Source organism: Austwickia sp. (genome assembly GCA_016699675.1).
GTDB lineage: Bacteria > Actinomycetota > Actinomycetes > Actinomycetales > Dermatophilaceae > Austwickia.
The window spans coordinates 1,784,237-1,841,771 of sequence record CP064985.1 but is presented as its reverse complement, the minus strand read 5'-3'; the positions used below and the strand labels follow the sequence as shown (position 1 = coordinate 1,841,771).

Here is a 57,535-nt window from a genome sequence, read left to right as displayed (position 1 = left end):
TCGATCGCACTCGAGCGCCGAACGGGCGGCGCCGGGGCTGACCTGCGACAACTTTTCCGTCTTGCCGTTCGTTCTGGACATGGGAGCTGGCGCGGCCGCGCGATTCACGCGACCATGTGCGCGGCGCGAGACGGGTCCACCGCAGGGCGAGGAGGCAACCGATTGGACGTAAATCAGGCGACCCTCGCCGCCTACGAGGCCAACATCGCGACCTACCTCGCCAAGACCCCCACCGAACCCAGCGCGCTGGCCCGCTGGCTCGGGAGCATGGCCGGGGACGTGTTCGCGCCCGGCGCGCGGGTGCTCGAGGTGGGCTCCGCGGGCGGCTCGGACGCCTGTCACCTGCGGGCCGCCGGGTTCGACGTCATCGCCACGGACGGTACGGCGGGCTTCGTCGACTACCTGCGGGGGCATGACTTCCCGGACGCGCTGCGCTACGACGTACGGCTCGACCCCCCGCCCACCCGGGACGTCGACGTGATCTTCGCCAACGCCGTCCTGCCCCACCTGACCCGCGACGAGACCCCCGCCGTGCTCGCGCGCCTGCACGAGGCCTACGGCGACGAGACCGTGCTGGTCGCCAGCGTGAAGATCGGCCACGGCGAAGGCTGGAGCACGGAGAAGCTCGGCACCTCGCGCTGGTACACGTATTGGCAGCCCGAGGACTTCACCCGCACCCTCATGGACGCCGGCTGGATCGTCGAGGAGGCCCGGATCCGCGCGGGGCGCTACGACGACTGGATCGGCGTCATCGCGCTGCCCACCCGCAGCGCGCTGCGCGATGCGTTCGACGAGCGCGCCGCGGACTACGGCCGCAGCGACTGGCACCGCAATTACGCCGAGCAGCTCGTCGCCGCCAGCCCCCTGGTGCCGGGCAGCCACGTCCTCGACGTCGCCGCCGGCACGGGATTCGTCGCGCGGGAGGCCGCCGCGCGGGTAGGGCCGAGCGGGAGCGTCACCGCGGTCGACATCTCGGAGGGGATGCTCGCGGAGCTGACCCGCCACTGCCCGCCCGCGCCCGAGCGGGCCCCTATCGAGCCGATCCTCGGGGACGCCATGGCCCTGGAGCTGCCCGACGGGTCGGTCGACGCGGTGCTGTGCGGGGCCGGGCTGCTCTACATGCGGCCGCCGGACGCGCTGCGCGAATGGCACCGCGTGCTGCGGCCCGGCGGATTCGTCGCCTTCTCGACCATGCTCACCGGTGAGCCCCCGCCCGGCGAGCTGTTCCGACTGCACGCCCGCGCCTACGGGCTCACCCTGACCAACCTCTCCGCCCGGCTGGGCACGCCGGAACAGTGCCACGACGCGCTGACCGCGGCCGGCTTCGTGGACATCGTGACGACCCCCGGTCAGGTCGAGTTCAGCGAGGCCGACATGGACCGGGCCTGGGAGATCCAGCAGCGGATGGCCCGCGCCGAGCTCGCCACCCTCCCCGAGGAGGACGTGGGCCGGCTGCGCGCGTCGTACGTCGCCGAGGTCGGCCTCAAGATGCGCACCGACCCCGGGTTCCGCATCGCCAAGACCCTGTACGCCGTCGCGCGCCGGCCCTGATCGGCGGGCGCCCTCCGACCCTCCGCCCTCAGGCGGAGCTGGGCAAACCCTCCGCGTGGCGGATGTGCCCGGCCCCTCGGCGGTGCCAAGGTGGTTGGTGAGGGTCGACATTCGGGGCGACCCACGACACCGAAGGACCTCATGCGATGACCGAACCCACGTATCCGCCGCCGGGTGACCAGCCGCAGTACGGCCAGCCGGGCCAGCAGCCCCAGTTCGGCCAGCCGGCTCAGCCCCCGCAGTACGGCCAGCCGGGCCAGCCCCCCCAGTACGGCCAGCCGGGTCAGCCCGCGCAGCACGGCGATCAGCCCCAGTACGGGCAGTACGGGCAGCCGCAGTACGGCAGCGACCAGGTCCAGCAGGGCGGCTACTACACGCCCGCCCCGGTGACCCGACCGCCGGCCATCGACAAGGCCGTCCTGCTCATGAAGATCGGCGCCGGGCTGTCCCTCGTCGCCGGCCTGCTGGGGCTGACTCAGGGCGATGCCATCCGCGAGGCGACGAGGAAGTCCCTGGAAGAGGCAGGGGTTTCGTTCACGCCGGCCGACCTCGACCGGGCCGTTCAGTTCGGCACCATCGGCGGCGTCGTCACCGCCGTCATCTTCGCCGGGCTGTGGTGGCTGATGGCCGTGATGAACGCCAAGGGCCGGTCCTGGGCGCGCATCCTGTCGACGATCTTCTTCGGGCTGTCGCTGCTCAGCTTCGTCTGGGGGATGTCACAGCCCGCCGGCCGGGAGCCGCTCAACCTCATCCTCAGCGTGCTGGAAGTCCTGGTCGGCGCCGGCGCCGTGTGGTTCATGTGGCAGAAGGAGTCGACCGCGTACTACGAGGCGGCCAGCCGTACCTCCTGACCGGAGGCGCGGAGGCCTGGGGGCCCGCTCGTCGGGCGTCAATTTCCCCGTGAGGCGCCTCACCTGAAGTCGAGAGAGCTCCCGTTTGGACGGGAGCTCTCTCGCTGTTTCCGGAGGCGCCTCACCGGCCGGGACCCTCGTCAGTCGCCGGCGATGCCGGTGCGTTCCACGCCTTCCACGATCCAGCGCTGCAGGAACAGGAACATCAGCAGCATCGGGGCGATCGCCACGAGGGCCGCCGTGAACAGCTCCGGCAGGTTGATCGTCTGCGCGGTCATGAACGTCGACAGGGCGATCTGAACTGTCCACGCCGACGAATCCTGCGCGATAACCAGCGGCCACAGGAACGCGTTCCAGGCCCCGATGAACGTGATCGTGCCGATGGCCGCGCCGAATCCCATCGAGTTCGGCACCACGACCCGCCAGAACGTGCCCCAGTAGCCGAGCCCGTCGAGGAACGCGGCCTCCTCGATCTCTTTGGGGAAGTTCAGGTAGAACTGTCGGAACAGGAACGTGGCCAACGCCTGGAACAGCCCCGGCACAATCAGCCCCTGCAGCGAACTCACCCACCCCAGCGTCGAGACCAACACGAAGCTCGGCACGAACGTCACCGACGCCGGGATCAGCAGCGTGGCCGCGATCAGGCCGAACACCGCGTTGCTCCATCGGTAGGGGATCCGGGCCAGCCCGTAGCCGGCCATCGCCGAGAGCACCAGCACCCCCGCGGTCTGGATCACCGAGACCAGCACCGAGTTCAGGACCGAGCGCGCCATCGGCACCGTCGGGTCGGCGAACAGCTCCCGCATGTTGGTCAGGCTCCAGCTGCTCGGCACCCAGTTCCATTCCGGCGACACGATCTCCGCCGTGGTCATGAAGGCGTTGCGCAACAGCAGGGAGAACGGGATCAGGAAGAGCACCGTGGCCACGCCGAGCGCGGCGTACCGTCCGATCCCCCCGGCCCGGGCGCGCGGGCCCCGCGTCACGACCGCCATCTCAGTCCTCCGTCCGGAACACGCGGTTGAACACCAACGCCACCAGCGCGATCACCGCGGTGAGAATGACCGCCCCGGCGCCGCCGTGGCCGAAGTCCTGCCCCTGACCGAGCGCCGAGTAGAAGAGGTAGACGAGCGGCGGCCGCGCGTACGGCGGGTAGCCCGCGAACGTCGACAGGATGTTGAAGAACTCGTCGAACGCCTGGAAGGCGTTGATGAGGAGCAGGAGCAGTACGGCGACCGAGGTGGGCCGCAGCAGCGGCAGCGTGATCGTCCGAAACGCCGTCCAGCCGACCGCCCCGTCGATGGCCCCGGCCTCGTACAGGGTCGGGTTGATCCGCTGCAGCCCCGCGATGAACAGGATCATGTAGAAGCCGACCTGCAGCCACAGCCGCGCGGAGACGATGACGAGCCAGTACCAGGGCGGGGACGTCACGGACAGCCACGGGATGGTCTCCGCGCCGAACGCGGACAGCACCGAATTCGCCAGCCCGGAGGGGACGCCGGAGAAGATCGACATCTTCCAGATCAGCGAGGCCACGACGTACGAGCACGCCGTCGGCAGGAAGAAGACCGACCGGAAGAAGGCCTGCGCCACCCGCGTGCGGGCCACGAGCACCGCCGTGGCCAGCGACAACGCGAAGGTGACCGGCACGATGAAGGCCGCGAAGACCGCGAACGTGCGCAGGCTGTCGACGAACGCCGGGTCGCCCAGCATGTCCCGGTAGTTCCCCAGGCCGACGAAGGCGTCCGGCGCGGGCGAGACCGTGTTGCGCGCCTCGAAGAAGGACAGGTAGATCGACCAGGCGATCGGGATGTAGATGAAGAACAGCAGCCCGAGCACGAACGGGCCGACGAACACCCAGAACCAGAGGTTGGCGTCGCCGCGGCCGCGCAGGCGGCGCCCCAGCGAGGGGCGCGCGGCCTGGACCTGCGCGCCGCCCGCCGGGGCGGAGCTCACGCGCCGAGCCTGGTCAGTTCGGCCTGGACCGTGCTCTTCACGGTCGCCAGCGCGGCCGCCGGGTCGGCGCCGTCCTTGACGATCTTGCTCATCGCGTCGTTGAACGCGGTCTGGCTCTTCGGGGTCCACAGCATGTGGGACTGCGCGAAGCCGTGGTCCTTGATGAGCTTGACCGCCTCCGCGGCCTGGCCGCTCTTGAGCTTGTCGGCCTTGTCCGCGACGGAGTTGCGGGCCGGGACGTGGAAGCCGTACGCCGTCGCCCACTCCACCTGCTTGTCCGTCTGGTCGATCCACAGCCACTTGACGAACTTCTTGGCGGCGTCGAGGTTCTTGCCCTTGGCGTTGACGCACGCGCCGTACGCGCCGATCGTCACGTTGGCCTTGCCGCCGGTCATCGCCGGCCACGGCAGCACGCCGAAGTCCTCGCCGATGGCCTTCTGGATGTCGGGCAGGTTCCACAGGCCGGTGAACTGCATGGCCGCCAGCCCCTGGGTGAGGGCGTCGGGGGCGAACCAGTCGTTCGGGGCGCCGAGGAGGAGGACCTTGTCGGCGTACATCTTGCGCAGTACGGCGAGCGCCGTGGCCGCCTTGGGGTCGTCGAAGCCGATCTTGCCGTCGGCGGTGAGCAGGTCGAGCCCGGCGGAGCGCAGCATCGGGCCGCCCATCAGGCCGGCGCCGCCGTCGTTGCCGAGGAACAGGCCCTTGACCTTGCCGGAGGTGAGTTTCGCCGCCGCGGCGACCAGCTCGTCCATCGACTTGGGGGGCTGCACGCCCGCCTTGTCCAGCATCGACTTGCGGTAGATCAGCAGCTGCGCGTCCATGACCTGCGGGACCGCCCAGATCTTGCCCTGGTAGGTGACCCGGTCGATCAGGGCCTTGGTGAAGTCGCCCTTGGCGTCGCCGAAGAGGTCCGTCAGATCGGCCACCTGGCCGCCCTTGATCATGTCGATCGAGGGGCCGTTGCCGTATTCGAAGACGTCCGGCGCCCCGTCCGTCTGCAGCGTCGCGACCACGGTGTTGTCGTAGTCGCCCGGCTTCCAGTTGACCTTGACCTGGGCGTCCTTGTAGTCGGCGGCGAACTTCTCCAGCGCCTGCTGGGTGCCCTTCTCGCCGTACTGGTGGTACCAGCTGTTCAGCGTCGGGCCGCCACCGCCCGAGGTGCCGCCCGAGCCCGCCGTGGAGGTGGCCGAGCCCTCCCGGCCGGTGTTGCCGCCGCAGGCGGCGAGGGCCCCGGCCGCGGCGAGGCCGCCCGACAGGGCCAGCAGCCCGCGGCGGGTCAGGGCGGGGTTGAGCGGTGACGTCGAGCTCATCAGTCGGCTCCTTCACATCCGATAAGTGCGCCTGATCGTATGCGCTGGCACCAGACTCCCGCAGCCCCCAGGCCCGAAGGTCAAGGCGCCGCAAATTGTCCGGAGTGGTTCACTCGGCGCGCGCTCTGCCGACAGGATGGGGTCGGGACGCCGCAATGGCGGGGCGGCTCGACACCAGCTCCGCCGTACGGTCCCCCCTCCTGCGGAAGGAACTCACGTTGCCTGGCCCCGTCCCCGAGCCCGCGGTCGCTCCGGCGGGCGCCTGCGCCCGCTTCGACCCGCTCGCGCAATCCCGGCGCCAAGCGGGGGCGGACGCCCCGCCCTTCGACCTGTTCCTGCAGGGGATGGTCTTCCTCGACATCATCTTCACCGGCCTGGAGGCCATGCCCACCGGCGGCCGCGAGATGTGGGCCGAGGGAATGGGCTCGTGCCCCGGCGGCATCGCGAACCTGGCCGTCGCGGCCTCCCGGCTGGGGCTGCGCACCTCGCTCGGCGCGGCGTTCGGGGACGACGACTACGGCGAGTTCTGTTGGCGGACGCTGGAACAGGAGGGCATCGACCTCTCCACGTCGAAGCGCTATCCCGGGTGGCACTCCCCGGTGACGGTGTCCATCGCCGTCGACGGCGACCGGAACATGGTGACCCACGGCCACGAGGAGCCCGAGTGCCCCTCGACGATGATCGGGCGGCCGCCACGGGCGCGGGCCGTGCTCATGGACCTCTCGGCGCATCACCCTGGCGAGACGCTGGGGGCGCAGTGGGCGGACGCGGCGTACGAGGACGGGTCGCTGATCTTCGCCGACGTGGGCTGGGACCCGACCGGCCGCTGGGACGTGGGGGTGCTGGAGGCGTTGACGCGCTGCCACGCGTTCATGCCGAACGCCGGGGAGGCCATGGCGTATACCCGCACCGAGACGCCGCAGGACGCGCTCTACGCACTGGCCGACCGGGTGCCGCTGGCCGTCGTGACGAACGGGCCGTTCGGGGCGTTGGCGTACGACTCCACGACCGGCGAGGAGGCCGCTGTCCCCGCACTGAAGGTGCCGGCGACGGACCCGACGGGAGCCGGTGACGTCTTCGGCGCCGCCGTGACCCTCGGGACACTGGCGGGCTGGCCGCTGGCGCACCGGCTGGCGTTCGCGGCGTTGTGTTCCTCGCTGGCGGTGCAGCAGGTCGGCGGCTCGCTGGCCGCGCCGGGCTGGGGCGACATCGGCGACTGGTGGCACGCGCTGCGGGACACGCAGGGGGGCGGAACGTACCTGGCGTCGGTCCGCCGCCGGTACGCCTTCATGGAGGACTTGGTGCCGGATCAGCCGTACGGCGTGGTGCACCGCGCGCAGGCCACGATCGCCCGCATGTCAGACGCCTGACGAAGGTCGAGCACAGCGAGCCCGAGGAAGGCGCCACGTCAGCCCGGACGGCTGACCCTGCCCTCACCCCGCTGGCGCCCTCTTTGGCCTACTGCCGCCCTTCTTCTTCGACTGCGGGTGAGTCCCTTGGCGTGGTGTAAGTAGCCGACGCGGGAGTCTTTGCTGGTGTTGACTATGCCGTCAGCGCGGTGGTGGGCGCTACCTCCTTGGTCGTGGTGGTGATGGCTTTCATGGATCCTTCGGAGAGGTAGCGGCGGTCGGTGACGGCCCATTCGTCGTGGATCTCGACCAGGACTGCGCCGGCCAGCCGCAGCAGGGCTGGGGGGTTGGGGAAGACGCCGACGACGTCGGTGCGGCGTTTGATCTCTTTGTTGACCCGCTCCAGGGGGTTGGTGGACCAGATCTTCTTCCAGTGCGCGACCGGGAAGGACGTGAACGCGAGCAGGTCCTGTTTGGCGTCGGTGAGCATCACCTCCACGGCGGGGAACTGTCGGCCGAGCATGGTGGCGATCATGTCGAGCTGGGAGTGGACGTGCTCAGCGTCGGGTTGGGCGAAGATCGTGCGGATCGCGGCGGCGACCATCTCGGCGTTGCCTTTCGGGACCCTGGTGAGGACGTTGCGCAGGAAGTGCACCCGGCAGCGTTGCCAACTGGCGCCAGCGAACACCGACCCGATCGCGACCTTGAGGCCTTCGTGGGCATCAGAGATGACCCGCTGCACCCCGTGCAGGCCGCGGGCCTTCAACGAGCGCAGGAACGCGGTCCAGAACGCCCCGTCTTCGCTGTCGCCGACGTCGAAGCCCAGGACTTCGCGGTTGCCATCAGCGCGCACCGCGGTGGCGACCACCACCGCCTGGGAGACCACCCGACGGTTGACGCGGGCCTTGCAGTAGGTCGCGTCCAGGAACACGTACGGGTACGCCTCGCCTTTGAGGGTACGGCCGCGAAACGCGGCGACCTCCTCATCCAAGTCGACACAGATCCTGGAGACCTCAGACTTGGAGATCCCCGCGTCCACTCCCAGGGCCTTGACCAGGTCATCGACCTTGCGGGTGGACACCCCGTGCAGGTAGGCCTCCATCACCACGGCGTACAAGGCTTGGTCGACCCGGCGACGCCGCTCCAAAAGGCAGGGAAAGAACGAGCCGGCCCGCAGCTTGGGGATCCGTAGCTCCAGGTCCCCGGCGGACGTCGACAGGGTCCGTGACCGGTGACCGTTGCGTTGCCCGGTGCGGGCATCGGTGCGCTCGTGGGGTTCGGCGCCGATCACCGCGGTCAGCTCGGCCTCGATCAACGCCTGGTAGATCGTCGCGGCCGACTCCCGGACCCGATCGGCCACATCGGCCTCCTTGATCGCATCCAGGATCTCGAGCAGGGCAGACTGAGACAGGGCCATCGCGTGGCTTCCTTTCACGTGTTCCTTGGCGGGTACACGCAAAGACTCACGCGATGGCCTCCTCACATCAACGAGGACACTCCCGGCGACTTACACCACTCCGGGGGACGTCACCTCGACTGCCGCCCTCTTTGCCCCACTGGCGCCCTCCTTCAACGCGGGCGCCAGTAGGGGAAACAGGGCGTCAGATGGAGAAACCGGGCGCCAGTCGGGGAACGGTGCCTCCTTGGCCCCACTGGCGCCCTCTTTGCCCCACTGGCGCCCCCCTTCAACGCGGGCGCCAGTCGGGGAACGGTGCCTCCTTAGCCCCACTGGCGCCCTCTTTGGCCTACTGCCGCCCTCCCTCAACGCGGGCGCCAGTAGGGGAAAACGGGCGACAGTCGGGGAAACCGGGCGGCAGTCGAGGAAAAGGGGGCCGGTGAGCGGCGCACCACACCGCCGCCCGCTGGGCCCGGCCGCCTGACGTGAGTCAGCTCTCGCGAAGGTGGGTGAACTCTCGTGCGTACGAGAGTCCACCCGCCCTGACGGGAGTCAGCTCTCGCGAGGCGCGGGCGACGGGGCGGCGCGCAGGTCTCGGCGGCGGATCTTGCCGTTGGCGGTGCGGGGCAAGTCGTCGACGACGACGACGCGGCGCGGGCACTTGTACGCCGCCAGCTCGTCGTGCGCGTGCGCGATGAGCTCGCGCTCGAACGCCGCACCCGCCGTAGGGTCTTCGCGCAGCCGGGGATCCGCATCTGGGCCCAGCACGACGTACGCGGTGATGATCCGGACGCCGGGCTTGACCTCGACCTCAGCACACCCGGCCTCCCCCACCGCCGGGTGGTGGGCCAAGGCGGCCTCGACCTCCAGCGGCGAGACCCGGTACCCCATCGACGTCATCACGTCGTCATCGCGGCCGTGATGGACCAGGTAGCCGTCCGGTTCGAGGTGCACCAGGTCGCCACTGATGAACCAGTCGCCCCGCGTGCTGGCCGCGTCCTCCTCAGGCCGCTCCCAATAGCCGAGCATCAGCCCCGGGTCGCTGCGGTGCACCGCGAGCAGGCCGACCTCGCCGTCCTGAAGCGGTACGTCGGGAGCGGGCGCCGCCCCAGACGACGAGGTCGCGGTCCCCTGATCGTCGAGCACCGGCAGCACCGCGATGCGCCGCCCCGGCTGCGGCCGGCCGGGCGAACCGGCCCGCGAGTGCGTGGTCGGCGACGAGCTGACGAACGTGGAGATCTCGCTCATGCCGAGCGCCTCGTACAGGTCGCGACCGGTGGCGTCGAGCCACTCCTGCCGCAGCGCGGGCGACAGGGCCTCGCCGGCGGTGAGTCCATGCCGCAACGAAGCCAGGGAATTCAGGTCTGCGCCTGAATGGAGCAACTGGCGGTACACCCCCGGCACGGCCGCGAAGATCGTCGCGCCGGTCGCCTCGATGAGCCGGGGCCAGATCGCCGGATCGCGCGGCCCGTCGTAGACGACCGCCGTCGCCCCCACCGCCCACGGGTCCGTCAGCCCGACCCCGAGCGTGTAGGTCCAGTTCAGCGCGCCGGCGTGCAGCACCACGTCGGAGTCGCTGAGCCCGTACCACCCGGCGTACATCGGCCGCCGTCCCCACGCGCTCCGCTGGGCGTGCAGGACCCCCTTGGGCGAGCCGGTGGTCCCGGAGGTGTAGACGAGGAACGCCGGGTCGTCGGCGGCGGTGTCCGCGAAGGCGGGCTGGCCCTCGTCGCGAGAGTGCGTACGCCGCCAGCGCGCGACGTCCTCAGGCGTGATGGCCGGCGGCCCCGGCGAGGCGTCGGGATCCTCCAGGGCGACCGCCGCCGCCCGGCAGTCCTCCACCACGAAGCGGAACTCCCGGGGCGTGAGCTGGCTGGACGTCGGCACCGCGATGATCCCGGCCGCGATGGCGCCGAAGAACAGCAGCGGGTAGGTGCTCTGCCCGGGCAACCGCAACACCAGGCGATCCCCGGGCCGCAGCCCGGCGTCCAGCAGTCCCCGGGCGCAGGCCCCGACGGCCGCGGCCAGCTCGCCGTACGTCCACCGCTCGAAGGCCGCCGGGTCCACCGCGCCTCCCAGCCCGCCGCCGTGCGCGACGATCAGGCCGACCTTCTCGGGCGGGCGGTGCGGGGCGGGGCCGACGCAGTACCGGCTCATGTTGAACCGCTCCGGCGGCGCGATGTCCGCCGGACCAGGAGCCTCCCGCGTCACCACGGGAGGTCGAGCGCCAAGACCCGTCGCATCGCCGCGTCGACCTCCTTCATCTCCTCAGGAGTCAACCTTCCCACCAGCCGCCCCAGCCGGGTCGGATCCACGGCACGCGGCTGCCTAGATGGCAGGGGCTAGGGCGACGAGGGGGACTGCAGGGCCGATCCGGCGAGGTAGACCCGAGCCTCCCATGGCGCCAGCCGGGCCGGGTGGGCCGCACCGCTGTCCGACGACGGGGCGCCGGAGACCAGGACCGGCCGGGCGCCCTCCAGCCCCGCGAACAGCGCCTCGTCACCGGGCAGGTCGCAGGGCTCGTCGGCGCAGTTGGCCACCACCGTCAGCCGGGTGGCGCCGAGGCTGCGCCGGTAGGCCCAGATCGTCGGGTGCTCCTCCAGCAGTGGCGTGATGTCGCCGTCGGCGACCACCGCCAGCTCGTGCCGCAGCGCGATCAGCCGCCGGTAATGCGCGTACACCGAGCCCTCGTCGCCGACCTGCGCGGCGGCGTTGATCTCGACGTGGTTCGGGTTGACGGCGAGCCACGGCGTACCGGTCGTGAACCCCGCCTGGGCAGAGTCGTCCCACTGCATCGGCGTCCGCGCGTGGTCGCGGCTCATCACCTGCACGGCGCGCAGCGCCGCCTCCGACGCACGACCGCTTGCTAGCGCAAGCGCGTACGCGCCGCGCGACTCCACGTCGTCGACCTGCTCGATCGCGGCGAACGGGAAGTTCGTCATCCCGAGCTCCTCCCCCTGGTAGACGAACGGCGTCCCCCGCAGGAGGTGCAGGACCGTGGCCAGCGCCTTCGCCGAGGCGACCCGGTGCTCGGGGGCGTCGGAGCCGAACCGCGACACCACGCGCGGCTGGTCGTGGTTGTCCCAATAGAGCGCGTCCCAGCCGTCCCCGGCGGCCATCTCGCGCTGCCAGCGAAACATCGTCGCCTTCAGCGTGGCCAGCTCCAGCGGCACGGGATCGTACCGGCCGCCCGGCCCGTGGTCGACGTGCATGTGTTCGAACTGGAAGATCATCGACAGCTCGGCGTGCTCGGGGCGGGTGAAGCGTACGGCGTGCGCGGTGCTCACCCCCGGCGTCTCCCCGACGAGCAGCACCGCCCGGTCGGGCCGGGCGATCGCCGCCGCCATCTCTGCCATGAACTCGTGGATCCGCGGCCCGCAGACGTACTGGGCCGAGCCGTCGCCGTACGGCGCCCCGTCGCCGCGGTCGGTGCCGGGGATCGGTACGCCGTCGCGCAGCGGCAGGTCCTTGCTGACCAGGTTGATGACATCGAGGCGGAAGCCGTCGACCCCGCGGTCGAGCCACCAGCGCAGGGTGTCGTAGAGCTCGGCGCGGACGGCGTCGTTCTCCCAGTTGAGGTCGGGCTGCTCGGGGGTGAAGAGGTTGAGGTGGTATTGCCCCGAGGCGCCGTCGAGGGTCCACGCCGGGACCGAGAAGAAGCTCAGCCAGTCGGTCGGCTCGGCCCCCGGCGCCCCGGCCGCGCGGCCGGGACGGGGGTCGGCGAACCAGTACCAGTCCCGCTTCGGCGAATCCGGGCCGGTCAACGCCTCGCGGAACCACGGGTGCTGGTCCGAGGTGTGGTTGAAGACGACGTCCATGACCAGCTTCATGCCCCGGGCGTGCAGCGCGGCGATGAGCTCGTCGAGGTCCGCTAGCGTCCCGAACAACGGGTCGACGTCACGGTAGTCGGCCACGTCGTACCCGTTGTCCTTCATCGGGCTTCGGTAGACCGGCGAGAGCCACAGCACGTCGACGCCGAGACCGGCGATGTGGTCCAGCCGGTCGAGGATCCCCCGCAGGTCGCCGATGCCGTCGCCGTCCGCGTCGGCGAACGAGCGCGGATAGACCTGATAGACGACCGCCGACCGCCACCAGCCGGGCACCGCAGCATCCATGCCCGTCAGCCTAGGGCGGCTCCTCGCAACCGCTCGCGTCGCGGCTCACCCGCCGGCCGGGGCTACCCCGTAAGACTGGGTGAGCTGAGCGCGGACGAGGGTGGCGACATGGCGGGCGGGGCACCGCAGGATTTCACGGCGTTCGTGGCCGCGGCGACCCCGCGGCTGCTCGGCGCCGCGAAACTGCTGGACCCCAGCCACGCCGAGGACCTGGTGCAGGACACCCTCGTCCGGGTGGCCGCACAATGGGGCCGGCTGGACGACCCCGCGCCGTACGCCTATGCCCGCACCGTGCTCTACCACCTCGCGGTCGACGGATGGCGGCGCGCCTGGCGACGCCGAGAGCGCAGCACGGGGGAGCTGCCCGAGGCGGCCGCGCCCTATGACGCCGCCCTGGTGCCGGATCGGTTGGCGCTGCGAACGGCGCTGGCGGCCCTGCCGCCCCGCCAGCGCGCTGTCATCGTGCTGCGCTACTACGAGGATCTCGGCGAGGCCGAGACGGCGGCGGCGCTGGGCTGCTCGGTCAACACGGTCAAGAGCCACCACCGGGCGGCGTTGGCCAACCTGCGCCGGCTGGCACCGACACTGCTCGCCGAGGAGCCGTTCGACGAGCGGGGTGGGGAACCGCCGGCTCGGACGGCGTACCTGTCCGGGACCCCGAGGAGGACGCGATGAGCACCCGGCTGCGGCACGAACTGACTGAATTGGCCGCCCGGCCACCGGTACACCCGAACCGGCCCCACGCCCGCGGCGCCCACCCGGCGGCCACGGCAACGGCGCTGTGGGCGCGAGGCCAGCGCCGGCGGCGGACCCGGTCCGCCGCGCTGCTCGCCTGCGTGGCGCTGCTGGTCCTGAGCGTGTTCGGCGGGTTGGTCCGGAGCGAACCCCTCGTCTCCGTCGCGCGACAGCCGGACGGGGGTGCCGCGACGTACCCGCAGCGCATCGAGCACTTCTACCTGCTGCGGCAGGCCGAGGCGCCCACCGGCCCGGCCACGGCCGTCGTGTCCCTGTATGCCTCGCCGCTCGACGCGCTCGACGAGAGCAACCCCCAGACCGCCCTCGTCCTCCCGGATGGCCGGATCCGCACGCTGCCGCAGTTGGCCGACTCGGTGGCCTCCCTCGCGCGGGACGGCAGCACCCTACTGATCTGGGTCGATCAGCGGCTCCACCCGCACCCGGCGGGCAGCGAGGCGACGGGCAGCGGGCCGGTGACGCTCCTCGATCTGCGCACCGGGGCCAGCAGCACCGAGCCGCTGCGGACGACGCGAGGCGACGACCTGCGGATCTACGCGCCCATCCCGGCCCGGGCGGCGGTCTGGGCGCCGGGGCCGCCGCGCGTGGTCGTGACCGCCTGTCCTGCCGGTTCCGGTGCGGGCTGCCGCACGCCGCACGCCGTCCTCCTCGCCCCCGGCCAGGCGGCCGAGGCCCTCGACGTCGGCGGGTTCCCCGTGGGCTGGAGCGACCCCGCCACCCTGGTCGTTGCCGATCGCGACCCGGCGTCCCTGACCGGCGCCGAGCAGGTGACGCTGAGCTTCGTGGACATCGGCACGGGACGGGCGCGCCGTACCCTGCCGGTGCCGCTTCCTCAGGGGCTGGGCAGCGCCAACACGCAGTTCTCCGTGGCTCCGTCGGGCCGCCTGCTGTCGGTGGACCGCGTGGACCCCAACTGGACGACCACGCATGACGTGTGGACGGTCGACCTCCGCGACGGGCAGGTCCTGGTCGCCGGACGATACACCGGCGGGCCGGATGCGCCCGGTCTGTGGCGCGGCGAGAACCCCGCCTATTGGACCCCGGCCGGGGTCCGCCTCGTCGCCGACGGAACGCGCGTCGTGGTGGCCGACCACATGGCGGGCCTGGAGCTGCAGTCCTGGGCGGCCGGCGCGCTCTCCGGCCCGGCGAGCACCCACCCCTTCGGCCTCGCGATGACCCAGTTCGCGTGGCGGTGGCGGGAGCTCACCACGCTCGCCGTGGCGCTCGGGGCCGCCGCGATCTGGCTGCTCCGCCGACGACGCCGACGACACCGCCAGCAACGGCCACCGGCGCAGCCCCGGTGGGCCGCCCTTCGCACCTTCACCAGGGGAGGTCGAGCGCCAAGAGACGCCGCACCCCCCGGTTGATCTCCTGCATCTCATCCGGCGCCAGCAGCACGGGCGCGCTGCGTCGGTGACCCCGCCGATGCTGGCAGACCCGCGCCGCCCCTCGGCGTACGATGGGCGTCTTTGCGTCTCACCTCCCCCACCGGACCGAACGTTGAGGTGACCGCCCATGCCCACCCAAGCCGACGTGCGCGCGGAACAGGACTACCTGGAGTACGCGCGCGCCCAACTCGCCCGGATGCGCGACCGCACCGCCGCGCTGGACATCCAGGGCGGCGACGCGATCGCCGCCGAACGACTCGCCCACACCCTCTGGCAGCGCGCCCGCGCGCTCGCCGACGACGGCCACAGCGCGCTGTTCTTCGGGCGCCTCGACCTGGCCGCCACGCACCCGCTCGCGCGGGACACGCCCCGCCTGTACGTCGGCCGCCGCCACATCGGCGACGAATCCGGCGATCCCGTCGTCATCGACTGGCGGGCCGAGGTCGCGGCGACGTACTACCGGGCCTCGCACGCCCGCCCGCTCGACGTCGCGGTCCGGCGCCGGTTCGGCGTCGAGCACGGCCGCATCACCGCGATCGAGGAGGAACGCCTCGACAACCCCGCCGAGGAGGACCTGACCAGCGACATCCTCGCCGCCGAGATCGAGCGGCCGCGCGTCGGGCCGATGCGCGACATCGTCTCCACGATCCAGCCGGAGCAGGACGAACTGGTCCGCGCGGACGCCACGACCACCGTCGCCGTCCAGGGCGCGCCCGGCACCGGCAAGACCGCCGTCGGCCTCCACCGCGCGGCCTGGCTGCTCTACGCCCACGCCGACCGGCTCGCCCGCGGCGGCGTCCTCGTCATCGGCCCGAACCGCGCATTCCTCGACCACATCGGCGCGGTGCTGCCGGCGCTCGGAGAGGTGGACGTTCGGCATACCACCGTGGCCGATCTGGTCGGCGCGGAGGCCGGAATCCGGGTTCGTGGCATCGATTCGGTCGCCTGCGCCGGGCTCAAGGGGGACGCCCGGATGGCCGAGGTGCTGCGTCGGGCCGTATGGGGCCACATCAGTCCCCCCGTCGAGACGCTGAAGGTGCCCCGCGGGGTGATGGTCTGGCGGGTACCCCGCGCCGACGCCGCCGAGGCCATCGAGTCGCTGGCGGGGCGCGGGGTCCGGTACGCCGCCGGCCGCGACCTCCTCCCCCAGCGGCTGGCCCACCTGGTGCTCCTGAAAATGGAGATGGCCGGGCTGATGACCGACGACCGGGACCAGGACGCGGTGGCCCGCAGCGCCGCCGTCCGCGCCTACGCGAACGCCTGCTGGCCTGCCCTGAAGGCCCCGGCGGTGCTGCACGGGCTACTGGCCGACCCGGCGCGGCTGGCCGCCGCGGCCGAAGGCATCCTCGACCCCGCCGAACAGGCCCTGCTGCGCTGGGAGAAGCCGCCAGCCTCGCCCGGGGCCGCGCGCTGGTCCCCCGCCGACGCCGTCCTCCTCGACGAGCTCGCCGACCTGCTGAACCGTACGCCGAGCGTCGGCCACGTCATCCTCGACGAGGCCCAAGACCTCTCCCCGATGCAGCTGCGGGCCGTCGGTCGCCGCTGCACCACCGGGGCCGCGACGGTCCTCGGTGACCTGGCCCAGGGAACGACGCCGTGGGCCACCAAGTCATGGGCCGAGACCCTCGCCCACCTGGGCAAACCCGACGGCCACGTCGAGGAGCTCACGCGCGGGTTCCGGGTGCCCGCGGCGGTGATCGCCTACGCCGCCCGCCTCCTACCGCTCATGGCCCCCGGGTTGGCCGCGCCGCGCTCGGTGCGGGCCGCGGCGGGGCAGCTGGAGGTACGCCGGGTCGGCGGCGACCCCCTCAAGGCGCTGGGGCCGGCCGTCCTGGGCGCGGCGGCGACGCCCGGCAGCGTGGGCGTGATCGTCCCGGACGCCGACCTGCGCCGGGCGGCGAAGGCCCTGACCGCAGCCGGGATCGACCACGGCGTGCTCGGCGCCGAGCACGGCGACGTGGAGCACCGTGTCGACCTGGTGCCGGCCACGGTGGCCAAGGGGCTGGAGTTCGACGCCGTGGTGGTCGTCGAGCCGGCCGCCATCGCGGCCGCCGAACCGGACGAGCGGACCGGCCTGCGGCGCCTGTACGTCGTGCTCACCCGCGCCGTGTCCCACCTGATCGTGCTGCACTCCCAGGATCTGCCGGACCCGCTCGGCTGATCGACACGCCCGACCGCTGCCCGTCAGTGGAGCGCGGCGCAGCCCCCGGCCCTGACGAGTGGTCCGGCGTCGACCGGCAGCCCCCGCGGCGGGGCGACGAGCACCCCAGCCTCGACGTGGGTGAGCCGGTCCGCACAGGCCGCGGCCTGGCCGGAGCTGGCGCCCTCGCCCCCGCCGTACACGTCGAGCCAGATCGAGACGGCCCGCCCGGTGTCGGCCCGCGCCTGAGCGGTGTTGTGACAGGGCCCGTACTGCGGGGTCGGACCGTCGCCGCAGGTGTCCTCCACGATCCCGTACCGCCGCAGGCTAGGCAGGTAGACCCGCGTGCCGGCGGCGAGATCCAGCACGTCGCGTCCGGTGGACAGGTCGTGGCCGACGGCGACGGTGACCGGGTCGTCGTACGTTCCGCTGCCCCCCGCGCGGCCGTGCAGGATCGGGTGGGAGATGATCGGGCTGCCCGGCGGCGTGTTGTCCCACCAGGTGTAGACGGTGACGTACGCCGAGCGACCGGGCCCCCGGGGCGCCGGCGGGGCGGCCTCAGCAGCCCGCGGCGCGGCCGCCGCAGCTGGCACCGGAGCTGGCGTGGCGGGGTGGGGAGTCGGCGTCGCGCTGGGCGCACCGGCGGGCGGGCCGCCGGGCGCGCCGGCGGGCAGGTCCTGACTCGGTGAGCTGGGCGCCCGGTCGGAGCCGTCGGCCGTGGGGAACGCGGCATCGGTCGGCAGGAGTGGGGCGCCGGCAGCCAGGACCTCCAGCAGGGGATCGCCGCTGCCGGGCCGGACGTCGAAGCCCTCCCCGCCGCCGTCCCGCGGCAGGCGGGCCTCCCACAGAATGACGAGCGCCGCCCCGGCGGCCAGGTCCGCGCGGACCTTGGCCCCGACGGCCCGGGCCCGCTGCGCAGGCCCGCCGGCGGTCGCCGTCTTGACCCCGATCTCGCCGACCACCAACGGCTTTCCGGCCCGCCGGGCGATCGCGAAGGAGCATGCGACCGGCGCCGTCAGATCCTGGCAGGCGGGGCTGTCGGGGTCGGGCAGCAGGCCGCCGGGCGCAGCCCCGGCGAGGACGGTGGTCTCCGAACCTCCCTCTCGGGGCCAGTCGTGCACCTCGGTGTAGTCCAGCTCGGGCAGCGCGGCGAGTGCGGCGAAGTCGCGCCCCGAGGTCCCGGGCGCGCCGTTGCCCTGCGTCCCCAGCGTCACCAGGTGGTTCGGGTCCGCCCGCTTGATCGCCGCAGCCACCGTGCGGGCCATGCCGACCAGAGCCGACGAGCCGTCCGCGGCGCGCTCGGAGGTCTCGGCCTCGTTCATGATCATCCAGGCCGCGATCGTCCGCTCGTCCCGATAGCGCTGCGCGATCACGCCGGCGTAGTCGAGCAGACTGAGCTGGGCCGAGCCGTAGGGGCGCTGGTAGCCCTCCGAGAAATACCCGGGCAGCTGCCACTTCGACTGCTGCGTCGGGCCCGTCGTGCACCATCCCGGCCCGTCTTCGAGCGTCGGGATGAGCAGGACGTCGCTGGCCTTCGCCGCCGCGATGACCTTGTCGATGCCGCGCCAGTCGGTGCCGCCCGCCGTGTAGGTCTGGAACGCCCAGAACCGCACCACCCGGGCCCCGGACGCCCGCAACGCCGCGAACGCGTCCGTCAGCTCGTCCTCCGTCGAGGCGTGCTCGCACGCCCAACCGGGCCCCGCGGCCGCGTCGAACAGGTTCACGCCCGTGCCGGCGAGGACCCTGCCGTCCTGGACCAGTTCCGTGCCGCGCCGCTGGACGAAACCCACCGGGCCGACGGCACCCGCCAACGGAATGGCCACCGCGGTCGGGCGCTGGACCGTCGGAACGACCGGCCCGCCGCCGGTCGCCACCCCGGCCGTCAGGGCCACGCCGACGGTCAAGGCCGCGCCGGCCGCCAACGCCCTCGCGAGCCGCCCCCGAGGTCTTGCGCTGCCGGGGCCGCGTCGCGCACCCCTGTCCCGTCCGGGCTGCGTCGTCGTGTTTGCCCCCATAGGGGGTCACCGTAGGCGATCCACCCCCCCGCGCCGCCGAGGGTCGGCGCCGCCCTGTGGACGGAGCGCAACGGCCGCTGACCTGCCGGATGCCCGCAGCCGCTTAACGCGACGTGAGGTCCGCCTCGAACCACTGCTGCGCGTAAGGGTTTTCGTTGTACCGGGGAATCTCCCGGTAGCCGGCGGCGCGGTACAGGCCGATCGCCTCCCCCAGTTCGCCGCGGGTGTCCAGCCGCGACCGGTTCCGCCCCGACGGCCGGATCGCCTCGTGCGCCGCGTCGAGAAGCACCCTGCCCAGGCCGTGGCCACGGCCCGCGGGTGCGACGTACATCCGCTTCACCTCCCCCGTGTAGGCATCGAGCCACCGGACGCCGGCGCAGCCGAGCGCCCGCCCCGCCCGCCGTACGAGGAGGAACTCCCCGTCCGGCGGCCGCATCCCCGTCGACGAATTGGTGCGCACGAACTCCTCGATCTCGGCTTCCGTGGCGGGCCGGCCGAGCTGGCGCGAGCCCACCTCGGCCGTGTACTCACGCAGCAGCGCCGCCGCCTCCGGGTCGTCCGGATCGGCCCGGACGACGACCGAACCCGCGCGATTGCGCTCGACGGTCACCACCAGCCGGTGCGCCGTGATGATGAAGGCCAACCAGGCCGTGCCGAGCAGCCAGCCGGTGACGACGTCGGTCAACCAGTGATGGCCGAGGTAGACCCGGGAGGCGCCCATGACGAGGGCGTAGCCGACGGTCAGCAGCACGATCCAGCACCGATGCCCCCGCGCCCGGCTCTGCCGCAGCAGCAGATAGGCGACGACGCCGGCGACGACGACCGCGTTCAGGGAGTGGCCGCTGGGGAAGGAGGGGGAGAACTCGTACGGCGGCACGGCGTACGCGTGGTCGGGACGTATCCGCTCGGCGTACCGCTTGCCGACCACCGTCATCGTCACGGATCCCGCGGCGGCCGCGACCATCAGCACCACCGGCAGCCAGGAGCGCCAGCGCAGCCCCAGCACGGCCACGACCACCGCCGCCACGATCGGCGCCACCACCGGCCCGCCGAACGTCGTCAGCACGGTGACGGCCGTGTTCAGCCACGGTCGGCGGATCGTGACCATCTCCTGCAGGACGGGCCCGTCGAGGGTCGCGAGGCCGTCCTTGTCGAGGACGGCCACGTACACGTCGCTGGCCAGTTCCGTGGCCAGCCCCATGATCAGGACGCCCACGGCAAGGACGACCCAGAGCGTGGCCCACTGGCCGCCGCCCGGCAGCCGATCCGCGAGGGCGGTCGCCGCCCCGGCGAGGCGCTCCCGGGCCGACCCCGCGCGGGCTCCTCCGGTCACGTCGGCGGCCGGGACCGGCCCCGGATTGACGGTGCGTCCAGGAGGAGAAGGCTCGGTCACCACCACATCATCCTCGGGCCCGGGCTAAACCCGGGCAGCGGTGGGTGGGCTGTCGGCCCGGCGGCGTACGCTCGCCGTGTGCCGACACCTGCGCCACGAACCGTCACGGCCCGGGCCGCCGCTCGGGTCGTCGCCCGGGTCGGCGGACGCGCGCAGCGGGCGATCGGGGAGGCCCTGCGGGACCGCGTCGCCGGTGAGGGCGCGCAGGAGCGGGGCGAGTTGATCTGGGGTACGCCGGGAGAGCGCTGGTTTTCCCCCGGCGATCCGATCTGGCGGGTCCAGGAGGACGCCTCCATGTACGCCGGCGGAGTTGCCGCCCTGCTGCTGCAGATGCTCCACCCGCAGGCGATGGCGGGGGTGGCCGGGCACAGCGGCTACAAGTCCGACCCCTGGGGTCGCCTGCAGCGCACGGCGGACTATCTCGCGATCACCACGTTCGGCACCGCGGCGGCGGGCCAGGAGATCATCGACAAGGTCCGCGACATTCACACCAGGGTACGCGGCAAGGACCATCGCGGCCGCCCGTACCGAGCGGACGACCCCGAGCTGCTGCGGTGGGTGCACGTCGCCGAGGCGCACAGCTTCCTGACGGCCCACCAAACGTACGGGCGCCACCCGCTGTCGCCCGGCGACGCCGACCGCTATGTGCGTCAGGCGGGCAGTGTCTCGCAGCGGCTCGGCACGACCGGGCTGCCGCAGTCGGTCGCCGAACTGCACGCTCAGCTCGAGGCCTTCCGCCCCGACCTGGAGCTCACCGACGCGGCGGTCGAGGCGGCCCGATTCCTGCTGCTGCGCCCACCGTTGCCGGCGGCGGCGCGCCCCGGATACTGGCTCATCGCCGCCGGTGGGGTCGCCATCCTGCCCGACTGGGCCCGCACCATGCTGGAGCTCCCCGACCGCGCCCCGGTGCCCGCCCTGGGGCGCGGCGCCGGCCGGCTGGCCACCCGCACCGTGCGGTGGGGCCTCGCGGGGCTCGCCGAGGACCGCGCGGCCGGCCACCGCGCGTCCGCACCGGCGTAGCCCGGCCGGCGCTGCGTCGCCGCGCGAGCCCCGGTTCGCTGCGGGACGCGCTCAGGGGGCCGATAGGCATGGAGTCGGCGGATCGCAGGCACGGCGGGCGATCACCGGCTTCAATAGTTGACAACGCCTCCTCGCTAGCCACCCGCCTGACGTGGGGTGAGGATCGAGGGACGGACGTCGCGTCGATCGGGGGTCGATCGGCCGGCACGAAAGGGGGAAGCGATGGCGCTCATCACGTGGGGCCATGGCCTCGAAGTGGGCTTCGGCGACATCGACGTGCAACACCGCCGGCTGGTGGCCATGCTCAACCGCCTCGAGAAGGCGGTGGCCGAACGAGGCTCCGGACCCGTCGCGCACCAGGTGCTCGACGAGCTCACGGCGTACACGGCCGTGCACTTCGACTTCGAGGAGCACCTGATGGCCCGGCACGGGCTGGCGGAGCACCCGTCGGCGGCGGTGCACCGGGCAGAACACCGTCGCCTGGTCGACGACGTCGAGGCCTTCCGCGCGCGACTCGCCGCCGGTGACAACAGGATCGATGACGAGGTGCTTCACTTTCTTCGGGACTGGCTCGCCGGTCACATTCTCGGCACGGACCGGCACCTGGCGAAGGCGCTGCGCGACGCGGGGGCCACCTCCGCCGCGTAGCGGCGCCCGACCGTCGGAACCTCCCGCTACCCGAAAGGAGCCGCATGAGCGCGGATCTGGCCGACCTGTATCGGCGCGTGGCCGGCAGCGTGGACAGCGACGCTCGGGCGTGGGTCATCGGCGTGGGTCGCCTGACCGAGTGTGCGGATCTCCAGCCGGTCTCCACCCGGGCGCTCCTGGCCGGCGCCAGCGCGCGGGGGGTCTTCCCGGCCGGCCCCTTCGGGGTCGCTCCGGAGTTGGTCGAGGTCGTCTTCCTCGACGCGGAGCAGCGCGCGGAGGCCACCCTCGCGATCGACCAACCCCCGAGCTTCGTCGCGCGGATGGGGCTGGCCGGCCCGGGGGTCTACACGGCCATGAGCCGATCCGGCCAACTGGACGACGGGTCCCGGGAGCCCAGCCACGTCATGCTCAGCGACGTCGAGGCGGTGCTGATCGACACGCTCGAGCTGACCGAGGCGTACGCCGCAGAGCTCGGCTACGCCGGCCCTGCGCAGGTTCTCGTCGGCGTCGAATCCGCCGTGCCGGGACGGCCGCTGGAGCTGCGCGTCCATGACGAACTCTGTGGCGACAACCTGCGTCCCGCGGCGGGGTATTCGTCGTTCGATCCCCTCCGCGTCGACTACCCGGGGCGGCTGGACGAGGAGTCGGCCGAGCAGCTCCGCTGGGACACCGCCGTGCGCATCGCGCACACCTTCGGTGTCTTCATGCCGCAGCTCGTCGGCCAGGCGAAGACCGTCACGATGATCGCGTATCGGCCCAGCCCGCAAGCGAGTTGACGACACGGGCCAGCCCGTCGACCGTCCGGCTGCTGGGACGGCCGCCCTGTTGATCGGTAGCCATGGTGAGTAGGGTCGCCCCGAACAACGACGAACCTCGGGGAGCCCTTATGAACGCGCTGAGCCGTCAGACCGTGTACGGCCGCATCGTCCCGGCCCTGGCCATCTTGCTGGGCCTCAGCTACGCCTTCATCGACAACGAAGGGGTTCACCGCGCCTTGTTGTTCGCCCTCGTCGCTGCGGCCGCCCTGGGCTGGCTCTTCCGCGGCGACTGCTCCACCGCCGAGGGCGTGGCGCGGGACCAGCGGCGCGCCGCGCGTCGCGAGATGCGCGCCGAGCGCCGCTCGGGCGGACTCCCGGCGCAGCCGGGGGCAACGCCGACGGATAGCGCGAACGGACCGGTGGGCCCGGTCCTCAACGGCGTCCCCCAGGACACGGTGCCCGGCGAGGAGCAGCGGCGCTAGGGTCCCGGCCCCTGCGCCGCAGACCCCGCCGCATCAGGCCGCCGTGGCCTCCTTCGCGCTCGACGTACCCAGTCCGCACCCGCCGGATCGCGCGTGGGCGCGGCTCTGGGACCTGTGGGCCCACACCGCGCTCATCCCGTTCACGACGGTGCGGGGTACGGCAGGCCCGGGCGCGCGCTTCGTGGCCCGTACGGCGCTGGGCCGGTGGGGATTCGACGACCCGATGGACGTCCTCGAGTGGGACCCGCCCCGGCACGCCCGCATCGTCAAGCGGGGCCGGGTCGTCCGCGGCACGATCGACGTCGTGGTCGAGCCGGACGCCGCGGGCGGCTCACGGGTCCGGTGGGCGCAGGAGATCGCGGTGGCCGGCGTACCGTCGGCGGCCGACCCGGTCAGCGCCCTGATCGCGAAGGCGGCGTACCGCAGCGTGCTGCGGCGACTCGTCTCGTGAGCGCGTGAGCGCCTGAGCGCGCCCGGCGGGAGCGCGTCGGGCGCCGGCGCTCGGCCCTGGCATGATCGGCGGCGTGAGCACCCTGGTCTTTCTGCATGCCCACCCCGACGACGAGGCGTCCCAGACGTCGCTGACCATGGCGATGGCCGCCCGCGCCGGTCATCGCGTCGTGGTGGTCTTCGCCACCAACGGCGACCACGGTGAGGTCGCCGCGGACCTGCCGGCGGGGATGGACGTCGTGACCTACCGGCGTGGCGAGGCGGAGTGTTCCGCCCGGTCGATCGGCACCCATCGGGTGGCGTGGCTCGACTACGCGGACTCGGGAATGACCGGGTGGGCGCAGAACGACCATGAACTGTCGCTGCACGCCGCGAACCTCGACGAGGCCGCGGGGCGGCTGGCGCGGCTCCTCGACGAGGAAGCCGCGGACGTGCTGGTGACGTACGACGACCACGGCGGCTATGGTCACCCGGACCACGTCAAGGCTCATCGGGTCGCGCACCGCGCGGCGGAGCTGGCGGCCCGGCGGCCTCGCATCCTGGAGTCGACGATGAATCGCGACTACCTGCGCGGCCTGCGGGTGGCGGCGTTGGCCGCCGACCCTGCCGCCGCGGTCGAATGGGACCCGGACGGGCCCGGCGACGACGGCAACCCCATCGGCAGCCCCGATGCGCTGATCCGCTACCGCGTCGATGGTCGGGCGCTGATCGACGTGAAGCGGGCGGCGCTGACCTGCCACGCCAGCCAGACCACCGACGTCGGCATGATGCTCGCCATCCCGGAGCAGTTCTTCCGGGAGACCTTCGGCTACGAGTTCTATCTGGAGCCCGGCCGGGGCCCGGAGCCCGGCGGCCCGCTGGACGTGTGGTTCCTCGACGACGCGCCGTAGCCCGGCGGGGTTGCTCCCGCCGGGCTACGCGTCGTTCGTCGATCTGGGTGGGTCAGTAGGTGAAGCGGCCGACCAGGGTGCGCAGCTCCGCCGCGCGGGAGGCCAACTCACCAGCGGCCTGAGCCGCCGCACCCGCCGCGGACTCGGTCTCCCCGGCCCCCGGGCCGCAGCCCCGACATTGCCCGCGATATCGCGAGCCCCACCCGCAGCCTCAGCCACGTTGCGGCTCATCTCATTCGTCGTCGCGGTCTGCTCCTCGACCGCCGAGGCGATCGTGGACTGAGTGTCATTGATCCGCGCGATGATCCCGCTGATCTCACTGATCGCCGCCACCGCAGCCTCAGTGTCGACCTGGATCTGCTCCACCCGCCGCGAAATGTCCTCGGTCGCCTTGGCCGTCTCCTGAGCCAGATCCTTGACCTCATTAGCCACCACCGCGAAGCCCTTACCAGCCTCACCGGCCCGAGCCGCCTCGATCGTGGCATTCAACGCCAACAGGTTCGTCTGCTCCGCGATGGACGTGATGGCCTTGATGACCTCACCGATCTCCGCGCTGGACTCACCCAGCTTGCCCACCGTCATATTCGTCTGATCAGCCACCTGCACCGCACTCGCCGCGACCCCCGCCGCGTCGTTGGCGTTCTTGGCGATCTCCCGAATCGAAGCCGTCATCTCCTCGGTACCCGCAGCCACCGTCTGAATGTTCTGCGACATCGTCTCCGCCGCCGCGTTCACCGCACCCAGCTGCACCGAGGCCTCCTTCGAGGTCGACCCCACCTGCGTCGAGACAGCCGTCAACTCCTCCGAGGCCGCAGCCACCGTGCTGGAAGCATCACCAACCTGCGAAAGGACCTGCTGCATCGAAGCCCGCGTCGCCTCCGCCGCCTTGGCCATCTCCCCCACCTCATCGGAAGAGTTCGCCTCGGCAGCCACCGTCAAATCACCACGCTCCATCGCCTGCAACGTCGCCCGCACCGACGTCACCGCCGCGAGGATGCGGCCGGAGATCAGCAGCGCCAGGACCCCCAGCAGGGCCGCACAGGCCAGCGCCACGAGGATCATGGTCACGAGTGCCGTCTGCTTGGCCGAGTTCTTGGCGGCCATGGCGTTGTTCACCCGGGTCTGCACGGCCTTGGTCAGCTCGTCGCCGAACGCGACGGCGTGGTTGGCCAGGTCGGTGGCCTTGCCCAGACCGACCGCCTGGGCCGCCTTGACGTCACCGGCCTTGACGAAGCCGATCACCTGGTCGTCGACCTTCTTGAACTCCTCGACGTCCGCCTTGACGGCGCTGAGCGCCTTCTTGCTGGCCTCGAGCTTGAGCGGGGGGAACTCGCCGAGGACCTTGTCGAGCTCGGCGACCGCACCGAGGTAGGACTTGCGGGCCGCGTTGGCCGGGTCCGCGACGGCGGCCCCCTCCACGTCCGCCTGCAGCAGGTAGCGGTTCTGGGCGCGCTCGACGTTGTACAGGTCCGCCTGGAGCTGCCCGACGGCGATCTGCACGTCCGTGGCCGCGTTGATCTCCTCGGCGGCGTTGTCCATGGAGTTGAGCGAGGTCACGCTGGCCAACCCGATGGCCGTCATGCCGAGCAGGCCGACCAGACCGATGGACAGGATTTTGGGCCGGAGCCGCAGAGCGGCCAAACCACGAGGAGCGGCGGCGGGCGGGTTCGCTGAGGCAGTCATCTAAGCGTCGGTCCTTTGGCGAGCCGGCGCGATGCTGCGCCGGGCGGCGGCCGCGCGCGACATCCTCGCCGCCCGCGGAGGGGACACCCCCCTTCGGACCCGTCATCGGCCGGATTCCCTGGGACCTGAGGCGATTTCACCCGGGTGACCGCGTAGATTTGCGCGACGAATGACCAGCTGAGGACCTCCATGTGGGTCTTGGGTTTGGCGCCGGACGGCTCGACCGGCCAGGGTGGGGCCATGCCGATCGTCACCCTCACGCCGGAGCAACTCCGCGCCCGCCACACCATGAAGTGGACCCGGTTCGCCCCGGACGTTCTGCCCCTGTGGGTCGCGGAGATGGACCTGGAGACCTGCCCCGCCGTCGGGGCCGCCGTGCGCGAGGCGGCCGCCCGCGAGGTCTTCGGCTACCCGACCCACGACGACCGGCTGGCCACCGCCACGACCGACTGGTGCGCGACCCGCTACGACTGGGCCATCGATCCGCAGCGGGTCCACCTGCTGCCCGACGTGCTCACCGGCGTGCGCCTCGCCATCGATCACTTCACCGTCGCCGGGTCGCCGATCGTGCTGCCCGTCCCGGCGTACATGCCGTTCTTCGACGTGCTCGAGGTGACCGGGCGGCGCGGCATCTACCCGCCGATGCTGCCCCACACCGAGCCGGACGGCGCGGGCGGCTACCGGTTCGACCTCGACGCCATCGAGGCGGCCTTCGCCGCCGGGGCCGGCGGGATCATCGTCTGCAATCCCTATAACCCGCTCGGTGCCGTCTTCCCCGCCGACCACCTGGCCGAGGTCTGCGCGCTCGCGGAGCGTTACGGCGCCCGGGTGATCTCCGACGAGATCCACGCCACGCTGGTCTTCGGCGACCGCCATGTCCCGACGGCCACCGTGAGCGACATCGCGCCCGAGGTGACCATCACGCTCCTGGCCAGCTCGAAGGGCTTCAACACCCCGGGGCTGCGCTGCGCTCAGGCGGTGCTGACCAACGCCGGGGACGTCCGCGCCTGGCGCAAGATCAACCCGATGCGCAGCCACGGCGCCTCCACCCTGGGCATCGAGGCCAGCATCGCCAGCTACCGGGACGGCGCGCCGTGGCTGGATGAGCTGCTGCCGTTCCTGCAGGCGAACCGGGATTACGTGGTGTCGGCGCTGGCCGAGGTCGCCCCCGAGCTGCGCGTCGCCCCGCCCCGCGCGACGTACCTCGCCTGGCTCGACTTCCGGGACGTCCCCGCTCTCGCCGGGGCGGACCCGTCGGGCTGGCTCCTGGAGCACGCGAAGGTCTTCCTCAACCCGGGCCCGGCGTTCGGGCCGGGCGGGCAGGGCCACGCCCGACTCAACTTCGGCACCTCGCGTCAGATCCTCGCCGAATTCGTGGACCGCGTCGGGCGGGCCGTTGGACGGGATATTTAGAGGAGCGCCACCCCGCCGCGCCGTCGCCACCCCTTCGGCGGGCCGCTCCGGCTAACTGAGCCGCCCACTGGACAGGTGTATGGCTGTTTACTGTTCGGGTGCCTGATGCGCAGGCCGGTCTCGACCGAATAAAGTGGACCCTATCCTCAAGACAGGGGCACCGGACATGAGCACGGTCTCGCGCGACGATCTGCTGTCGTCCCAGGTGCGCCGGCGCATCGTCGACCTGATTCGGGAGTCTCCGAGCAAGCTGGCCGCCGCCGACTTGGCCGGCACCCTCGATCTGCACGTGACGACAGTGCGATTTCACCTGGATCAGCTGGAGCAGGCCGGCGTGCTCACCGCCCAGCGCGAACGTCGGGAGTCCGTGGGGCGGCCACGCAAGGTGTACGCCGTCGCCCCGGAGACCGTCCCGGTGAACGAGTCCGCGTACGTCGTGTTGACCGGCGTCCTGGCCGAGGCGATCCCGGGCATCCGCACCGAGCGTTCGGGCGCCTCGATCGCGGCCGGGGCCGCCTGGGCGCGGCGCAATGTCACCGCGCGCGAGGCGGCGGCGGTGACGGGCCGGGAGGCCGAGCTTCCCGTCCGCGAGCTCATCGACGTGCTGGCCCGGTGGGGATACCGCCGCGAGACCGTGACCGTCGAGCAACCCCGCCCGGGCTGCCATCGGTTGTCCCTGTCGCAGTGCCCCATGCGAGAGGCCGCGATCGAGAACCCGGACGTCGTCTGCGCCGCCCACCTGGGCCTCATTCGCGGCACGCTGTCCCGGCTCGGCGTCGCCGATGTCTTCGTGCGGGTGCAACCCATGGTCACCGAGCAGGTGTGCCTCGTCGATCTGGTCCGCGGCCAAGCCGGCGGCGCGCTGGAACTGTCACCACCCGCGAAACAGCCGGCCTGACGGCGCACGCCGTACGACGAGGCTTCGTCGTACGGCGTGCGCGGTGGCCAGGCGAGGGGTCAGCTCGGCTTGGGCGCCCCCGGCCGGGCGTAGCGCACCCAGGTGATGACGACGCACATGATCGCGAAGGCGATCCCGATGATGTAGAAGGTCGGCGCCGGCATCAGTGTCAGGCCCACGCCGAACAGGAACGGACCGAACGCGGCGATCGCGCTGGTCCACCCGATCACGCCGCCGGCCTGCCGCTTCTCGAAGATCATCGGCATCTGCTTGAACGTGCTGGCGTTGCCGATCCCGGAGAACAGGAAGATCGCCATCATGCCCCAGAAGAACCTGGTGAACCCGCTCTGCAGCGTCGCGGCCGACGACGCGTCCGGGGTGAGCGCCGAGATCGTGAAGGCGATCGAGCCGATGAGCCCGATGCCGGAGACCAGCGTCCAGATCGCGCCGCCCATCTTGTCGGTCAGCGGCGCGAACGCGAACCGCGCCACCGCGCCCACCAGCGGCCCCCAGAACACGAACGTCGCCGGGTCGGCCACCGAGTAGCCCGGGACCAGGACCTTGGTGACCCCGCCCACCGTCGAGACGATGTCGGGGTTGCCCGCGCCGTACAGGTTGATCGACAGGAGGCCGAACTGCGCGGCCAGGCCCGAGAACGTGCCGAAGGTCATGATGTAGAGCAGCGTCATGAGCCAGGTGTCGACGTTGTTGAAAATGTCGAACTGCTGGCGGATGTTGGCCTTGATCGGCACCGACTTCAGCAGCATCCACGCGAGGACGGCGCCGACGATCATCAGCGGGATCCAGAAGAAGGCGCCGTTCTGGTACCAGACCGTCGCCACCGGCTTGCCGGGCACCTTGAGCTGCTGCGAGCCGCCGATGAAGCCCAGCCAGGACACCCCGACCAGGATCGGGACGAACAGCTGGACCAGCGAGACGCCGAGGTTGCCGAGGCCGGCCTGGATGCCCAGGGCGGTGCCGGACATGCGCTTGGGGAAGAAGTACGACGTGGAGGGCATGAACCCGGAGAACGCGCCGCCGCCGATGCCGGCGAGGAACGCCAGGACCATGAGCTCCCAGTACGGCGCGGTCGGGTTCATCACCCGCACCCCCCAGCCCAGCGTGGGGGCCACGAGCAGCAGCGTCGTCGCGGCGACCATCTTGCGCGTGCCCAGGATGGGGGGCAGGACCATCCAGACGATGCGCAGCAGGCCGGCCGCCAGGCCCGGCATGGAGGCCATCCAGTAGAGCTGGGACGCCGAGAAGTCGTAGCCCAGGGCCTTGAGCTTGGGGACCACGGCGCTGGGCAGATACCACGCGACGAACGCCAGCGTGAGGCAGAAGGTGGTGACCCAGAGGGTCCGCCACGCCAGGCTCTTGTCCCAGGTGGCCTCGTTCTCCGGGTCCCAGCTGGTCAACCATTCGCCGCCGGTGCGCGAGGCGTCATCTGCACTCGACGGGGCGGGGGTAGCGCTGCTCATGCCATGACCTCACTGGTGTCGGGGTGGCTGGGGTGGGGGTGAATCGTATGGTCGTCGATCTCGCGCGAGATGTGCGGGCTGTGCCGTTCGTGCATCCGCAGGATCGTCACGTGCATCCACGTGGCGCAGACCACGACGAGCAGGAACAGCACGAAGAAGGTGCTCGTGGGGAACCCGGACCACTGCTTGCTGTAGGCGAACAGGGGCGGCAGGAAGAAGCCGCCGAGGCCGCCGAGCATGCCGACCAGGCCGCCGACCGAGCCGACGTTGTCGGGGTAGTACTCGGGGATGTGCTTGTAGACGGCGGCCTTGCCGACGCCCATGGCGCAGCCCAGCAGGAAGATCAGCAGCGTGAACGGCACCAGCGTGATCCCGTAGGAGAGGTGCTCGCTCGACCGGCCGTCCGCGTGATGAATGACGATGTGCCCGTTCGGCATCATCAGGATGCCGGAGGTGAGGAGCATGAGTCCGAAGGTGACGTACATGACCTTGCGGGCGCCCATGCGGTCCGACAGCCAGCCGCCGACGGGGCGCAACAGCGACGCGGGGAAGATGAAGACCGCCGTGAGCAAGCCGGCGGTCGTGAGGTCGATGCCGAAGTTGTCGATGTAATACTTCGGCAGCCAGGCCGACAGGGCGACGTAGGCGCCGAACACCGCGACGTAGTAGAGGCTGAACCGCCAGACCCGCAGGTGCTTCAGCGGCTCCAGCATCTCGCCGATCGGCTTGCTGGCGCCGGGCATCCGGTCGCGCCGCGGCGTCACGACGAACGTCAGCACGGCCAGGATCAGCAGCAGCACCGAGTAGATGACGGGTACGACGCGCCATCCCCCCTGGACCACCCCCAGGTAGGTCGCGCCGGCGGTGCCGGCGATGAGCGGCGGGCCGATGAACTTGGTGACCGAGGCGCCCACGTTGCCCGCGCCGAACACCCCCAGGGCGAAGCCCTGGCGGCGGCGCGGGAACCAGGCCGCGTTCCAGGCGATGCCCACCGAGAACAGGTTTCCCGCGAATCCGACGAGGAACGCCAGGACGAGCAGCATCGCGTAGCTGCGGGCCTGGGAGACGAAGTACGCCGGGATGGCCGTGGTGGCCAGCATGAACAGCGTGACCTTGCGGCCACCGATGCGGTCGGTGAGCATTCCGGCGGGCAAGCGCCACATCGAGCCGTTGAGCACGGCGACGGCGCTGATCCAGGACAGCTCGACGTCGGAGAGCTTCAGCTCCTTCTGAATGGGTACGCCGAGGATGCCGAACATCAGCCACACCGCGAACATGACGGTGAAGGCCAGGGTCGACATCACCAGGACGGCGTTCGCGCCGCGCTCCGAACGATCCGCAGGATCCGCGATGGACATAGTACTCCCGGGGCGAGCAATAAAAAGGAACAGCTCACGGTAACACCGACCGGGCGGTCGGCGCGCCCGCGACGCAGGACGCGCCGTGACGAGTCCCCGTACACCGGATGTGACAGGCTAAGACGAACGTCCATCAGGACATGTTGAGCGTATCCTGTGCAGGCCACAGGCAGCGTGGTTGAATACCCCTATCCTTCAAATTCGGCGATGGATCAGGAGCACCCATGAGCACGCAGGCCTCCCGCCGCGAGGCGGCCGGGTTGGACGGCCCCCTGTCCGAGGCGCTGGTCGGGACGCGGCGATTCTTCACGAAGGCCGAGGTGTCCGCGGACGGCCGCACGATGCAACGCGTGGGCGGCCGCGGGGGCGACAGCTTCTATCGGGACCGGTGGAGCCACGACAAGGTCGTCCGCTCCACGCACGGCGTGAACTGCACCGGGTCGTGCTCCTGGAAGGTCTACGTCAAGGACGGGATCATCACCTGGGAGGCCCAGCAGACGGATTACCCGTCGACCGGCGCGGACCGCCCGGAGTACGAGCCCCGCGGCTGCCCCCGCGGCGCGGCCTTCTCCTGGTACACCTACAGCCCCACGCGGGTCCGCTATCCGTACGTCCGTGGCGTGCTGATCGACATGTTCCGCGAGGCCAAGGCGCAGTACGGCGACCCGGTGCTCGCCTGGGCCTCGATCGTGCAGGACCCCGCCAAGCGGGAGCGCTACACCCGGGCCCGCGGCAAGGGCGGCCTGGTGCGGGCGACTTGGGAAGAGGTCACCGAGATCGTCGCCGCGGCCAACGTCTACACGATCAAGCGCTGGGGCCCCGACCGGATCGCGGGCTTCTCCCCGATCCCGGCGATGTCGATGGTCTCCTACGCCTCCGGGGCCCGGTTCACCGAGCTCATCGGCGGGGCGATGCTCTCCTTCTACGACTGGTACGCCGACCTGCCCGTCGCTTCCCCGCAGATGTTCGGCGACCAGACCGACGTCCCCGAGGCCGGGGACTGGTGGGACGCCGGCTACCTGATCATGTGGGGCTCCAACGTTCCGTTGACCCGCACCCCGGACGCGCACTGGATGACCGAGGCCCGCTACCGCGGCCAGAAGGTCGTCGTGATGGCCCCGGACTACGCCGAGAACGTCAAGTTCGCCGACGAGTGGCTGGCCGTGGCGCCGGGCACCGACGCCGCCCTGGCCATGGCGATGGGCCACGTGATCCTGCGCGAGTTCTTCGTCGAGCGCCCCGTCGAGTTCTTCACCGACTACTGCACGACGTACACGGACCTGCCGTTCCTGGTGACCCTCGACGAGAAGGACGGGCACTACGCCCCGGGCAAGTTCGTCGTCGCGGGCGACCTGGGCGACGTGCTGCCGGACGCCAGCGCGTCCGAGAACGCGATGTGGAAGCCCGCGCTCATCGACGCCGCGACCGACCAGGTCGTCATCCCCAACGGCACGCTCGGCGACCGCTACGGCGACGCGGGTGTCGGCAAGTGGAACCTCGACCTCGGCGAGACCAAGCCCCGCCTGAGCCTCTACGGCGCCCCCGACGTGGAGCACGTGCAGGTCGCGCTGCCGCGCTTCGACGCCCTCGACGGGAAGGTCGCCGACCTCCCGCGTGGGGTGCCCGCGCGGCGGATCGGCTCGCGCCTGGTCACCACGGTCTTCGACCTCATGCTCGCGCAGTACGGCGTGGGCCGCGAGGGCCTGCCCGGCGCGTGGCCGACCGGCTATGACGACGCGGAGGCGCCGTACACCCCCGCCTGGCAGGAGGACATCACCACCGTCCCGGCCGCCGCGGTGGCCCGGATCGCCCGCGAGTTCGCGCAGAACGCCGTCGACTCGCACGGCCGCTCGATGATCCTCATGGGGGCCGGGACCAACCACTGGTACCACTCCGACCTCATCTACCGCGCCATGCTCGTGCTCACCACGATCACCGGCTGCCAGGGCCGCAACGGCGGCGGCTGGGCGCACTACGTCGGCCAGGAGAAGATTCGGCCGCTGTCCGGCTTCCAGCACACGGCGTTCAGCCTCGACTGGCACCGGCCGCCGCGGCACATGGCGCAGACGGCGTACTGGTATCTGCACACCAGCCAATACCGCTACGACACCTACAAGGCGGCCGACGTCGCGGGCGGCCTGGACGACTTCGACGGGATGACCGTCGCCGACCTCGTCGCCCAGTCGGCCCGCGCGGGCTGGATGCCCAGCTATCCGACGCTCAACCGCAACCCGCTCACGCTGTGTGACGAGGCGGAGCAGGCGGGCATGGAGCCCAAGGACTACGTCGTCGACCAGCTCAAGCGCGGCGAGCTGGCGTTCGCCGCCGAGGACCCGGACGCCGAGGAGAACTGGCCGCGGGTGCTCATGATGTGGCGGGCCAACCTGTTCGGCAGCTCCGCCAAGGGCGACGAATACTTCCTGCGGCACCTGCTCGGCACCGACCACGGCGTCAACGGCGCCGAGGCGAGCCCGGACCAGCGCCCCAAGGAGGTGCGCTGGCGCGAGCAGGCCCCCGAGGGCAAGCTCGACCTGCTCATGACCATCGACTTCCGCATGACCAGCTCCACGATGCTCTCGGACGTCGTGCTTCCCGCGGCCACCTGGTACGAGAAGAACGACATCAACACCACCGACATGCACCCGTTCATCCACTCCTTCAACCCGGCGATCGCCCCGCCGTGGCAGTCCAAGACGGACTGGGATGCGTTCGTGGAGATCAGCAAGGCGTTCTCGGAGATGGCCGCGACGCACCTCGGGGTCCGCAGGGACCTCGTCGCCAAGCCGCTGTGGCACGACACCCCCGAGGCGATGGCCAACGAGCACGGCGTCGTGCGGGACTGGAAGCGCGGCGAGTGCGAGCCGGTCCCCGGCAAGACCATGCCGGTCCTCGCAGTGGTCGAACGCGACTACGCCGCGACGTACCAGAAGATGACGAGCATCGGCCCGCTCTTCGAGAAGGTGGGGAACGCGACCAAGGGGATCCTGTACGACGTCACGCGCGAGGTCGACTACCTGCGGCGCAAGAACGGCGTGCGGCACGGCGGCGTCGGCGACGGCCAGCCCAAGCTCGACACCGCGATCAACGTGGCCGAGACGATCATGGCGCTGTCCGGCACCACCAACGGCCACTTCGCCACCCAAGGCTTCAAGACCCAGGAGAAGCGCTGCGGCAACCTCATGCACGACCTCGCGGCCGAGCACGAGGGCAAGATGATCACGTACGCCGACACCGTGGCCGCCCCGGTCCCGGTCATCACCAGCCCGGAATGGTCGGGCTCGGAGACCGGCGGGCGGCGCTACAGCCCCTTCACGATCAACATCGAGCGCAAGAAGCCCTTCCACACCCTGACGGGCCGCATGCAGTTCTATGTCGATCACGACTGGATGCAGAAGATGGGCGAGGCGCTCCCGACGTACCGTCCCCCGCTCAACATGACCCACCTCTTCGGCGAGCGTCCCCTCGGGGAGTTGGGCGACGTGGACGGGTCCGTGGCCGTGTCGGTGCGGTATCTGACCCCGCACAACAAGTGGTCGATCCACTCCGAATACCAGGACAACCTGTTCATGCTGAGCCTCGGCCGGGGTGGGCAGTCGATCTGGATGAGCGACATCGACGCCGCCAAGATCGGCGTGAAGGACAACGACTGGGTCGAGGCGGTGAACCGCAACGGCGTCGTCGCCTCGCGCGTGATCGTGACCCACCGCATGCCCGAGGGCACGATCTACATGCCGCACGCCCAGGACCGACTCATCGACACCCCGCTGACCGAGCACAACGGTCGCCGCGGCGGCATCCACAACTCGATGACCCGGATCATGGTCAAGCCGACGCACATCATCGGCGGGTATGCGCAGCTGGCGTACTTCTTCAACTACATCGGTCCGACCGGCAACAACCGCGACGAGGTCACGATGATCCGCAAGCGTTCGCAGGAGGTGACCTACTGATGCGCATCATGGCTCAGATGGCGATGGTGATGAACCTCGACAAGTGCATCGGGTGTCACACCTGCTCGGTCACCTGCAAGCAGGCCTGGACGAACCGCACCGGCACGGAGTACGTCTGGTTCAACAACGTCGAGACGCGCCCCGGGCTGGGTTATCCGCGCCGGTATGAGGACCAGGACGAGTGGAAGGGCGGCTGGACGCTGACCGGCTCCGGTCGGCTCAAGCTGCGCGCCGGCGGCCGACTGCGCAAGCTCGCCAGCATCTTCGCCAACCCCAAGATGCCCTCGATCCAGGATTACTACGAGCCCTGGACCTACGACTACGAGACGCTGCTCAACGCCCCGGCCCAGAAGCACTTCCCGGTGGCGCGGCCGCACTCGCTCATCTCCGGCAAGCCGATGAACATCTCCTGGTCGGCGAACTGGGATGACGACCTCGGCGGCTCGAAGGAGACGGCGCACCGGGACGTGATGCTCAAGGGCATCGCGGACAAGGTGAAGTTCGAGTTCGAGAAGACCTTCATGTTCTACCTGCCGCGCATCTGCGAGCACTGCCTCAACCCGAGTTGCGCGGCGTCGTGCCCCAGCGGGGCGATCTACAAGCGCACCGAGGACGGCATCGTCCTGGTCGACCAGGACAAGTGCCGCGGCTGGCGCATGTGCATCACCGGCTGCCCGTACAAGAAGGTCTATTTCAACCACAAGACCGGCAAGGCCGAGAAGTGCACGTTCTGCTTCCCGCGCATCGAGGTCGGCATCCCGACCGTGTGTGCGGAGACGTGCGTCGGTCGGCTGCGCTACATCGGGCTCATGCTGTACGACGCGGACGCCGTGCTTGCTGCGGCAAGCGCGCCGGAGCAGGAGCTGTACGCCGCGCAGCGCAGCGTCTTCCTCGACCCGCACGACCCGGCGGTCATCGCCGAGGCGGAGCGGGCCGGCATCCCCGGCGACTGGATCGCCGCGGCGCAGCGCTCCCCGGTCTACCGGCTGATCCACGACTACGAGGTGGCGCTGCCGCTGCACCCGGAGTACCGGACGATGCCGATGGTCTGGTACATCCCGCCGCTGTCGCCCGTCGTCGACGTCATCCGGGAGACCGGCCACGACGCGGAGGACGCCGGCAACCTGTTCGCGGCCCTTGAGGCGCTGCGCATCCCGGTCGAATACCTCGCCAACCTCTTCACCGCGGGCGACGTCGCCCCGGTCGAGGCGGTGCTGCGCCGGCTGGCCGCGATGCGCGCCTACATGCGCGACATCAACCTCGGGCGCGACCCGAACGGCGCGATCCCGGCGAGCGTCGGGATGGGCGAGGAGGACATGTACGAGATGTTCCGCCTCCTGGCCCTGGCCAAGTACGACGAGCGCTACGTGATCCCCACCGCGCACGCCGAGCAGGCGCACTCCCTGGAGGAGCTGGCCACCGGCTGCGACGTCGCCGCCTACGACACCGCACCCCGCGGCGTCTTCGGCGAGGGCTCCGGAGAGACCACGCCCATCGCCGTGGAGAACTTCCGGATGCTGCAGCAGCGGCAGACCGCCGACGCGCTCACCCCCTCGGGGCAGGGCCGCGTCAACCTGCTCAACTGGGACGGCAAGGGCATGCCCGAGGGGATGTTCCCCGGCGAGGACGGCGAGCGCGAGGTGCGGCGGTGAGGCTCGCCCTCCGGCGCCGCAAGAGTGCACGGCTCCCCGTCCCGGAGGAGGCGATGCGGGCGGCCTGGCAGTGCGCGTCGGTCCTCATCGGGTATCCGGACGACGCCGTGCTGGGACACCTCCCGATGCTGCGGGACGTCGCGCTGCGGCTGCCGGAGTCGTGCGGTACGCCGTTGCTGCGGCTGATCGACGACCTGGCCGCGACCGATGCCGAGACGCTGCGCCGCCAATACGTGGCGACGTTCGACTACACCCGCCGGTGCGCGCCGTACCTGACGTACTTCGCCTACGGCGACACCCGCAAGCGCGGGCTCGCCCTGGTGGAGTTCAAGCAGGCCTACCGGCGCTGCGGCGTCGAGCTGGCGGACGCCGACGCCGAGCTGCCCGACCACCTCGGGGTCGTGCTGGAGTTCGGGGCGAGCGCCGACCTGACCACGGCCCTGGGGCTGCTCCTGGACCACCGGGCCGGGCTGGAGGTGCTGCGGCTGGCGCTGCTGGAGGCCGGCTCGCGATGGGCCGACGCGGTGGTGGCGGTGTGCGCGACGCTGCCGGCTCTGGACGGCGAGGAGACCGCGGCGATCGCCCGGCTCGTCGCGCAGGGGCCGCCGAGCGAGGACGTGGGGCTCACGCCGTACGGCGAGCTCGCGCTCGACCCGCGCCTCGACGCCTACCTGAACCCGCGCCCCGCCGATGACGTGGCGTGGGCGCAGTCGCAGGAATCCGCGCCATCCACCTCGACACCAGCCCGCGAAGGAGCCCGCTCATGAACACCCTGCTCTGGGTGGTCTTCCCCTACATCTGCCTGACGGTGTTCGTGGTGGGCCACTTCTGGCGCTACAAGTACGACCAGTTCGGCTGGACGACCCGCTCCAGCCAGCTCTACGAGGACCGGCTGCTGCGCTGGGGCTCCCCGATGTTCCACTTCGGCATCCTCTTCGTCGTGCTGGGCCACGTGATGGGCCTGCTCGTGCCGAAGAGCTGGACCGAGGCCGTCGGCATCAGCCAGCACCTCTACCACCTCATGGCGGTGTCCGTGGGCCTGCTCGCGGGCTTCCTGACGCTGGCGGGGCTGGCGATCCTCATCTATCGGCGGCGCACCACGGGGCCGGTGTTCAGCGCGACGACGCCGATGGACAAGGTGATGTATTTCTTCCTCGCCGTGACGATCCTGCTGGGCCTGGCGAACACGCTCGGCTGGCACGCCCCCGGCATCGGCGGGGTGGGCACCGAGGTGGGCGAGTACAACTACCGCGACGGCGTCTCGATCTGGTTCCGCCAGCTCGTCACGCTGCACCCGGACCCGGACCTCATGGCTGCAGCGCCGCTCGGGTTCCAGCTGCACGCCCTGGTGGCCTGCCTGCTCTTCGCGCTGTGGCCGTTCACCCGGCTGGTGCACGTCTTCTCGGCGCCGTTGGGCTACCTGACCCGGCCGTACATCGTCTACCGCACCGCGGACCGGCGCCCCGGCGTCGGGACCGGCACCCACGCTCCGCGACGGGGCTGGGAGTCCCGGCCGGAGCTGACCAAGCGATGAGCACCACGGCGACGCCGGCGGCCGGCGAGGTGGACGCGCAGCCGGCCCGGCCCCGGCACGACCTGACCCAGGAGCAGGCCCGCTGGGCCGACTGGGTGGAGCACACCTCGACCCTGCTGGGCATCGACCCCGCGCTCGTCGACATCGCCGCGATCCACGACCTCACCAAGGTCGTCGCGCACGAGCTGGACCGGCCGCTGGCGCCGGTGAGCTCGTTCATGCTCGGGCTGGCGATCGGCACCCGGGGGGCGGGCGCCGATCAGGCCGCGCTCAAGGACACGATCGTGGCGACGGTCCGGCAGGGCTCGGCGGCGCCCCGCGGGTGAGCCGACTCGCGTCGGCGCGGTGACAGAATCCGGACATGGCAGACGCGGCCGCGCCCACCGACGACGACGTACGGCGGTGGGCCCAGGCCACCTGGCGCTGCCTGGCCGCTTCGGTGGACGAGGGCACCGGCCTGCCCGCGGACGGCATCGATGACCGCCTCGACCCGGCCACGCGCACGCCATACACCTCCCCCACGAACGTCGGCGGCTACCTGTGGAGCGCGGTCGCGGCCGGCGCCCTGGACCTGACCGACGCCGCCGACGTGCGCGACCGCTGCGCGCGCGCCCTGGACACCCTGGCCGCGCTGCCGCGGCACGAGACGACTGGGATGTTCTACAACTGGTACGACATCGCGACCGGCGAGCGCACCGACACGTGGGGGCGCCGGGCTCGGCTGCTGACCCCGTTCCTGTCCAGCGTGGACAACGCGTGGCTGGCGATGGCGCTCGGCATCGTCGCCCAGGCCCATCCCGAGCTGCGCGGTGCCGCGGAGCGGCTGCTGACGCCGATGCGTTTCGACGCGTACTACGACCCGGCGGCCCGGCCGGACGGTGGCCTCATGCGCGGGGGCTTCTGGGAGACGCCGCAGCGCAACCGGTCGGTGCCCACGACCGATCCGAGCGGGGCGCCGATCCACGTGACCCGCCACCATTACGCGCTGCTGAACTCCGAGACGCGGCTGGTGACCTACGTGGCGCTGGGCCTGGGTCAGCTCGGGCCGCAGGCGTACGCGGCGCTGGAGGCTCCCGTGGCTGGATACGCGGGCCATCGCGCGATCGCCTCGCTCGGGGGGTCGATGTTCGAGGCGCTCGCGGTGGCGGCGTTCGTGCCCGAGGAGGACTGGTCGCCGGCCCTGTGGGGGGTGAGCCACGCCGGCACGGTGACGGCGCACCGGGCGTACGCCGCGGAGGCGGGTTGGCCGGTGTGGGGGCTGTCGCCGTGCGCGTGCCCCGGCCGCGGCGCCGCGGGCGGCTACAGCGAGTTCGGCGTGCCCGCGCTGGGCATCCTCGGGGACGGCTACCGGACGACGTGGCGGGGCCAGGGTGTGGTGACGCCGCATGCCGCCGCGCTCGCGCTGCCCTATGACCCCCGCGCGGCGCTGGGCAACCTCGCCGCGCTGGAGGAACTCGGCTGCTTCGGGCCCGGCGGGTTCGTCGACGCGATCGGGGTGCGCACGCGCCGCACCAGCCGGCGGCATCTGACGGTCGACCAGTCGTTCCTGCTCGCCGGGCTCGCCAACCATCTGCGGCACGGCCTCCTGCGCCGACTCGCGCTGCAGCCGCGGTTCGAAGCCGCCCTCCGCCCGGTGCTGGCGCGACGGGTGCCGCCGTGGGGCCGCGAGGTCCGGGCCGGCGCAGGGACGTGACCAGCGCCACTTCCGCCTTACTTACCGACCGGTTAGGAAGTGATCTTGCTGACAGCGACCCCTCTGAGTTTGGGTAGCGCCCTGAAATCGGCGCAAGATGGACACGTGTCCGCCACATCGCGGCAACCCGCGCGACGAGGTGGCACGGCACAGTGACGCGAGTGCCCGCGCAGCCGCGAGGCCCCGTCCAGAGGTGAGGAGGAGCCGTGACGACCGCAGCCAGTGACAGTGCGATGACGACCCTGGTGATCGGGTCCGGCCCGGAGGAGAACCGGCTGACCGACGTTCGCGTGATGCTGCCGGGGCTCCTGGCCCAGCAGGTCCACCACTTGTGCCTGGACCTGCGCTCGTGCCCGCACCTGAGCGACTCCCAGCTCACCGAACTGTGCCGCCTGCAGAAGTCCTGCCAGGATCGCGATATCGACCTCGACCTGGTCGGGCTCGACCAGGAGGCGCTGGACCAGCTACGCGCGACGTACACGAAGACGCGCAAGCCCCGGCCCGCCGAGCAGGCCGCGACGCTCCGCTAAGGCGCCCCGTCGCGAAGTTCTGCCGCCGCTGATTGGGCAGCTTTGGCACGGCTGGCGTGCCCAACCGGTCAGGGCAGCGGCCACCAGAGATCGTCGACCGGGCGGCGCACCGCGTCGCAGTCGTCCGCCAGGCTCCACTCGTCGACGTCGTAGCCCTCGGCCGCCATCAGCACCCAGCTGCGGCCGCCGATCTCCAGAAGGAACTGCAGGACGAGGCGTTGCCGGTACGGCGGCGGGGTCCGATGCGCGTGCAGGATGCAGGCGCCCTGGTCGATCCGACCCAAGGCCGGCCGGCCGGGCCCGGTGGGGTCGGTCGGGGGCCCGGTCGCCCGCTGCCGCATCGTGGAGCGGACGATGGTGAACTCGTTGGTCTCCCCGGAGGCGATGATCGCCTCCTCGCCGCCCTCGAGCGCGATGACCAGGGCCTGATAGCTCGTCCGGTCGTCCTTGGGTGCCCACCACTCGAGGTCTTGGTCGGCGTGCAGGTCGCCGTGGGGTTCCCAGCCGACCACGGTCCGGCCGACGAGGGAGAGGAGGATCGTCGCGTTGGCGACGGCGCGGTCCAGGTCGCGACGGTCAATCAGGGGGGCGCCACCCCGAGCCAGGCGCTCGCGGCTGGGAAGCGGCTCCCCGGCCTGCCGGACGAACACCGCCTCCGCCCCGCACGACGGGCTAGCCATGAGGCGATCGTAGGACGTTACGCGCGGATCCCTCAGTGTTCCTAGGTAATCCGTGGTCGCCCGAGCCGTCCGGTCGCGCGGACTAGAGCCCCTGCCAGTGCGGCTTGGCGGCGTAGGTCTCCGCGAAATAAGAGGCCAGCTGCAGCCGCGACGCCGCAGCCCGATCCACGAGAACGGTGGCATGCGGGTGCATCTGCAGGATCGTGGCGGGCCACAGGGCCGAGATCGGGCCCTCGACGAGCTGGTGGACGGCCTGGGCCTTGGCCCGACCCGAGGCCAGCAGCACCAGGTGCCGGGCGGCCATGATCGTGCCGACCCCCTGGGTCAGGCAATGCGTGGGGACTGCGTCGACGTCCCCGTCGAAGAACCGCGCGTTGTCGTGCCGGGTCTGGCTGGTCAGCGTCTTGATCCGAGTCCGCGATCCCAGCGAGCTGCCCGGCTCGTTGAAGGCGATGTGCCCGTCGGTGCCGATCCCCAATAGCTGCAGGTCGACCCCGCCGGCGTCGGCGATGGCCTGCTCGTACGCCGCCGCGGCTGCCGGCAGGTCACTGGCCGACCCGTCCGGGCCGTGCACCCGGGCCGGGTCGATGTCGACGCGCGCCACGAACTCCCGCTCGATGACCGTTCGGTAGCGCTCCGGGTGGTCCGCCGGCAGCCCGACGTACTCGTCCAGCATGAACGCGGTCCCACGCGCCAGACTGACCCGACCGGCGGCGACGCGGCGCCCCAGCTCGGCGTACACGCTCAGCGGGCTGGACCCCGTCGCCACCCCCAGCACCGCCGCCGATTCTTCGTGGAACAACGCCACGATGGCGTCCGCCGCGAGTGCGCCCGCCTCCGCCGCGTCGGCGCAGATGACGACCTCCATGACCCACCTCCCGTCCCGCCGCCGCCTCGTGATCAATCTCCACCAGATCACATCTCGCACCGTGGGACCAAGATCGGGGATAGTGGCCCCCGTGGCCGACACACGTAGCTATCTGCGCCGGAAGCCGATCGATGACATCGCGGAGCCGCATCGGGGACCCACAGCGCTCCTGCCCACGCTTGGGCTGTGGCAGCTCACGGCCATCGGCATCGGCGGCATCATCGGCGCCGGGATCTTCTCCCTCGCCGGCAGCGTCGCGAGCGGCGCGCAGGGCGGCAAGGGCGTCGGACCGGCGGTGCTGATCTCCTTCCTCATCGCGGGCATCGCGAGCGCGGCCGCTGCGTTCAGCTACGCCGAGTTCGCGGGCATGATCCCGCGGGCCGGGTCCGCCTACACGTATTCGTACGCCGTGCTCGGCGAGGTCGTGGGCTGGTGCATCGGCTGGGACCTGCTGCTGGAATACACGGCCATCGTGGCGGTCGTCGCCATCGGCATCTCGGGCTACTTCGGGTTCCTCCTCAAACAGCTCGGGATCACGCTGCCGCAGTGGATGCTCGGCGCGCCGGGGACTGGTGACGGGCATCGCATCGACCTGTTCGCCGCGTTGCTCTGCCTGTTCATCGCGTTCCTGCTCACGCTGGGCATCAAGAACGCGGCGCGCTTCGAGACCTTCGTCGTCGGCATCAAGGTCGCCGTGGTCCTGCTGGTGATCATCGTCGGCGCCATGCACGTCAAGACCGACAACTACACCCCGTTCGCCCCCGCGGGCTGGACCGGCGCGATGGGCGGCGCGGCGACGGTCTTCTTCGCGGTGTTCGGGTACGACGCGATGAGCACCGCGGCCGAGGAGTCGAAGGACGCCCAGCGGCACATGCCGAAGGCGATCATGTATTCCCTGGCCGTCTCGATGGTCCTCTATGTCGGGGTCTGCCTCGTCCTCACGGGGATGATCCCCTACACCCAGATCGACCCGAAGTCCGGCATCTCCTCGGCGTTCGCCACGGTGGGCCTGGACGGCCTCGCGACGATCATCGCCGTCGGCGCGATCGTGGGCATCCTGACGGTCATGTTCACGTTCATGCTGGGCGTCACCCGGGTCTGGTTCGCCATGAGCCGCGACGGTCTGCTGCCCCGGTGGTTCGCGAAGACCCACGCCACGCGGCACGTGCCCGTGCGGGTCACCTGGGTGGTCGGGGTCGCCTCGGCCGTGATTGCCGGGCTGCTGCCGATCGCGGAGGTCGCCGAGCTGACGAACATCGGCATCCTGCTCGCCTTCGTCCTGGTCTGCATCTCGATCATCGTGCTGCGGCGCACCCGGCCCGACATCGAGCGGCCGTTCCGCTGCCCGGCGGTCCCGCTCGTGCCCGCGCTCGGGGTGCTCTTCTCGCTCTGGCTCATCTCGTTCCTGGAGCCGGTGACCTGGCTGCGCTTCCTGGTCTGGTTCGCCGTCGGCCTCGCGATCTACTTCCTCTACGGTCACCGACACTCCCTGCTGAACCGACCGGAGGCCGACCTGTACGTCGACGCCGTGCGCCCCGGCGGCGATCAGAGCGGCAAGCCGTAAGCCAGCAGCCGGATGTCCGGCCTGGGTGACCAGTCCCGGGATGGGTCGCGGCGAAAGCCCAGCTCCGCGTAGAGCCGATGCGCCGCGACCATCCACTCGGCCGTCGAGAGCACCACGCCATCGGCCCCCTGGGCCCGGGCTCGCGCGACGCACGCCGACACCAGCGCGGTGCCGACCCCCAGCCGTTGCGCGCCGGGATCCACGGCCAACATCCGGAACTCGGCCTCGCCCGGGCGGGCGATCTCGCCCCACGGCGAGCCGGTGGGACACCAGGTGACCGTGCCGAGGACCCCGCGCGCGAGCCCATCGCCCTCGTCGCGGACGGCGACCCACACCTCGGCCGCCGCGTCGCGCGCCGCGACATCGCGCAGGTCCGCGAAGTAGGGGTCGTTCGGCGCCAGGCCGCTGGGGTCGTACGCGCGCACCGCCAGCTCGCCGACTGCGGCGGCCTCGTCGGGCTGCACCCGACGTACCCGCACGATCGTCCCGTCCGCGCGCATTCCCGAGCCCATACCCGGGAGCCTAACCGCCCCGCCAGGGGCGCGGCGAGAGCTCGCTGGGCGGGCGCCTAGTACACGTAGACCGCGGCACCCAACGGCACCCGGTTGAACAGGGTCTTCGCCGCCTCGAGGTCGCCGATGTTGACGCAGCCGTGGCTGCCGATGTAGCCGGGACCGGCTGCGGCGAAGGTGGGCGAGTAGTGGATGTAGATGCCGCGCGCCAGGTCGTACTCCAGGCTGTACGGCATCGCCGTGTCGTACTCCTTGCTCCACGCGTTGGCGTCCTTGACGCGGACGGCGTATAGGCCGCTCGGCGTCTCGTAGCCCGGCCGCCCGAACGCCACCGGCGTGGCCAGCCACAACGCCCCACGCTCGAAGTAGCGCAGCGTCTTCTCGGCCTTGCTGGCGCACAGGATGTGTGGCCGCTGCAGGCAAATCGCCGGCACGGCCGGCGTGGGCGGGGCAGGCGGCGGTGCCGGCACCGGCGTGGGGGGCGCAGGTTCCGGCCCAGGTGTGGGGGGCGCAGGCTCGGGCTCTGGTGCCGGCGGGGGCGGCGGCGGGGAAGGGTACGTCGAACTCCACGGCTGCCGCGGCGCGGGCGTCGGAGCGGCGGACCGCTCGGCCGGGGGCGCGGGCCGTGATCCGTCGTCGGTCGAGGCCGCGGCGAGGCCGCCGGACAGGCCGCCGAGCGCCCCCGCGACGACGACCGCTGCTACGCCCCGGACCACTCGCCGCAGACTCACGTCATTCCCCCGGATTCCGTTGTGCAGTGCCCGCGCTGGCACTGTCCACATCCTTCACCCCTGGGCGGGCGCGCGCAAGGAGCAGCGGAACGCATCCGCCCGGCTTCCGCGAGCCGGTCCCGGCGTGCCCAGCTCGTGAGACGCCGCGCGCGCGAGCAGGCCGTTGACCACCACGGACGTCGTACGACGTGGCCGGCCCGCGCGTCGCGCGGCGGTGCGGTTGAGGCGAACCCAGGTACCGTTTTGCACGTCGCGTCGCCCTGCGCGCCGATCTCCCCTCTCCCCCAGAAGGTTCAGGTTCTCCGCGGATGCCCTTGGTGTGGACGTTGGTCACGCTCGCGGTGGCCGTCGCCGTCACGCCGGTGACGTGCGCCCGCCTGGGCCGGTTGGCGGGCTGGCCACTCGCGGGGCTGTACCTCGGCGCCGTCGCCACCCTCTGGCCCGCCGTGTCCGACGCGCTCGGCGGCAGACCCACGGAGTGGCGCACGGCCTGGGTGCCCGCCCTGGGGGTGGACGTGGCGTTGCGCGCCGACGGGCTCTCCGTGGTGTTCGCGCTCATCGCGCTCGTGATCGGCGCGCTCGTGTTCGCCTACTCGACGAGCTATCTCGGCGCCGGCCGGCAGACCAGCTTCTACCTGGTCATGACGACGTTCACGCTCGCCATGGTCGCGCTCGTGCTGGCCGACGACCTCGTCCTGCTGTTCGTGTGCTGGGAGCTGACCAGCATCGCGTCGTTCCTGTTGATCGCGCGGTCCGGGCACGCCGGCCAACAGGCCTCGATGCGGACGCTGCTCATCACGTTCGTCGGCGGCGTGGCCCTGCTGGTCGCGGTGGCCCTCATCGGGGTGCGCACCGGGACGACGAGCCTGTCGGTCGCGCTCGCCTCGCCCGTGTGGACCGAGGACCCGACGTACGCCGGTGCGGTCGCCGCGCTCGTCGCGCTCGCGGGGTTCACCAAGTCGGCCCAGTTCCCGTTCCACGTCTGGCTGCCCGACGCGATGGCCGCAATCACCCCCGTCAGCGCCTACCTGCACGCCGCCGCCGTCGTCAAGGCCGGCATCTTCGTGCTGCTGCGCTTCACCCCGGCCTTCCACGACGTGTGGGTGTGGAACGCCAGCCTCATCGCCGCGGGCCTGATCACCGCGTTGCTCGGTGGCCGCTTCGCGCTGGGCCAGACCGACCTCAAGAAGCTGATGGCGTATTCGACCGTGAGCCAGCTCGGCCTCATGGTGGCGACCATCGGGGTGGGGACGTCGGCCGCGGTGGCCGCGGCGATCCTGCACACGATCGCGCACGCCCTCTTCAAGTCCGGGCTTTTCATGATGGTCGGCGTCATCGACCACGCCACCGGCACCCGCGATCTGCGCCGGCTGCCGCCGCTCTGGCGGGCGATGCCGGTGACCTTCGCGGTCGCCGTCGTGGGCTGCGCGAGCATGGCGGGCATCCCGCCCACGCTGGGGTTCGTGTCCAAGGAGGCGCTGTTCACCGGCCTGCTGCGCGGTGAGGTGCTCCGGACCGTGGGGCCGCTGGCGCTCGCGGCGGCGGCCCTGGCCAGTGTCCTGACGTTCGCCTATTGCGGGCGCATCGCGCTCGGCGGGTTCGTCGACGGCCGCGGGGACCGGCCGGTGCACCGCCCCGAAGCTGGTCTCGTGATCCCCGCGGCGCTGCCGATCCTGGCCGGCGTGCCCTTGGGGCTCGGGGTCGGCTGGCTGGACGGCGTCGTGGGGGCCGGGGCCGAGGCGGCGCTTCCCGGTGCGGACCACGTCCACCTCGCGCTGTGGCATGGCCCCACCCCCGAACTCCTCACCACGCTCACCGTTTTCGCCCTCGGCACCGCGATGGTTCTGCGGCGCCGTCGACTGAACCGGGGCCTGGAGCGCCCCGCCTTCGGCTGGGACGGGGTGACCGTCATCGACGCGGTCACCGCCCGACTGACCCGCCTGGGCGAGCTGGTGGTCCGGCCGCTGGCCGTCGACTATCCGTCGCGCCACGTGGCCACTCTCCTCGGCGCCTTCGTGACGGTCGTGCTCGGGGGGGTCCTCACGATCGCCCTCCTCGCGCGTGGCGCGGACGCGCCGACCAGCGTGATCCCCGCGGCGCCCGCCAGGCTGACCCAGCCGATCGACGTCGCCCTGGGCCTGCTGATCGGGATCGCCGTGCTCGGCGTCTGCCGCAGCAGCGACCGCCTGGCCGCCGTGGTGAGCGTGTCCGCCGTGGGGGTGCTCGCCACCGTGCAGATGCTCGCCCTCGGCGCGCCGGACGTGACCCTGACCCAGCTGCTCGTCGAGTCGCTCACCGTCGTGATGATGATGCTCGTCCTGCAGAAACTGCCGCGCCGCTTCGGGCGGCGTCCGGTGGCCCGCAACCGTTGGGTCGTCGCGCTGGCCGGCGGGGTGGGGCTGGCCGCGGGGCTCGCGACGTACGTCTTCAACGGCCGCCGCGAGCTCAGCGACGTGGCGACGTACTACCAGACCGAGACCGCCGACGTCTCCGGCGGGGTGAACATCGTTAACGTCATCCTCGTCGAGTTCCGGGCCCTGGACACGATGGGCGAGCTGGCCGTCCTCGGCATGGCCGGCGTGGTGCTCGTGGCCGTGCTGTCGACGGTGCGGCATCAGCACCTCGATCCCGCGGCGGACTACCCGACCGACCGGGACGAGCCGGGGCCGCTGCTGCGCCTGGAGGGTTCGACGGCACACCGGGCGATCACGCACGCCTGGAGCAATGTCGTCGGGCTGCAGCTCATGGTCCGGGTCGTCGTGCCGCTGCTGGCGCTCCTGGCGCTGCTGATCTTCATCCGCGGGCACAACGCCCCGGGCGGAGGCTTCATCGCGGCCCTGGTCGGCGCCGCGGCCGTCGGCCTGAGCTACCTCTCCACCAGCAAGGACCGCCAGATCGGGCCGCCTCGATTGCCCCTGCGCCTCATCGGGGCGGGCATCCTCGTAGCCATCGCCACCGGCGCGTGGGGCCTGGCCGTCGCCGGCGGCTTCCTGGAGCCGCTGCACGCCGAGCCCTTCGGCGTGCACCTCACCTCGTCGATGCTGTTCGACGTCGGCGTGTACGGCGCCGTGCTCGGCCTGGTGATGACGGCGTTCAACCTACTCGGTACGTCGGCCGCCAGCGTGGCCCTGACCGGCGGCGAGAGCACCCGCGAGCGCGTCGACGAGGCCGTCCTCGGCGAGCTGCCTGGCCCTCTCGACACGGTCCGGGGCGACACCGTCCAGCCGCACAGTCCCGGCGCCGCCGCGGATCCGCCGAGGCCCACCAGCGGCAGCCGCGTCGGCGTACGCACCGATCACCTCGCCACCGGCACCGCCCCTGAGGAGGTGGGCCGATGATGCTCGCCGTCACCGTCGGCGTCCTCGCCGCCGGCGGGGCCTACCTCGTGCTCCAGCGCAGCCTCGTGCGAATGATCCTGGGGATCGGCCTGCTCGGGCACGCGACGAACTTCGTGCTGCTCACCGCGGGCGTGCCCGCGTGGCGCGGGGAGCCGCTCGCCGACCGGATCGGCGCCGAACGCATGGCCGATCCGCTGCCGCAGGCGTTCGTGCTGACGGCCATCGTGATCACCCTCGCCGTGACCGTCATCATGCTGATGCTCGCGGTGCTCGGGCACAACGACGACACCTACCTGATGCCGCCCACGGGCGAGAGCCACGACCGGTGAGCCGCCGATGACGACCCTGACCCCGATGACCGCGCTCCTGCCGCTGCTCGTCGCCGTCCCGCTGGCCGCCGCGGCGCTCACGGTGCTCCTGCGCCGGCCCTGGCTGGAGCGCGGCCTGCTCGTGGGCGTGCCGCTCGCTGTCGCGGCCAGCGGCGTCGCGCTGCTGGTCGAGCACCGCCACACCCCGGTGCTCGCGCACTCCATGGGCGGCTACACCTCCGGCGTCGCCATCCCGTTCGCCTCGGACACCCTGACCGCGACGATGCTGGTCGCCACCGGGACGACCACGGCGATCGCGAGCTGGTTCCTCGTCGTCACGGGCGAGGACCGCTACCGCTTCGTGCCCTCGCTCGCCCTCATGCTGACGGCCGGGGTGAACGGGGCGGTGCTCACCGCCGACCTCTTCAACCTGTTCGTGTTCGTCGAGGTGATGCTGCTCCCGTCGTACGCGTTGATCGCCGTCACCGGCACCTGGCGGCGCCTCGGCGTCGCCCGGCTGTTCATCGTCGTCAACCTCGTGACCAGCACGATCCTGCTCATGGGGGTCGGCCTCGTGTACGGCGTCGCCGGCACCGTCAACCTCGCCAGCCTGGCGGGACGCGCCGGGTCCGCGGAGGCGACCCCGGCGGCGACCGGCGCTTCCCACGCGGCGGCCGCCGCCGGTGCCGCCGCCGATCCCCGGCTCGGCGCCGCCGTCGCGGTCGTCCTGCTGGCCCTGCTCATCAAGGGTGGCGCGGTGCCCGTGCACGGCTGGCTCCCGCGCGCCTACCCCGCGACGTCCGCCGGGATCATGGCGCTGTTCAGCGGGCTGCACACGAAGGTCGCGCTGTACGCCGTGTACCGCGTCTACACGACCCTGTACGGCGGGGCACCCGCCCCCTGGGGCTGGGCGCTGGCCGTGGTGGTGCTGGCGACCATCCTCGTCGGCGCGATCGGCACCTTCGGGGAGCGCCGGATCCGGTCGGCGCTGGCCTACCAGATGATCGCGGGGGTGGGCCACATCCTCATCGGGGTGGCCCTGCTCACCCCCACCGCGCTGGCGGCCGGGCTGTTCTACCTGGTGCACCACGTCGTCACGATGGGCGCACTGCTCCTCACCGCCGGCGCGATCGAGCACGTCTACGGCTCGGGACGGTTCGATCGGCTCTCGGGGCTGATGCGGCGCGAGCGCCTGGCCGCTCTGATCATGGTCGTCGGGCTGTTCTCCCTGGTGGGCTTGCCCCCGACGTCCGGGCTGTGGGGGAAGGTGGCGCTGGTCCGGGCCCTGGTGGACTGGCTCGGCGGGCATCCCGTCTGGGCGGTCGCCCTCCTCGCGGCGGTGGTGATCGCCTCCGTGGCGTCGCTGATGGCGTTGCAGCGGGTCTGGGGCGAGGTGTTCTGGAGCAAGCCGATGGAGACGTACCGGCCCGACGACCTGCGGTTGCGCCGCGGCGACGCGGTGCCGCTGCCGGAGAGCGTCCGGATCCCCGGCCGGCTGATCGCCCCGGGCGCGACGTTGGCCTCGGTGTCGGTGGCGATGTTCGTCGGGGCCGGGTGGCTCTTCCCCATCGCCGACCGGGCGGCGGCGGGCCTGGTGCGGGTGGGACCGTACGTCGAGGCGGTGCTCCGATGAGGCTGATCGCGGTGCTGAGCTATCTGGCCTACCTGGTCCGGGAGGTCCTGGCGGGGGCCTGGCGCGTGGCCCGGTCGGCGGTGACCCCGAGCCTGACGTCCTCGCCGGCCATCATCGAGTTCCCCCTGCGATGCCGCACCGACCTCCAGATCACGGCCCTGTCGGCCTCGATCACCATCACCCCGGGGACGCTCGTCCTCGGGACCGCGGAGGCGTGGGAGGGCACGCCGCCGACCCTCTTCGTGCACGCCCTGTTCGCGCCCGACCGCGAGTCCGTGCTGACCGACCTGCGGGACATGGAGACGCGCTTGCTGCGAGCAGCGGGCGTGCCGGCCGACGCCAGCCCGAGCCGAGCGGGGGGGCGCTCCTGATGGTCGGCGACCTGTGGACGAACGATGTGCTGACGATCGCGATGTGGATCGCGATCGCTATTCTCGGGGCAGCCGTGCTCATCGGCCTGTACCGCGTGGCGACGGCCTCCGACCTGGGCACCCGGGCCATCGTCGGTGACCTCGTGTTCTTCGCGGCGCTCGGCGTCCTCGTCCTGCTCGGCACGATGCGGGACTCGGCGGTCGTCGTCGACGCGGCGCTGCTCGCGTCGCTGCTCGGCATCCTCGCGACCATCGCGTTGGCCCGGATCATCACCCGAGGCCGCCGATGAACCTCGTCGTCGCCGGCATGAGCATCCTGGGCGCGGTCTGCGTGCTGGTCAGCGCCCTGTCGATGATGCGCGAGCGGGACGCCTACTCCCGCATCAACGTCCTCGGCCTCGCCACCAGCCTGGGGCTGCCGCTCATCGTCGTCGCCGCCTACCTGCACCGGGTGAGCCTCGTCGGGTTCGACGTCGTCCCCCTCCTGAAGTGCCTGGTGACGGTGGGGGCCTTGTGGGTCGTCAGCTCGATCGGCAGCATGACGCTGGCGCGCTCGACGTACCTCGCCGGCACGCCCGTCGACCCCTGCACCGATCCCCAAGATCTCGCGAACGCGCCCGGCGACCGCCCGACCGACGAAGAATGGCCCTCGTGACCCCCGACGACCCCGCCGCCGAAACCCGCGTGGCGGACCCCGAGGCGCGCGGCGCGGTGCACCTGCCGGAGCGCGCCGCCTCCCCGTGGCGCCGGCTGTTCTCCCGCCTGTTCGCCGCCTTCGCGACGTTCGCGTTCACGGTGGCCGTCGTGTACTACGACCGGGACGGCTACCGCGACGGCAACGAGGACGGGATGAGCTTCATCGACGTCCTCTACTACGTCACCGTGACGCTGAGCACGACCGGGTACGGCGACATCACCCCTGCCACGGATTCGGCCCGCCTCGTCAACGCCCTCGTGGTCACCCCGGCCCGGGTCCTGTTCCTGGTCCTGCTCATCGGCACCACCCTGGAGGTGCTCGCCGTCCAGGGACGCGACGAGCTGCGCATCGCCGCCTGGAGGAGACGCATGAAGAACCACACCATCCTCGTCGGCTATGGCATCAAGGGCCGCGGCGCCGCCGACACCCTCGTGAGCAGCGGACGGCGCCGCGACGAGGTGGTGGTCATCGACGCCGCGGAGCCGGCCCGCCAGGAGGCGCTCGCGGACGGCTACGCCGTGGTCGCCGGCGACGCGTCCCGTCGCGAGATCCTCACCCGAGCCGGGGTGCAGTCGGCCGAACAGGTCATCATCTCCACCAGCCGCGACGACGCCAACATCCTCGTCACGCTTGCGGTCCGCCAGCTCAATCCCAAGGTCTACATCGCCGCGTGCGTGCGGGACCGGGCCAACGCCCCGCTGCTGCGGCACAGCGGCGCCGACTCGGTCATCGTCTCGGCGGACTCGGCGGGCCGGATGCTGGGCACGTCGGCGGTGTCGCCGCACCTCGGCGCCGTGCTGGAGGACCTCATGACGTACGGCCAGGGCGTCGAGATCGCCGAGCGCGAGGTCCGACCCGGCGAGGAAGGCGTCCACTACGCCGACATCGGCGACCGGGTCATCGGGATCATCCGCGACGAGACCGTGCACTACACGGTCGACGACGAGGTCTCGCGGATCAAGGCCGGCGACCGCCTGGTGGTCGTGCGGGCGGCGCGGCACGCCCATCGCGGCGACGTCCGACCCCGGCCGACGGAGCGCTGATCGCGATGCGCCTGGCCATCCTCGGCGGCGGCGGCTTCCGGGTCCCGCTCGTCTACGCGGCGCTGCTGCGGGACACCGGTGCGCGGCGCGTGGACGAGGTCGTGCTGTACGACGTCGAGCCCGCTCGGCTCGCGGTCATGACGCGGGTGCTGCAGCAGCTCGGCCAGGAGTCGGTGCGGGGCGGTCAGGCGTCGACCCCACCCGCCGTACGCACCACCACCCGCCTCGACGAGGCCGTGGCCGGGGCGGACTTCGTCTTCTCGGCCATGCGGGTCGAGGGCCTCGCGGGGCGCACCTGTGACGAGCGGGTGGCCCTCGACCTGGGGGTCCTCGGCCAGGAGACCACCGGGCCGGGCGGCCTCGCCTACGGGTTGCGCACGATTCCCGTCGCGCTGGAGGTGGCGCGAGCGGTGGCGGCGCAGGCGCCGGAAGCCTACGTCATCAACTTCACCAACCCCGCCGGCATGATCACCGAGGCCATGGCGGGGGTCCTCGGCGATCGGGTCATCGGGATCTGCGACTCCCCGATCGGGCTGGCTCGGCGCGCGGCGGCCTCGCTGGGGCTCGGACTGGACGAGGTCCGACTCGACTACCTGGGGCTGAACCATCTGGGCTGGCTGCGCGGGATGTACGCGGCCGATCCGGGCGGCGGCCCGGAGACGGACCTGCTGCCGGACGTGCTCGCCTCCGACGCCGCCCTGGCGTCGATTGAGGAGGGCAGGCTGTTCGGCGCGGACTGGCTGCGCACGATCGGGGCGCTGCCGAACGAATACCTCTACTACTGGTACTTCACCCGCGATGCGCTCGCCCAGATCCGCGGCGCGGCCCACACCCGCGGGGAGTTCCTCCTGGAGCAGCAGTCCGCGTTCGCCGCAGCGGTAGCGGCGGCCCCCGATGCGGCCCTGGCCACGTGGCGGCGGTTCCGCGACGAGCGGGAGGCGACGTACATGGCCGAGACCCGCGCCGCCGACGAGGCACGGGATGAGGCGGACCTGGCCGGCGGCGGGTACGAGGGGGTCGCCCTGGCGCTGATGGCGGCGATCGCCCGGGGTGAGCCGTCGACGATGATCCTCAATGTGCGGGCCGGACACCTCGTCCCCGGGCTCGCGCCGGACGCCGTGGTCGAGGTGCCGTGCACCGTCTCGGCCGCCGGGGTGGCGCCGGCGTCCGTCACCCCGCTGGACGGCGCCATGCTCGGGCTGGTGCAGCAGATGAAGGCGGTGGAGCAGCTCACGATCCGCGCGGCCACGGAGCGGTCCGCGACGCTGGCGGTGGCGGCGTTCGCCGAGCACCCGCTGGTCGACTCGGTGACGGTGGCGCGCCAGCTGCTGGCGGGCTACCGGGACCGGATCCCCGCGGTCGACGCGCTGTTCCGCGCCGGCTAGCTCGCCGCGCCCGCCGGGCTGGGCCACCACCGCGCGATGGCCGCCTGCTGGGCCAGGGTCCACGCGTTGCCGGCCACCCAGTAGACGAGCAATCCCACCGGCACCGCCCACGCGGCCACCAGGAGGCCCGCCGCGGACGCCAGCGGCAGCAGGCGCTGCGTCGCCAGGATCTGCGGCGGGACACCGTCGACCACCAGGTGCGGCAGGACGAACCAGCGCTGCGTGGCGTAGCTGAGGGCCGCCGCGCTCACGGCCAGCAGGACGGCGACGGCGAGCTGGCCCGGGGCGGCGGTCAACGCCGTCGCCCGGTCCGCGAGTCGCGCCCCGAACAGGGACGCCGACCCGGCGGAGGCCACCAGCGCGGCGTCCATGGCGCCGACGGGCCGACCGGCGGAGACGTCGGACAGCACGGCGTACAGCGCGATCACCAACGGCAGCTGCAGCAGCGCCGGAAGGCACCCCCACCGCGGTACGCCGTGCTCGGCCCGGACCGCTTTCTGGGCGTCGACGAGCGCGCGGAGGGCCTCGGGGTCGCGTCGGTCGGCGTACCGCGCCCGCACCTGAGCCAGCCGCGGCGCCGCCGCGGCTGCGGCACGGGAGGCGCGCACTCCCTGCGCGACCAGTGGGAGGAGGGCGACGCGGGCGGCGACGACGACGAGGGCAATGGCCAGCGCCCACGTGGCTCCGGCATGCGGATCCAGGCCGGCGTCGGCGAGCGACGCATGGGCAGCGGAAAGGACGGCGGCGACGGCGGACTTCAACGGCAACAGGACATCGGGCATGACCACTCCAACAAGAGGTAACGGACGGGGCTGACGAGTCCGCGCAGAAGCGCGGGGAAGTCAGCGCCGTCCGGGAGCCCGAGGGCCGTGCGGCACGCGCGGCGTCGCCACCGAAAGCGGCGCCGGCAGGAGTGAGGCGCGGCGGCGGACGACGGCGGGGGCGGGCGGGGCGCCCGCGACGTACGTCGTGAACACGGCGAGCGCCCCGACCGCGCAGCCCACCGCGAGCAGCATGAGGACGGCCGCGGCCGCTCCGCCGTGGCCGGCCGTGGCGTGCTGCGCCAGCACGAGAGGGGCAGCGACGAGCAAGGCGGGCGCGAGGCGCCACCACCACAACAGCAACGAGGACCGGTGCTCCCGGCTCAGGTCACCGCGTCGGCTCATGGCGTCACCTCCCGCCGGCTAGACGACCGGGCGCGCCGGCCGGTTCCCGCGGAGCCTCACGCCGCACCACCGCGCGACGGCGTGCCTTCCCTTTACCCTGGTCGCGGGGAGGTGCCCGGCGGGGAGCCGCGGCACCGGTCGAACGACAGAGGGGGGAACATCAGCATGCTGAACCACCGCTCCGCGAGGCAGCTCGGTGCCCGCGTCGCCGTCGGGGTGGCCACGGCCGCGCTGATCGCCGGGTGCTCCTCGGCACCAGCCGGTTCGGGCGGCACAAGCCGTACGTCGAGTGCCGCCGGGTCGACGACGAGCAGCAAGCCGCCGGCCACCTCGGACGGCGGGAAGGTCCGGCTCGACCTCCCGGCGGTCGACGACGGGGACCCGATGCACGCGCTCGACCTGTACCTGCCCGACCAGCGGACCGCCCCGGTCCCTGTGGTGGTGTGGGTGCACGGCGGGGGCTGGCGGATGGGCGACAAGGCCGACGTCGGCTTCGGGGACATCAGCGTCGGCCGCCTGCGTGATGATCTCCTCGCCAAGGGCATCGCCGTGGCCAGCGTCAACTACCACCTGCTCCCGCAGGGGACGAAGTTCCCCGAGCCGATGCAGGACGTGTCGGCGGGCGTCCGGTACCTCAAGGCCCACGCCGCCGAGCTGGGGCTGGACCCGCAGCGATTCGCCCTCGCCGGCGAGTCCGCCGGGGCCCACCTCGCGGCCATGGTCGCCTACACACCCAAGGACGATCCGCTGCACGGCACCCTGGGTGCGAAGGCGGACCCGAGCGTGCGGGCGTTCCTCGGGTACTACGGCATCTACGAGCTCACCACCCGCGACAGCCAGCAGATTGCGCACGGCTGCAAGCAGGAGCGGCAGGGGGCCGACTCTTCGCACGGGCGCCTCATCGGGGCCAACCCCGACGCTCCGGAGGGCCGCGGTCCCGCGCTCAAGGCCAGCCCGGTCAGCTATGTCGCCGCGGGGTCCGTGCCCGCGCTGATGTTTCACGGGAAACAGGACTGTACGGCGCCGTACGAGCAGTCCCAGGCACTCGCCGACAAGCTCCGTGGCGCCGGCGTCAGTCAGCAGGTCGTGCTGGTGGACGACGCGGGCCACGCCGACGATCGCTTCTACGTCGATGACGACCTCCGGCGCCAGGCGGTGGACTTCCTCACGACGCGGTTGACCGCGTGATCCGGCGGCGCTGACCCGCGCCCGGTCACGAATTCGCCTCAAGCCCAAGGGAGCTGCCTGCGCGCGCCTCCTTGGTGCAGGCCGTCGCCCCTGTCACAGTGAGCCTGCTTCGGACCGCACTCCCCGGACGTCCCTGGAGGCTCCCCATGCATGCTCCGCGTTCCCCTCGCGCCGCCGTCTGCTCCTACGCGACGGCGGCCGTCGCGTTCGGACTCACTGGCCTCCTAGCCGCCCCCGCCCAGGCCGCGCCCGTCGCCCAAAGCGCCCCCGCCCAGGTCAATCCCGTCGCTCAGGCCGCCCCACCTCAGGCCGCTCCGGCCCAGGCCCACCCGGCGATCGGATTCACCTCCGGTGTTTCCGACTCCTGGGCCCGGCAGCGGCTCGCCGAGGCCGGCATCGACGTCTGGTCGAGCGGCGACTGCAGCGACCGGGACGACCCCGAGTGCACCTCGCTGGAGGGGATCCGATCCCAGACGATCGAGTGGACGCTGGTCCTGGCCCGGGCGAGCGGGTGCGACCTGCTCGTCACCGGCGGCACCGAGACCGGTCACGCCCGCGGCACCAAGAGCCACGCGAACGGCTACCGCATCGACCTCAACGCTAGCGGCTGCCTGAGCGCCTATGTCCGGCGCAACTTCACGCGCATCGGTCCCGGGCTGTGGGAATCGCCGGCGGGCAACCAGTACCTCAATGAGGGCAACCACTGGGACGTCACCTTCGGCTGACCAGCGCCAGGTGTCCTTGCGACCCTGGTGAGCGCGCAGTTTCCGCGCTAGGCTCCCGTCTCAGCGCCGGGTTGCTCGGCCCTCGCCCCAACGGAGGGGACGAAGACCTACGGAGACGCCACGATGACGACGATTGCCGACCAGGTCACCGAGTCGGTTGCCGCCGCGCGCTCAGACTGGGCCCGCGCGATGGCCATCACCTTGCGCGCCACGAAGGACCTCGGGATCGCCGAGGAGTGCCTGGAGCGCGCCTACAGCCTGGCCACCGAGGAGTGGAGCCGGGAGGGCGTGCCGACCGATCCCGTCTCGTGGCTGACCGAGCGGGCCTCCTCGTGCGCCGACATCGTTCGCGCGTCCGGTCGGCACGGCTCGCTCCCGCTGCCCTGGCCGGCTGACGGAGAGGACGGTCTCGACGAGACGCGGTTGGTCTTCCTCGCCTGCCACCCGGACGTCTCCCCCTACATGCGCGCCGCCCTGACGCTGCGGCTCGTGTGCGGGGTGCCCGTCGCGGACATCGCCGCGCTGTTCGGGGTCTCCGAGTCCGCAATGGCCTCCAGCCTGCGCCGGGCCAAAGTCACGATCAGCGAGAGCCGGCGGCTCTTCCCGGGGGACGGCGACGACTACGCCCGCCAGGTCGGCGATGTCCTCACGGTCGCCACCGGGCTGGTGGCC

Annotated in this window: 48 protein-coding genes and 2 pseudogenes (1 of these 50 only partly in view); 33 read left to right on the top strand and 17 right to left on the bottom strand. The window is 71.9% G+C overall.

Going from position 1 to position 57,535, the window contains the following annotated elements:
* The first annotated feature begins 162 nt into the window (after positions 1-162).
* Positions 163-1,551, top strand: a complete 1,389-nt coding sequence (locus IPK37_08415; GenBank protein ID QQS02322.1) for a class I SAM-dependent methyltransferase — start codon at positions 163-165, stop codon at positions 1,549-1,551.
* Between the two features lie 164 nt (positions 1,552-1,715).
* Positions 1,716-1,931, top strand: a pseudogene (locus tag IPK37_08410) (DUF4333 domain-containing protein).
* 611 nt (positions 1,932-2,542) lie between these two features.
* Here IPK37_08410 and IPK37_08405 read toward each other — a convergent pair.
* From IPK37_08405 to IPK37_08395, 3 genes are read right to left on the bottom strand one after another with little or no spacing between them, the layout of a single operon-like run.
* Entirely contained in the window at positions 2,543-3,394 is an 852-nt protein-coding gene (locus tag IPK37_08405) for a carbohydrate ABC transporter permease (protein ID QQS02321.1), read from the bottom strand.
* Between the two features lies 1 nt (position 3,395).
* Positions 3,396-4,304 carry a sugar ABC transporter permease gene (locus tag IPK37_08400; protein QQS02761.1) on the bottom strand — a complete coding sequence of 303 codons (909 nt, stop codon included), beginning with the start codon at positions 4,302-4,304 and terminating at the stop codon, positions 3,396-3,398.
* Positions 4,305-4,351: 47 nt separating this feature from the next.
* Complete coding sequence (locus IPK37_08395; protein ID QQS02320.1) at positions 4,352-5,665, bottom strand: sugar ABC transporter substrate-binding protein; 1,314 nt, start codon at positions 5,663-5,665, stop codon at positions 4,352-4,354.
* A 155-nt stretch (positions 5,666-5,820) separates the two neighbouring features.
* On the opposite strand from IPK37_08395, the gene IPK37_08390 reads away from it, so the two are divergent.
* The gene (locus IPK37_08390; GenBank protein ID QQS02319.1) at positions 5,821-7,035 is read left to right on the top strand and encodes a carbohydrate kinase family protein; all 1,215 of its coding nucleotides are present in this window, start codon (positions 5,821-5,823) and stop codon (positions 7,033-7,035) included.
* A gap of 172 nt (positions 7,036-7,207) precedes the next feature.
* Here IPK37_08390 and IPK37_08385 read toward each other — a convergent pair whose 3' ends face one another.
* The 3 genes from IPK37_08385 to IPK37_08375 form a co-directional block, all read right to left on the bottom strand.
* Positions 7,208-8,431, bottom strand: a complete 1,224-nt coding sequence (locus IPK37_08385; protein ID QQS02318.1) for an IS256 family transposase — start codon at positions 8,429-8,431, stop codon at positions 7,208-7,210.
* 531 nt (positions 8,432-8,962) lie between these two features.
* A complete protein-coding gene (locus IPK37_08380) occupies positions 8,963-10,567 on the bottom strand; it encodes an AMP-binding protein (protein ID QQS02760.1) in 1,605 nt (534 codons plus the stop codon).
* A gap of 185 nt (positions 10,568-10,752) precedes the next feature.
* Positions 10,753-12,525: an alpha-glucosidase gene (locus IPK37_08375; protein ID QQS02317.1), complete on the bottom strand. Its 1,773-nt coding sequence runs from the start codon at positions 12,523-12,525 to the stop codon at positions 10,753-10,755.
* 108 nt (positions 12,526-12,633) lie between these two features.
* Between IPK37_08375 and IPK37_08370 the strand changes: the two genes are divergently transcribed.
* From IPK37_08370 to IPK37_08360, 3 genes are all read left to right on the top strand, one after another.
* On the top strand, positions 12,634-13,200 hold the full coding sequence (locus tag IPK37_08370; GenBank protein QQS02316.1) for a SigE family RNA polymerase sigma factor: 567 nt from the start codon (positions 12,634-12,636) through the stop codon (positions 13,198-13,200).
* Positions 13,197-14,645 (top strand): hypothetical protein, encoded by a 1,449-nt coding sequence (locus IPK37_08365; GenBank protein ID QQS02315.1) that lies wholly within the window; start codon positions 13,197-13,199, stop codon positions 14,643-14,645. Before IPK37_08370 ends, IPK37_08365 begins: the two co-directional genes overlap by 4 nt.
* 148 nt (positions 14,646-14,793) lie before the next feature.
* A complete protein-coding gene (locus IPK37_08360) occupies positions 14,794-16,827 on the top strand; it encodes an ATP-binding domain-containing protein (protein QQS02314.1) in 2,034 nt (677 codons plus the stop codon).
* A gap of 23 nt (positions 16,828-16,850) precedes the next feature.
* Here IPK37_08360 and IPK37_08355 read toward each other — a convergent pair whose 3' ends face one another.
* A complete protein-coding gene (locus IPK37_08355) occupies positions 16,851-18,698 on the bottom strand; it encodes a cellulase family glycosylhydrolase (GenBank protein QQS02313.1) in 1,848 nt (615 codons plus the stop codon).
* A 226-nt stretch (positions 18,699-18,924) separates the two neighbouring features.
* On the bottom strand, positions 18,925-20,214 hold the full coding sequence (locus IPK37_08350) for a GNAT family N-acetyltransferase (GenBank protein ID QQS02312.1): 1,290 nt from the start codon (positions 20,212-20,214) through the stop codon (positions 18,925-18,927).
* 162 nt (positions 20,215-20,376) lie between these two features.
* Between IPK37_08350 and IPK37_08345 the strand changes: the two genes are divergently transcribed.
* From IPK37_08345 to IPK37_08320, 6 genes are all read left to right on the top strand, one after another.
* Complete coding sequence (locus IPK37_08345; GenBank protein QQS02759.1) at positions 20,377-21,234, top strand: DUF2236 domain-containing protein; 858 nt, start codon at positions 20,377-20,379, stop codon at positions 21,232-21,234.
* Positions 21,235-21,456: 222 nt separating this feature from the next.
* On the top strand, positions 21,457-21,882 hold the full coding sequence (locus IPK37_08340) for a hemerythrin family protein (GenBank protein QQS02311.1): 426 nt from the start codon (positions 21,457-21,459) through the stop codon (positions 21,880-21,882).
* 44 nt (positions 21,883-21,926) lie between these two features.
* Entirely contained in the window at positions 21,927-22,658 is a 732-nt protein-coding gene (locus tag IPK37_08335) for a hypothetical protein (protein QQS02310.1), read from the top strand.
* 110 nt (positions 22,659-22,768) lie between these two features.
* On the top strand, positions 22,769-23,122 hold the full coding sequence (locus IPK37_08330) for a hypothetical protein (protein QQS02309.1): 354 nt from the start codon (positions 22,769-22,771) through the stop codon (positions 23,120-23,122).
* A gap of 43 nt (positions 23,123-23,165) precedes the next feature.
* Complete coding sequence (locus IPK37_08325) at positions 23,166-23,573, top strand: SRPBCC family protein (GenBank protein ID QQS02308.1); 408 nt, start codon at positions 23,166-23,168, stop codon at positions 23,571-23,573.
* 73 nt (positions 23,574-23,646) lie between these two features.
* Positions 23,647-24,462, top strand: a complete 816-nt coding sequence (locus tag IPK37_08320; GenBank protein QQS02307.1) for a PIG-L family deacetylase — start codon at positions 23,647-23,649, stop codon at positions 24,460-24,462.
* Between the two features lie 52 nt (positions 24,463-24,514).
* On the opposite strand, the pseudogene IPK37_08315 reads toward IPK37_08320, so the two are convergent.
* A pseudogene (locus IPK37_08315) lies at positions 24,515-26,145 on the bottom strand (methyl-accepting chemotaxis protein).
* Positions 26,146-26,385: 240 nt separating this feature from the next.
* Between IPK37_08315 and IPK37_08310 the strand changes: the two are divergent.
* Positions 26,386-27,558: an aminotransferase class I/II-fold pyridoxal phosphate-dependent enzyme gene (locus IPK37_08310; GenBank protein ID QQS02306.1), complete on the top strand. Its 1,173-nt coding sequence runs from the start codon at positions 26,386-26,388 to the stop codon at positions 27,556-27,558.
* Positions 27,559-27,724: 166 nt separating this feature from the next.
* The gene (locus tag IPK37_08305) at positions 27,725-28,456 is read left to right on the top strand and encodes a helix-turn-helix domain-containing protein (GenBank protein QQS02305.1); all 732 of its coding nucleotides are present in this window, start codon (positions 27,725-27,727) and stop codon (positions 28,454-28,456) included.
* 59 nt (positions 28,457-28,515) lie between these two features.
* Here IPK37_08305 and IPK37_08300 read toward each other — a convergent pair whose 3' ends face one another.
* Both IPK37_08300 and IPK37_08295 read right to left on the bottom strand, forming a co-directional pair.
* A complete protein-coding gene (locus IPK37_08300; GenBank protein ID QQS02304.1) occupies positions 28,516-29,937 on the bottom strand; it encodes a NarK/NasA family nitrate transporter in 1,422 nt (473 codons plus the stop codon).
* Positions 29,934-31,295: a NarK/NasA family nitrate transporter gene (locus IPK37_08295; GenBank protein ID QQS02303.1), complete on the bottom strand. Its 1,362-nt coding sequence runs from the start codon at positions 31,293-31,295 to the stop codon at positions 29,934-29,936. The genes IPK37_08300 and IPK37_08295 overlap by 4 nt, the downstream gene beginning before the upstream one ends.
* Positions 31,296-31,519: 224 nt before the next feature.
* Here IPK37_08295 and IPK37_08290 point away from each other — a divergent pair, with 224 nt between their 5' ends.
* The 7 genes from IPK37_08290 to IPK37_08260 all read left to right on the top strand — a co-directional run bounded on the left by IPK37_08290 (position 31,520) and on the right by IPK37_08260 (position 40,654).
* Complete coding sequence (locus IPK37_08290) at positions 31,520-35,245, top strand: nitrate reductase subunit alpha (protein QQS02302.1); 3,726 nt, start codon at positions 31,520-31,522, stop codon at positions 35,243-35,245.
* Positions 35,245-36,897 carry a nitrate reductase subunit beta gene (gene narH / locus IPK37_08285; GenBank protein ID QQS02301.1) on the top strand — a complete coding sequence of 551 codons (1,653 nt, stop codon included), beginning with the start codon at positions 35,245-35,247 and terminating at the stop codon, positions 36,895-36,897. The genes IPK37_08290 and narH overlap by 1 nt, the downstream gene beginning before the upstream one ends.
* Positions 36,898-36,950: 53 nt before the next feature.
* Positions 36,951-37,664 carry a nitrate reductase molybdenum cofactor assembly chaperone gene (gene narJ, locus IPK37_08280; GenBank protein QQS02758.1) on the top strand — a complete coding sequence of 238 codons (714 nt, stop codon included), beginning with the start codon at positions 36,951-36,953 and terminating at the stop codon, positions 37,662-37,664.
* Positions 37,661-38,431, top strand: a complete 771-nt coding sequence (gene narI / locus IPK37_08275) for a respiratory nitrate reductase subunit gamma (GenBank protein QQS02300.1) — start codon at positions 37,661-37,663, stop codon at positions 38,429-38,431. Before narJ ends, narI begins: the two co-directional genes overlap by 4 nt.
* Positions 38,428-38,757 (top strand): molybdopterin-guanine dinucleotide biosynthesis protein A, encoded by a 330-nt coding sequence (locus IPK37_08270; GenBank protein QQS02299.1) that lies wholly within the window; start codon positions 38,428-38,430, stop codon positions 38,755-38,757. Before narI ends, IPK37_08270 begins: the two co-directional genes overlap by 4 nt.
* A 35-nt stretch (positions 38,758-38,792) precedes the next feature.
* Positions 38,793-40,124, top strand: coding sequence for a DUF3131 domain-containing protein (locus tag IPK37_08265; protein QQS02298.1), 1,332 nt, complete (start codon positions 38,793-38,795; stop codon positions 40,122-40,124).
* Between the two features lie 206 nt (positions 40,125-40,330).
* Positions 40,331-40,654 (top strand): hypothetical protein, encoded by a 324-nt coding sequence (locus tag IPK37_08260; protein ID QQS02297.1) that lies wholly within the window; start codon positions 40,331-40,333, stop codon positions 40,652-40,654.
* Between the two features lie 68 nt (positions 40,655-40,722).
* Here IPK37_08260 and IPK37_08255 read toward each other — a convergent pair whose 3' ends face one another.
* Together IPK37_08255 and nagB are read right to left on the bottom strand one after the other, a co-directional pair.
* Positions 40,723-41,334 carry a hypothetical protein gene (locus IPK37_08255; GenBank protein ID QQS02296.1) on the bottom strand — a complete coding sequence of 204 codons (612 nt, stop codon included), beginning with the start codon at positions 41,332-41,334 and terminating at the stop codon, positions 40,723-40,725.
* A gap of 82 nt (positions 41,335-41,416) precedes the next feature.
* The gene (gene nagB / locus IPK37_08250) at positions 41,417-42,202 is read right to left on the bottom strand and encodes a glucosamine-6-phosphate deaminase (protein ID QQS02295.1); all 786 of its coding nucleotides are present in this window, start codon (positions 42,200-42,202) and stop codon (positions 41,417-41,419) included.
* Here nagB and IPK37_08245 point away from each other — a divergent pair.
* Positions 42,201-43,766, top strand: a complete 1,566-nt coding sequence (locus IPK37_08245) for an amino acid permease (GenBank protein QQS02294.1) — start codon at positions 42,201-42,203, stop codon at positions 43,764-43,766. The genes nagB and IPK37_08245 overlap by 2 nt on opposite strands.
* Here the strand turns inward: IPK37_08245 and IPK37_08240 are convergent.
* Positions 43,748-44,266 carry a GNAT family N-acetyltransferase gene (locus tag IPK37_08240; protein ID QQS02757.1) on the bottom strand — a complete coding sequence of 173 codons (519 nt, stop codon included), beginning with the start codon at positions 44,264-44,266 and terminating at the stop codon, positions 43,748-43,750. The two genes, IPK37_08245 and IPK37_08240, sit on opposite strands and share 19 nt — an antisense overlap.
* Before the next feature lie 68 nt (positions 44,267-44,334).
* Entirely contained in the window at positions 44,335-44,712 is a 378-nt protein-coding gene (locus IPK37_08235; protein QQS02293.1) for a L,D-transpeptidase, read from the bottom strand.
* A 605-nt stretch (positions 44,713-45,317) separates the two neighbouring features.
* On the opposite strand from IPK37_08235, the gene IPK37_08230 reads away from it, so the two are divergent.
* Genes IPK37_08230 through IPK37_08195 form a run of 8 tightly spaced genes read left to right on the top strand, consistent with a single transcriptional unit; the run spans position 45,318 to position 53,784 of the window.
* Entirely contained in the window at positions 45,318-48,347 is a 3,030-nt protein-coding gene (locus IPK37_08230; protein QQS02292.1) for a DUF4040 family protein, read from the top strand.
* Positions 48,344-48,676, top strand: coding sequence for an NADH-quinone oxidoreductase subunit K (locus IPK37_08225; GenBank protein QQS02291.1), 333 nt, complete (start codon positions 48,344-48,346; stop codon positions 48,674-48,676). Before IPK37_08230 ends, IPK37_08225 begins: the two co-directional genes overlap by 4 nt.
* 25 nt (positions 48,677-48,701) lie before the next feature.
* Positions 48,702-50,288 (top strand): monovalent cation/H+ antiporter subunit D family protein, encoded by a 1,587-nt coding sequence (locus tag IPK37_08220; GenBank protein QQS02756.1) that lies wholly within the window; start codon positions 48,702-48,704, stop codon positions 50,286-50,288.
* Positions 50,285-50,659: a Na+/H+ antiporter subunit E gene (locus IPK37_08215; GenBank protein QQS02290.1), complete on the top strand. Its 375-nt coding sequence runs from the start codon at positions 50,285-50,287 to the stop codon at positions 50,657-50,659. The genes IPK37_08220 and IPK37_08215 overlap by 4 nt, the downstream gene beginning before the upstream one ends.
* A 29-nt stretch (positions 50,660-50,688) precedes the next feature.
* Positions 50,689-50,949, top strand: a complete 261-nt coding sequence (locus IPK37_08210; GenBank protein QQS02755.1) for a transporter — start codon at positions 50,689-50,691, stop codon at positions 50,947-50,949.
* Positions 50,946-51,314, top strand: a complete 369-nt coding sequence (locus IPK37_08205; protein QQS02289.1) for a monovalent cation/H(+) antiporter subunit G — start codon at positions 50,946-50,948, stop codon at positions 51,312-51,314. The genes IPK37_08210 and IPK37_08205 overlap by 4 nt, the downstream gene beginning before the upstream one ends.
* On the top strand, positions 51,302-52,399 hold the full coding sequence (locus IPK37_08200) for a potassium channel family protein (protein QQS02288.1): 1,098 nt from the start codon (positions 51,302-51,304) through the stop codon (positions 52,397-52,399). The genes IPK37_08205 and IPK37_08200 overlap by 13 nt, the downstream gene beginning before the upstream one ends.
* Before the next feature lie 5 nt (positions 52,400-52,404).
* The gene (locus IPK37_08195; GenBank protein QQS02287.1) at positions 52,405-53,784 is read left to right on the top strand and encodes a 6-phospho-beta-glucosidase; all 1,380 of its coding nucleotides are present in this window, start codon (positions 52,405-52,407) and stop codon (positions 53,782-53,784) included.
* On the opposite strand, the gene yidC is transcribed toward IPK37_08195, so the two are convergent.
* Positions 53,781-54,566 (bottom strand): membrane protein insertase YidC, encoded by a 786-nt coding sequence (gene yidC / locus IPK37_08190; protein QQS02286.1) that lies wholly within the window; start codon positions 54,564-54,566, stop codon positions 53,781-53,783. The genes IPK37_08195 and yidC overlap by 4 nt on opposite strands.
* Before the next feature lie 60 nt (positions 54,567-54,626).
* Entirely contained in the window at positions 54,627-54,950 is a 324-nt protein-coding gene (locus IPK37_08185; protein ID QQS02285.1) for a hypothetical protein, read from the bottom strand.
* A gap of 384 nt (positions 54,951-55,334) precedes the next feature.
* Between IPK37_08185 and IPK37_08180 the strand changes: the two genes are divergently transcribed.
* From IPK37_08180 to IPK37_08170, 3 genes are all read left to right on the top strand, one after another.
* Positions 55,335-56,138 carry an alpha/beta hydrolase gene (locus IPK37_08180; protein ID QQS02754.1) on the top strand — a complete coding sequence of 268 codons (804 nt, stop codon included), beginning with the start codon at positions 55,335-55,337 and terminating at the stop codon, positions 56,136-56,138.
* Positions 56,139-56,284: 146 nt separating this feature from the next.
* Positions 56,285-56,863, top strand: a complete 579-nt coding sequence (locus tag IPK37_08175; protein QQS02284.1) for a hypothetical protein — start codon at positions 56,285-56,287, stop codon at positions 56,861-56,863.
* 123 nt (positions 56,864-56,986) lie between these two features.
* Positions 56,987-57,535: the 5' end (the start) of an RNA polymerase sigma factor gene (locus IPK37_08170; GenBank protein QQS02283.1), read on the top strand. Its footprint extends 651 nt past the window's final position; the window shows 549 of its 1,200 coding nt (coding positions 1-549); the start codon lies at positions 56,987-56,989; the stop codon falls past the right edge of the window.

What these genes read in the sequence shown, in the direction of transcription:
- IPK37_08245 (QQS02294.1), top strand. Translation starts at nt 42,201, where the DNA reads ATGACCCACCTCCCGTCCCGCCGCCGCCTCGTGATCAATCTCCACCAG.
- IPK37_08365 (QQS02315.1), top strand. Translation starts at nt 13,197, where the DNA reads ATGAGCACCCGGCTGCGGCACGAACTGACTGAATTGGCCGCCCGGCCA.
- IPK37_08375 (QQS02317.1), bottom strand. Translation starts at nt 12,525, where the DNA reads ATGGATGCTGCGGTGCCCGGCTGGTGGCGGTCGGCGGTCGTCTATCAG.
- IPK37_08230 (QQS02292.1), top strand. Translation starts at nt 45,318, where the DNA reads ATGCCCTTGGTGTGGACGTTGGTCACGCTCGCGGTGGCCGTCGCCGTC.
- IPK37_08185 (QQS02285.1), bottom strand. Translation starts at nt 54,950, where the DNA reads ATGAGCCGACGCGGTGACCTGAGCCGGGAGCACCGGTCCTCGTTGCTG.
- IPK37_08220 (QQS02756.1), top strand. Translation starts at nt 48,702, where the DNA reads ATGACCGCGCTCCTGCCGCTGCTCGTCGCCGTCCCGCTGGCCGCCGCG.
- IPK37_08240 (QQS02757.1), bottom strand. Translation starts at nt 44,266, where the DNA reads ATGCGCGCGGACGGGACGATCGTGCGGGTACGTCGGGTGCAGCCCGAC.
- IPK37_08175 (QQS02284.1), top strand. Translation starts at nt 56,285, where the DNA reads ATGCATGCTCCGCGTTCCCCTCGCGCCGCCGTCTGCTCCTACGCGACG.
- IPK37_08335 (QQS02310.1), top strand. Translation starts at nt 21,927, where the DNA reads ATGAGCGCGGATCTGGCCGACCTGTATCGGCGCGTGGCCGGCAGCGTG.
- IPK37_08370 (QQS02316.1), top strand. Translation starts at nt 12,634, where the DNA reads ATGGCGGGCGGGGCACCGCAGGATTTCACGGCGTTCGTGGCCGCGGCG.
- IPK37_08300 (QQS02304.1), bottom strand. Translation starts at nt 29,937, where the DNA reads ATGAGCAGCGCTACCCCCGCCCCGTCGAGTGCAGATGACGCCTCGCGC.
- IPK37_08330 (QQS02309.1), top strand. Translation starts at nt 22,769, where the DNA reads ATGAACGCGCTGAGCCGTCAGACCGTGTACGGCCGCATCGTCCCGGCC.
- IPK37_08200 (QQS02288.1), top strand. Translation starts at nt 51,302, where the DNA reads ATGGCCCTCGTGACCCCCGACGACCCCGCCGCCGAAACCCGCGTGGCG.
- narH (QQS02301.1), top strand. Translation starts at nt 35,245, where the DNA reads ATGCGCATCATGGCTCAGATGGCGATGGTGATGAACCTCGACAAGTGC.
- IPK37_08385 (QQS02318.1), bottom strand. Translation starts at nt 8,431, where the DNA reads ATGGCCCTGTCTCAGTCTGCCCTGCTCGAGATCCTGGATGCGATCAAG.
- IPK37_08255 (QQS02296.1), bottom strand. Translation starts at nt 41,334, where the DNA reads ATGGCTAGCCCGTCGTGCGGGGCGGAGGCGGTGTTCGTCCGGCAGGCC.
- IPK37_08405 (QQS02321.1), bottom strand. Translation starts at nt 3,394, where the DNA reads ATGGCGGTCGTGACGCGGGGCCCGCGCGCCCGGGCCGGGGGGATCGGA.
- IPK37_08180 (QQS02754.1), top strand. Translation starts at nt 55,335, where the DNA reads ATGCACGCGCTCGACCTGTACCTGCCCGACCAGCGGACCGCCCCGGTC.
- IPK37_08225 (QQS02291.1), top strand. Translation starts at nt 48,344, where the DNA reads ATGATGCTCGCCGTCACCGTCGGCGTCCTCGCCGCCGGCGGGGCCTAC.
- nagB (QQS02295.1), bottom strand. Translation starts at nt 42,202, where the DNA reads ATGGAGGTCGTCATCTGCGCCGACGCGGCGGAGGCGGGCGCACTCGCG.
- IPK37_08340 (QQS02311.1), top strand. Translation starts at nt 21,457, where the DNA reads ATGGCGCTCATCACGTGGGGCCATGGCCTCGAAGTGGGCTTCGGCGAC.
- IPK37_08205 (QQS02289.1), top strand. Translation starts at nt 50,946, where the DNA reads ATGAACCTCGTCGTCGCCGGCATGAGCATCCTGGGCGCGGTCTGCGTG.
- narI (QQS02300.1), top strand. Translation starts at nt 37,661, where the DNA reads ATGAACACCCTGCTCTGGGTGGTCTTCCCCTACATCTGCCTGACGGTG.
- IPK37_08360 (QQS02314.1), top strand. Translation starts at nt 14,794, where the DNA reads ATGCCCACCCAAGCCGACGTGCGCGCGGAACAGGACTACCTGGAGTAC.
- IPK37_08265 (QQS02298.1), top strand. Translation starts at nt 38,793, where the DNA reads ATGGCAGACGCGGCCGCGCCCACCGACGACGACGTACGGCGGTGGGCC.
- IPK37_08195 (QQS02287.1), top strand. Translation starts at nt 52,405, where the DNA reads ATGCGCCTGGCCATCCTCGGCGGCGGCGGCTTCCGGGTCCCGCTCGTC.
- IPK37_08270 (QQS02299.1), top strand. Translation starts at nt 38,428, where the DNA reads ATGAGCACCACGGCGACGCCGGCGGCCGGCGAGGTGGACGCGCAGCCG.
- yidC (QQS02286.1), bottom strand. Translation starts at nt 54,566, where the DNA reads ATGCCCGATGTCCTGTTGCCGTTGAAGTCCGCCGTCGCCGCCGTCCTT.
- IPK37_08215 (QQS02290.1), top strand. Translation starts at nt 50,285, where the DNA reads ATGAGGCTGATCGCGGTGCTGAGCTATCTGGCCTACCTGGTCCGGGAG.
- IPK37_08290 (QQS02302.1), top strand. Translation starts at nt 31,520, where the DNA reads ATGAGCACGCAGGCCTCCCGCCGCGAGGCGGCCGGGTTGGACGGCCCC.
- IPK37_08390 (QQS02319.1), top strand. Translation starts at nt 5,821, where the DNA reads ATGGCGGGGCGGCTCGACACCAGCTCCGCCGTACGGTCCCCCCTCCTG.
- IPK37_08380 (QQS02760.1), bottom strand. Translation starts at nt 10,567, where the DNA reads ATGAGCCGGTACTGCGTCGGCCCCGCCCCGCACCGCCCGCCCGAGAAG.
- narJ (QQS02758.1), top strand. Translation starts at nt 36,951, where the DNA reads ATGCGGGCGGCCTGGCAGTGCGCGTCGGTCCTCATCGGGTATCCGGAC.
- IPK37_08310 (QQS02306.1), top strand. Translation starts at nt 26,386, where the DNA reads ATGCCGATCGTCACCCTCACGCCGGAGCAACTCCGCGCCCGCCACACC.
- IPK37_08295 (QQS02303.1), bottom strand. Translation starts at nt 31,295, where the DNA reads ATGTCCATCGCGGATCCTGCGGATCGTTCGGAGCGCGGCGCGAACGCC.
- IPK37_08305 (QQS02305.1), top strand. Translation starts at nt 27,725, where the DNA reads ATGAGCACGGTCTCGCGCGACGATCTGCTGTCGTCCCAGGTGCGCCGG.
- IPK37_08395 (QQS02320.1), bottom strand. Translation starts at nt 5,665, where the DNA reads ATGAGCTCGACGTCACCGCTCAACCCCGCCCTGACCCGCCGCGGGCTG.